The sequence below is a fragment of the Bradyrhizobium sp. USDA 4504 genome (genome assembly GCF_054063995.1).
This window is the reverse complement of record NZ_JBSSGV010000001.1, coordinates 6,770,507-6,828,177: the sequence shown is the minus strand read 5'-3', so window position 1 is coordinate 6,828,177 and position 57,671 is coordinate 6,770,507. Positions and strand designations below refer to the sequence as shown.

The following is a 57,671-nucleotide window of genomic DNA, read 5'->3' as shown; positions in this document are numbered from 1 at the left end:
TGACCTGACCGCGGATCGGTGGCAGCGCCGCGCGGGCCGGCGTGAAGCTCGGCTCGGGAATGGTGTTGAGGATGTCGCCGAGACGATCGATCGACAGGCGGGCCTGGTGGAAGTCCTGCCAGATCTGCGCGAGTCGCAGAACCGGCGCGCTGACACGCGCGGCCAGCATGTTGAACGCGACGAGCTCACCGACAGTCAGGTCCCCGCTGACCACCAGGCGGGCGCCGAAGTAAAGGGTCGCGGCGATGACCAGCTTGTTGATCATCTGGACCGCCTGGCTCGCCGTGTTGTTCAGGCTGAGCACGCGGAAGCTTGCGGACACATAGCCGGCGAGCTGCTCCTCCCAGCGGCGCTGCATCTGCGGCTCGACCGCCATGGCCTTCAGCGTCTCGATACCGGTGACGCTCTCGACCAGGAAGGCCTGGTTCTCGGAGCCGCGATTGAATTTCTCGTCGAGGCGCCGACGGAACAGCGGCGCGGCTCCCGCGGAGATGCCGATGTAGAGCGGGAAGGACGCCAGCACGATCCACGTCAACGTCGTCGAGTAATAGAACATCACTGCAAGGAAGACGACGGTGAACAGCAGATCGATCACCAGCGTGAGCGCCGAGCTGGTCAGGAACTGGCGGATGTTCTCGAGCTCGCGGACGCGCGCCACCGAATCGCCGACGCGGCGGGTCTGGAAATAGGCGATCGGCAGCGCCAGCAGGTGACGGAACAGCCTGGCGCCGAGCTCGACGTCGATACGGTTTGTCGTATGCGCGAACTGATAGACGCGCAGCGTCTCGAGAACGGCCTCGAACACGGTCAGTACGACAAGCCCGACGACCAGCACGTCGAGCGTGCTCATGCTTCGATGCACGAGCACCTTGTCGATCACCACCTGGAAGAACAGCGGTGAGACAACGGCGAAGATCTGAAGGAAGAACGACGCCGCCAGCACCTCGCCGAGCAGGCGACGATACTTTTGCATGGCGCCGACGAACCAGGAGATATCGAAGCGCCGCGCGAGGTCGGTCAGGCTGGCGCGCCGGGCCATCAGGATGATGCCGCCGTCCCAGATCGCCTCGAGTTGGGCCTGGGTGATTGCTTCGGGCCGCGGAGACAGCGGGCGCTGAACGAGAAGCTTGTCGTCGATAACCTTGCCGAGGATCAGGAAGCTGCCGTCGCGCAGCACCGCAATTCCCGGCAGCGGGGTGACGGCAAGCCTGTTCCAGCTCGTCCTCTGCACCTTTGCCTTGAGTCCGAAATCCTTGGCGCAGCGCAGGATTTCAGTAACGCCGAGGCGCGCCGCGCCGATCCGGTGACGAATTTGGCCGGGGTCGGCAGCGATGCCATGGCAACGCAGCAAGATCGCCAGCGCAATGAGCCCGGATTCATCGTCATGTTCGGATTCGACGCCGGCGGCCGGGGATTCGGTGTTTGTGTTCGCCGGATGGATTGCGGCCTCGTCGCGAGGCCCGCGCATCAGGATGCCAGGTCTCATCGCCAAGAAGCTCTTCGTGAGACCGTCACGAGCCCGCATCAGGCCCTCGCCGGCGCGGTGCATCAGGCCGGCGCCCAGGTCAAACGAGCGCGTGCGGATGCCGGCAAATGCATGACGTGCGCGCTGCGCGAGGCTCTGTGATCCAGCACAGATCAAACCGCCATCCCAGATCGCTTCGAATTCCGCGCGCGTCATCCGGCTCGGATGCGGCGAGGTCGGGTGCAGCACAAGCGCCACCTGGTCGTCGATCTTGCCCAGCAGCAGAAATCCACCGTCACGCAGCGAGGCGATTCCGGGCAGCTGGATACCCGCAAGGCGGGTCCAATCCATTGTCCGCGAGCGGACCTTGACTCCGAATTCGCGCGCGCAGCGAAGCATCGCGCGGACGCCGATCTCGTCGCTCCCGCAACGATCGCGGAGCTGGTCCGGCACAGTATTCACGCCATGGAGGCGCAGGAACAGAGCTAGCGCGCGAAGCCCTAGATCTGCGGCGGGGGCATTTCCGTTCTGGATCGCCATTCTTACTCAACCCTTCGCGGCTACCCGGCCGCGTTAGTGTTCCTTCTCATGCATTTCCAAAGACTGGGAATTCCAATGCCGCGCATCGACAGAGCATGCGACATACCGCTTGCTCGCAGCCAAAAAGGTGCAAGCAACATCAAAGCACTAGGGCCTCGAACCGCGAGGGGATTTCAAAGCAGTGGGATTTTAGACCTGCCCCCCCGACTGCTGAACCGGTTCGTTAATGCGCAAAAATGGCGAAAAAAGTTTCAAATCTTGATTTTTGCACCGTTATGTTGCGCGCAAATTTGCCGCATACCCGAAGCTGTTGCGCCAGCACGCATTTTGATCGCTTGGAAACAGATGCGAGCGATGAAGCCAACCGAGACCAGGACCCGCGCGTGGCAGTCCCTTCGCCGTTACCGTCCGCGATCGACCGCCCGTTTCCGACTCCCAACACGTTGATGGTACTGCACCCGGGCGCAGAGCCCCCGGGTGCAGTAGCCGGATCAACCCTGAGGTTTGCTCAGGAACGAGTTGTGCGTCCAGCTGTTCGCATTCGACATGGCCGCCGCGATCTGACCAGCGTCGACCCGACCGGAGCTGCCGGCCAGATACTGGTTCAGCAGCGCAAAGCCCTGGCTTGCCTGGGACGCTCGCGCGCCTTGATCGGCCCAACCGGTCGTCTGCGATGCTGTGTTCGCCAGGGTGCTGGTGTCGCCCATCTGCTGCTGCAACTGCGCAAAGCCGTGGTTTGCCCAGCTCCCTGCGTTTCCGCCAGTCCAGCTGGACGGCCGGGGATCCGTCACGCGGATCGTCTGCGGGTCCGACGACATCACAGCGCCGGTGGTCGGATCCATAGCGCTCGCGGTCAGCGTGAGGTTCGCGACCGGATGAGCATTGCCCTTGTAGTACGATGTCAGCGTCAGTCCGCTGTCGACCTGCGCGGACGTCAGGGTGATGTTGTTGCCCCTGAGCGTCGTGCCGTCGCCGGTCGTGATCGTCTCGTATCGCGGCAATCCCATGATACTGAGGGTGAGGTTATCGTTGGGGTCGGTCGTCGTAATGGTCGTCCCCAGGTCGACCTGACCGCCTCTGCCGGCCACCCAGAGCGACTTGTCCGCGACGTCGAGCACCGGTGCGGTCACGCTTGGAGTCGTGGGGGTTGTCGGCGTCGTGGGGTCGGTCGGCGTCGTCGGCTGCGCCGGTATCGTCGGATCGGTCGGCGTCGTCGGTGTCGTCGGTGTCGTCGGCTGCGTCGGTGTCGCCGGCGAAGAGGCGCCCTGCAGCGGAGGCGGCAGATCGCCCTGCAACTGCGTCGCATTCATCGTTGTGAAATAGAGTTGCTTATAGCTGGTTGTCAGATCGACCCAGTTGCTCATCCCGACGCCGGGATTATTCACGAATACGCCATTCTGGTAGACGTACCCGGCGGTGGCGTCTCTCCACCAGTCGGCACCGATATTGGCAACGTAGTGTTCGTTCGGATTGTCGACCTTCATGCTCGCCGTGACGAAAACGCCGTCGATCGTTCCGGGCGTGTAGGTGCCGCGGGATCCGCCCGGCCAGAAATGGTCGTTGTATCCGCTGGTCGGTGCATCGACGGATACGCTGCCATCCGCGTTTGTGGTTTGATTCCATGCAATGTTCGCGTTCCCGACGAAGTCAGCGGTGAAGTGGGCGCCTCCGAGGGAGCTCGTGTCCTGGTCCTGCACCTTGACCCAGCCGCCGCTCGTGAGATGCACCCAGGTCTCGAAATTTGCTATGTCGACGCTGCCCGGATTAACCGTCTGCCCGACCTCGGGATAGATCTGACCCCATCCGGTGATGGCCGAGAAGCCGGCAGGAGGGGTGCCTCCGCCACCGTTTCTGCCGGAATACCAAGAGTAGGATGAAGGAACGCCCAGCGGGAATCCTTCGCTATTGCCTGTGGTATTTTGAGTGATGACATCGTCTAGAGCGGCCAAGCTAATTCTCCATTGCAGACCAAATTGAGGACGAAGAATTCCACTGCCGCGCATGGGGGACGCGCGACATACTGCATGCTCGTAAGGTCTTGCGACCACGAACAGATTTCAATGCACTGCAGGCCTCGAACCGCGAGGAGATTTCAAAGCAGCGGGTTTAATGAATTTGCCCCCCCGACTGCTGCGCCGTTTGGTTAATGAGCAAAAATGGCGAAAAAACCTTCAAATCGTGATTTATACACACGTATATGGGGCGCAAATCCCTTGTTCTCGACCACGTGTGTCGCGGCGACGGATGCTTGTCGATGCAAGCGCGGATCGAGTTCTGCGCCGGGGTAGCCCGCAAGGATTATTGCGACAACCTCAAGATCAAGAACACACTCGCCGGTGGAGATGGATCGGTTCTCTTTGAATGGCGGCTCGTGGATTGGCGAATCTGAAGCCCGACAATTTGGCGATCCAACAGCGCTGGAAGGACGCGCGGTCGCCTGATCGCGTACGACGAACTCGAACGCACGCCCTCGGCGCGGCTGTGGTCCGCAGGCTGAGGCGAGCGCAATTCAATTGAGGGAGAGAACGATGGCTGTCGTCAGAGAGGCAGAGTTCGGGTCCAACGATCTCTATACCGGGAAAGGTTATGCTGAAGCCCATCCAGGCTGGCATGACGAAGATGCAGGAACCAAGGCCGCGAAGATCGCCAAGATCGTGCGTGACAACAACGTCACCTGCCGGACGATCGTCGACATCGGTTGCGGAGTGGGAGGCGTTCTGAACGCTCTGCTCGAGCACGACATCTTCCGTGACTCGACCGCCGTCGGCTACGATATCGCTCCGTATGCCATCACCGCCGCCAAACTGCGCGAGCGGGACAATTTGCGATTCCACTGCGGAGACTTCTCGCATACCAGCGAAAATTACGATCTTCTATTGTGCATCGATGTCTTCGAGCACATCGATGACTATATGGGCTTTCTGCGAAGGATCAGAGGGCGCGCGAAATACTACGTGTTTCACATCCCGCTCGACATGACCATCCTCGGCGTTCTGCGAGGTCTGCCCCTCCAGCGGCGCAAGGAGGTCGGTCACCTGCATTATTTCGACCAGACGACCGCTCTGGCGACGCTGCGCGATACCGGTTTTGAGATTATCGACAACCAGTACACCCGGATGGAGGATTTCCTCCATGTTCATCCCGAATGGCGAACCGCGAAATCAACCCTCGCCATGGCTGGGCGGCAATTGGTTCGGAGCATTGCCGGAGAGGACCTTTCGGTGCGCGTCCTTGGCGGAGCCTCGTTGATGGTCCTCGCCAGCTAGTCGGAATTCCATCGGGAGCCAGAGTTCAGATCGGCTATCGCAAGGGCGGCGGTGGATCGGTCTGCAGCTGCGATCTGGTCATGGTTGTGAAGAAAAAGTACTGGTAGGTCGTCGTCAATCTGACCCACGCACCCATGCCGATGCCAGGATTGTTCACAAACACTCCATCACGGTAGAGGTACGGAGCCGAGGTGTCTCTCCACCAGTCTCCGCCGAAGTTTGCAATCAGATTTGCGTTCGCGCTATCGGTGCGCAGTTCTGCCAACGAGAACACTCCGTCGACCGTTTCAGGAGCATACGAGCCCCTCGGCTCCATCCAGAAATGATCATTGTAGCCGGGCGACGGCGAGCTCATCCTGATGCTTCGGTCGGGCTCAAGAATAAGATCCATCGTTGTAGAGGAGTTGTCGGAGAAATCCGCCACGTAGTGCCCGCCATCGACCGAATTCGTTGCCTGATCCTGCACGAGCCTCCAGCCGCCACTCGTCAAGTGTACATAGACGCGATAGTCCTTCAGATAGATATTGGCAGCAACGTTCGGAGCACCAGCTTGCGGATAGATCTGCCCCCAACCCGTCAGTGAAGTGAAATCAGAAGGCGGAGCCCCGTTTCCGGTGGCAGCAGCGCCTCCGGCATACCACGAGTAGGAGGTTCTGACACCGTGGGGATAGATGCCGGCGTCCTGCCCGGAATTTTGCGATACGACGCATTCGATAGATAAGGACACGCAAATGGGCTGATGAGCACGCTTGCCCCCGGCACCCGGTGACGGGACGAGAGCTTCGAGGACCATGAGCGCGGTGAGGGAAATGGCAAGGTATGTCTTCACGCAAGAATTCCTAGCAGGGGCCAGTAGAACAGCAGCGAAGTTCGGCTCAGATGGCTCCAGGGCTCCCCAATGCTTCAGTCCGCGAACCGGCGATCATTGGGGTCGGCGATTCACGCGATCCGGGGGCGCGTTCAACAGCAGCTTCAGGTTGGGCCAGCACCAGGAAAATGCCGAGTATCAGGTACGACAACGCCACCGTTTCCCTGTTGAAGCTGTCATCGAACAACGCCACCAGCGTTACGCCAATGAACATGGCAATCCAGAGGTTCAGAGGTTGGATTTGCGCCGACCTCCTTCCATAGCAAGCAACAAGCTTCTGCCGGTCCGACATTGCGGCCAGCGGAAGGCTGAACCAGAACACGGTAAAGGAGATCAGGCCGACCACGCCGGTTTCGAAGAACATTTCTACGAACGCACTATGCGCAAGCAGGACGAATGGGCTGTAGAGCGCCGTTTGACCGGGGCCGTATCCAATCAGCGGTTGTTCGAGTGCAAGCGTGGACAGATAGTACCAATGGTAAATGCGCCAATGGACGGAGCTCGGAGCCGTGCGCCAATCCCAAACCGTGTAGTTTCCGCTCAAGATATAATCCGGAATCGAGCTTAGCTCCGAAAACGATGCTCCAAATGGAGATGTCCATATGACGACAACGAATGCTGCAGCGAACGCCGGCAAGAGGGCAGGCCGCTGAGCAAAGATATATATGGCGAAGGTTACCCCGAGTAGCGCGACCCCAGTCCTTGACGCAGCGAGGGCGAGGGCGACGAGAAAGAACAGATAAACGACAATGTCATTGTATCCCATGGAGAGGCGTAGTTTGCGACGCGACAGCTCGCAAAGGAAGAAGACCAGCACCAATTCGAGACTGAAGGATACCGGGTGCGCCGAGGGCCCCGCCGCTCGTGCATGCTTGTCGTATGGCGATGCGAGCTCGGTATATCCGGCCAGGTATTGGAACAATGCGATCGCCGACATCAGAAACAGCAGAACCATAAAAACACGATGGATGTTCGGGCAAAAGCCGGGAGATTGATAAATGGAAGAGACCAATATCACAAGCATGAACAGGTAGACGTACCTGATGATTTCGTACCACGCGGCGTATTGATCGATGATGCTCCTCGTATTGACGACAAGCGACAGTACGGCAGTGGCCGTGAAGACCGACAAGCATATTAACAGCGTGAAGAGTCTCCGGTGTATCCTGACATCGCGCATGTTCCAGGCTGCCACGAGGCCGACCGCGACGATGATCAACGAAAGAGTCGATGAAATGCCGGTGCCGTACAGACGATCAATTCCGTTGGAGAACGATCTCACAAAAACAAAGAAAAGAAAGAATGTCAGGAGGGCATTCATCTTGAGCGCAACTCCGGCTCAGTCAGGGGTCGAAAGACAGCCCGAATATCGGCGCGGCGTCGCGCCGGCTGGGGACGCTTCCAGCGCAAGGCGGCCAGCACGTGCTTGCCGCCACGCCACCCGAGCAACGCGCTAGGCTGCATGGGGAGGGGCGGTCCGGCGCCGCACGTCCTGGTGTGGCTCGATGGCTCTGCGATAGCATCCGAGCGTTCGTTCGGCGACAGAGTGCCAGTCCTCTCGCTCTGCCAACCAGCGGCGCGTTTTCTCGCGGAGTTCGGGCGGCCACGGACTGCTTGCAAAGAACGCCAGGCGACCCGCGAGCGCTGATACGTCTCCCAAATGGAAATAGTGCGAGTCGTCTAATCCGATCTCCAGAAGAGCGGGAATGTCACTGGCGACGACTGGCAGGCCGAAACTCAAGGCCTCCAGCAGCGCGATCGGCAAGCCCTCGTGCGAAGAAGGGAGGACGAAAATGCCGGCATGGGCGTACAGCTCCTGTAGCGCGATGCCGTACTGAAAGCCTGCCACGACTGTCCCAGAGGTCGCCTCGGCGCGCGCTGTCACCTCCGCGGTATAGGCATTGGGATGTTCGGATGTCCCGACCAGCACGAGCTTCCATTCGTCGAGCCTGGCAGCGGCAAAGGCCTGAATCAAGTCGAGGTGCCGTTTCTCCGGAACCAGCCGGCCCACCGTCAGCACATATCGTCCCGGCGTAAGCCCGAACTTCTCGAGCGCTGAGGTGCTACTTGGTACGTCGGGCAGGGTGATGCCGTTTGGAATAAGGTCTGAGTTCAAGCCGTACTTGTCCCGCACCAGCTTCCGAATGGTCTGCGAGATCACGATGCGGCCGTCGGAGAACCGCATGCCCCAGGCTTCGCCAGCGTGCAGAACCGCCTTGGCCAGTCGGCCCCACTTCTCGCGGTCGTAATCCGGGCCATGATGCGTCACGACAACATGCAGTCCCAGCAATCGCGCGAGCGGCGCCATCAAAGCCGGCCCGATGGCCTGGATGTGCAATACGTCCGGTCGTTGCCATGCGGCGACCAGCACGCCGAGAAACGAATGCACAATCGTCTCGAGGCCGGACGCTTTCGGGCACCATACCCGCTGGTAGCGCACTCCGTGCCACTCGTCGCCACGACTGGGCGGCATATACGAGGAGCGGACGATCACTTTGACATCGCACCCCAACTTCTTGAGATGGGGACACAGATGCTCCGCGTGAGTTTCAACCCCTCCCTGCACATTGGGGAATCCACGCAGGCCAAGCATGATTACCCTCAGTACGAGATGATCCGCACTCACTACAAATTCCTCCTAAAATCTACAAACTATTCATGGACTCCTTGCGCCATTTACCGCTGCCGCCACCACCGAGGTTCGCCCCGGCAGCAGTGATCGGTAGACGGCAATCAGCTCGGCGTTGTGCTTGTCGAGGGAGAAGTGCTTCTCTACACGAACCCGTCCGGCGGCCCCCATCTGTGCGCGGAGCTCGCCGCTGCCCATGAGGCACTCGAGATGGGTTCGAAGCTCGTCGACATTGCCGGGCTCGAACAGAAATCCGGTCTCCCGGTCGTTCACGAGCTCAGGAATGCCGCCAATGCGGGTCGCAATGATGGCCTTGCCCTGCGCCATCGCCTCCAGGACCGACATCGGGCAATTCTCGCACCACTCCGAAGGCACAACCACTACGGATGCTTCGGCTATTGTTGTGCTCAGCGTGTCTCCGGAGAGGTGACCCGCAAACTGCACGTTTCGTGCAAACTGCGACTTCAAGTCATCAGTCAGCGGGCCCGTGCCCGCAATGACAAGTGGCCACGAACATCCCGCCGCCTGATGGGCACGCAACAGCGTCTCAGCACCCTTGCCCGGTGCGAGCCGGCCGCAGTAAAGAACGTATCCGTTGTCCCGGCCGCGCGGCGAAATGTTCCTGACATCCACGCCGTTGTAGAGCAGCACCGTTCGGTCTGGGGAGAAGCGGCGGGATACCGAATCCTGCATGAAGAGACTTGGTGCGATAAAGCGATCCACTTTCTCGTAGCTTCCGAGCCACTGTTGCGTGACCGCTTCGAGGTAAAGCGTGGCACTCTGCGCCAACGAGCCGTCGGAACAACGATGCGTCAGCACGTGATGGAAGCCGCCGGTGAGGCACAGCGAGCACAATTGGTTTCCGAGCGCTCGCGTGTGTACCGGACAGACCGGCTTCGTATCATGCAGCGTCAGGACAACCGGGATTCCGCGCGACTTGGCGACGCCGACGATCGATGGCGTCAACTGATGATAGACGTTGTGACAGTGCATCAAGTCTGGTCGCGTCTCGTCGATCAGCGATGCGAGCTTGCTTACGGCCTCGCGCGAGTGGATCAGCGCGAGGGCGCCCCTTATCCTGGCAAGGTAGCCGCCGTTGCGATAATCCTGGCGAGACACAAAATGAGTCGAGTAGGGTGACTCGATATTCCGCTCGTGCTGCATTGCGAAGTCAATGACTTCCACCCCGCTGCCCGTCAGGAATGCTCGTTCCTGAAACAGAACGGTCTCTGCGCCACCATTGTTGAAGAGGTATTTGTTAGCGAGGAGTACCTTCATTAAGGAGCCGTTCCATCGATGCGCAGATCACAACAGCCACCCGCGCCTGGTGCTTTTTGTGCTCGACAGAAAAAGGCTACCTTGAAAGCTATCCGAGGCAGGTGGCGCATTCAGGGTGGGATGGGCGAATTGAGGGGTACCTATGAGTGAGTACCGGTGTCGCAGTTGCGTAGATGCAGCGGTTCCACGATAAATAGGCAATGCCTGCCAGTGCCTACGAGACGCTCACTGTTCTCACGATGGACAATTTGAAGATGAATATCGGCAGCGCGCCGCGCGTGGAATTAAGCCGGCCTCAGATTCATGTGGTGAATTCTCTGACCAGCGGTGACGAGGGGGCGCCGTGAGGCAGAGTTTCAAGGCAGCCGTATTCCAGGCGGTGCGTTGGTCCGGACTGACGCCAGCTCTGCGCAAGATTTTTGCAGGCAGAGCCGCTATTCTGATGTTCCACGAGGTTCAGCGGGATTTCCGCTCAGAACTGATGACCGGAACGTCAGAGGACTTGTTTGAGTATTCGCTCAAGTGGCTGCGCCACGAAGGGTGGGAGATCGTCAGCCTGGAAACATGTCTTGAGCGGTTGGCAAATGATTCGCAGCCGCGCCGCTATGCTGTGGTTACCTTCGATGACGGTTATCGAGACAACGTTTCGACGGCGCTTCCGATCCTCGAGCGCAACAACGCCCCGTTCACGGTCTACGTTCCTACGGGCGCTCCGACGCGGACGCTGCAGTCATGGTGGCTCGGCTTGCGCGAAGTTCTTCGCTCGCGAGACACCGTTACCATTGACGCGATGGACATCCGGTTTTCCTGTCCCGATCTGAACAGCAAGGCGTCGGCCATGAGCAAGGTAGCGAAGTGGGTTCACGAAGATTATAACCGGGCCGAATTGCTCGCCCCGACGTTCCGCAATGCGGGTGTATCTCTATCGGCCTTGAACGACGTCTATTTCCTTGATGAACGCGAGCTTCAAGGCTTGGCGCAGCATCCTCTCGCTTCAATTGGCGGCCACACGGATTCCCACCCGGCACTGGCCTGTCTGGATGCAGCCTCTGCGCGAGCCGAAATGGCGGGCAACCGCAGCTATCTGGAGAATTTGCTTCAGAATCCCGTCCGGCATTTCGCCTATCCTTACGGCACCCCCGGAGCGTGTGACACTCGGGAGGAACGTCTTGCGGAGGAAGTCGGTTTTTCGACCGCGGTGACTACGCGGCATGGGCAGGTGTCCGATCGCAAGCCAAATCCACTGGCACTGCCTCGTATCGGCGTGGGTGGACAATTCGACACAAAGCTTGCGTTCGAGGCCCGAATGAACGGTATCCAGTCGGCGATGCACGGACTGCTGGGTCTTAGCTAGCAATCTTACACTCTGGTGATGGCGGTGAGCCGCTCGTGCGTGAGGCACGAAATCAGATCGCTCGGGCTCTCAATCTATGAGGCGCTCCGCCAAGATCATCCGTAGCGACGCCCGGCGCGCTTATGCGCGACCGGCAGCCCGTTCCATCCACTGGTGGAAGCCGCTCCCTGGTGGGCAGGTTACGAAATTGTAGCCAATTTTCGGGTTCGTCTTGACCCTGTCCAGAAGGCCGAGTTCCTCGACCTTCGTAATTGCCCCGTCCATAGCGATGGAGAAGACCGGAAATCCTTCGGTATCGAGCATGTACCTCGTGGTCGTGTGGCTCCGGTCGTTGCCGTGATCCTCGTAGATGATCAGCGTATCGCGCTTTAGCACTTCGCGCGCCCCTTTGAAGGCCGAGATTTCCGCACCCTCGACGTCAAGCTTGACGACGAGCCGATCGCGGTCGGTCATCTGCAGCTGCCGTGCCAGCGAATCAAGCGTGATCGATACGACCGGTTCGACGTGCTTTGAGCGCATACCTTGCGACGTAACGATGTGTCGGGCGTCATGAGATCCGTCGTCGGAGAAGGACAACATCTGTCCGTCAGTCTCGAACAAGGCCTTGCGGCAGATCTCGAAGCGCCGATCGTTGGCGCTACGGTTCTGCTCGAGAATCGCGAGCGTTTGCCGCGATGCCTCGACAGCTATTGCGCGCTTGCGACCCAGCATTTCCGACGTGACGAGAACGGACCAGTACCCGATGTTGGCGCCGCAATCGAAGAACGTGTAGTCGACATCCTTCAGCCGCAGCAGAAGCATCGCTATGTCTGATTCGTAGGTACGATGGGGCTGACCGACAAAAAACGCATTCCAGTAGGCGTCGTCCAGCTCAAAGTACAGGCGGCTACCGTCCGCGAAATGGACGCAAGGCGTCTGGGAATGGATGAACGGACGGACCGCTCGCATTGCTAGTCCCATTCCACGCCCCGTACTCCGCGCAACAATCGTGTGCAGAAGCTTCACCAGCCCGATCGAAATCGGGTTTCCCGACACTTCGTAATCGAATGTATCCTGGTCCATGAGGTGCCGTCTCTCGCGCCCAATTCCGATTACAGCAGTCGCGTCCTCGTATGGCAACGAACGCATTCAACTATCTCCCCGAATCACGCACGTCGTGTCCCGACCGCCGCACGCGCGGCCGCAAGTCGAGAATGGTCGCGCCGGTTTCCGGCCGCACCGCGTCCATGAGCGGTTCGGATGGGCCTCGCCGCATTGTGCGCCTTACTAGCGCAATGAGCGTCGTGGTGGCCGTGATATCGATCCCCTCCGCGGCGTACATGTAGGCCGCTGTCCATACCCTGGTTGCCACGCCTGCGCAGGAGCCAGCAACTGCCGCTCCTAGAGCCCCAAAGGCCCAGGTCGCGCTGATCATGGCCAGGAGTCCCACGGCCCAGGTTGCTACCACGATTTGCATCGCGGCCCGCTGGTGTCCGGTCATATTCAGTGCGATAGGGCCGATGCCGAAGTATGTCGAGATTAACAGGCCGATTGCCAAGACCATCAGGACGCTGTAGGCGCGGGTGAAGTCGGCTCCGAACGTCATCAGCGCGAGGTCGCCGGCGGCCGCCAATGTTGCAACGCAGCCGAGGACGGCGACGAACGCAGCCAGTGACGCTCCTGATGTGATGCGTGTGATTTCCGCATGACGATTTTCATCGAACAAGCGTGCCATGAGGGGCGCTGCGGGTACGCAGAAAGTTGCCAGAAAGAAATCAAGCAGGAACGCGATCCGGGTGGCAGCGTAGTAATATCCGCCGGCTTCCGGGCCGACCATCACCGAGACGATGATGACATCTATCGTGCCGCCCATCACGCTGGTGATGCTGGTTACCCAGAACGGTCCCGAAGTGGAAAGGATGTCGCCAATCCGATCATTCGATCGCTTCACCGCCACGGTGAATACGTTATAGCCCTCTGCGAGGCGTCGTAGGTAACCGTTCTGAGCGGGGATCAGCGCGACCAGGATGCCGGTCGCAATCATCAGAACGTCTCCCGCCTGCAGCGGGCGGCCAAACGTCGAGAAGAGAACGCCGCTCAACAGAATGATGAGCAACCGCCACAAAACATCCTTGGTCATAAGCGCGAGGTTGACGGAACCGAGCGCGCGCCCCAACGAGCCCTGCATTTCGATCAAGGCCAATGGCAAGATCAGCAGCACGCTCGTGCAGTATTGCCACCGTCCGAATATACCATCGCGGCCGTGCGCGACGACGAACAAGAGGAGAGAGACCAGAGTAACGGCAATGCTGCCGAGACACGCCAAACGAACCTGCTTTGCAACAATCGAACCGATCTCTGGGAAACATTTCCGGACGGCGATGCTTGGTATTTCCCGCAGCACGCGAAACTGCTGGCCGAAGAGGCCGACCGTGGAGGCGACGACCGCGAATGTCATCAGCGACATGAGCGCCCCGTATTCCTCTATGGTCATCATCCGCGCAAAACTCACGCCGAAGAGGAAGGACACGGCGGCGCCCGAGCAGCGATAGACCATAGCCAGCCATGACTGCCGGAGGATATTGCTGAGCATGGTCACCGATCCGCCGGACGCCTGAAAAAAGCTCGTCATTGCGCATTCCAACGTTGGCTAACGCTACGCGACGCCCAGCGATTGTAATCGAGCTCTTCGCGGGCGGATGGTGGGTTGCGCACTGACTGAAGGTTCAAGAGCCAATTTTCCATCGTGTGGCGGATTGTCGCATGATAGAGGCCGAATGTAACTTCGTGGATGCGGAGGGCATTCGGCCCTTCCGGACTACCTACTCCGGTGGCCGTAACGAGAAACATGCTGCCTTCATCGCGATGAAGGCGGTTCGCCGACGAGCATTGTTCGACGGGTGATGTACGGGGCGTTTCAATCGAGCTTGCGGTATCGCGATCGGAGCCAATTCATGCGACTATAAGTCAGGATTGGCCTCCTTGTAGGTGTGTTGCTTCTCGACCTTGAACGAACCATCGAAATGGGGCTTGACGCCGTTCGCCTTGAGCCCCTGGACGACTGCAGTTCCTCCGGATGCGGTGGCTGCAGACCTGCGCGCGGGCGCGCGTTCCCGGTCCGACCTGTCGCGCAGCAATCCTATTCCGATCCCCAGGAGCATGCCGCCGAGGATCGCTGATCCAAGTATCAAGCGGGCGTTTGGCGAGCTGGCCGTGTAGGGGTGAGACACCCCCGTGAGCAGACGAGCCTCGAACACCGGCGCGGATTGCTGCTGCATGGCGTCCATGTAACGCAGCATCCGGAGGAAATTGTCATACGTTCTGGTGGCGGCGTCCGCCGTGGCTTCCAGTTCGCGGAGTTCGTCTTGCGTCGCTCCGGTCGATTGCGACGAGGGTGGACCTGCCCCAGCGGTGTTCGCGGGAGCCGCGACGCCATTCCTGGCCCTGTTGTAATCCGCTACGGCCTTTTTGGCAGTCGACGCCTGGCTGCTCAGTTCGTTGACACGTTCCTTGACCCATTTCTCGTTTTGCAGACCCCATTTGTATTTCGCGTCCATTTGCGTCGTGATGTAGGTCTCTACGACGGTGTCCAGGACCTGCGCTGCCCGATCGGGATCGGCGGAGCTGAAGGCGAGATCGACTATGTAGGTGAGGCCGGCGCGCTTCACCGAGAGCTTGCGCGCGAATGCTTCCATCGCATCACGCGTGACGACGTCCGTGTCCGGTCTGCTCCATCCGAGCAGCCGGGACGTCGACCGACCGAGTCGGTGCAGGACGCCGCCTGAGAATTCCGGATCCCCCGCCAAACCGAGCTTCGCGATCGCCGCGCGAGCGACGCTCTCGGACCTCAGGATTGCGACCTGACTCTCGACGGCCGTCGTTGCCGACGCCGTGTCGTTGGAAGAAGTCGTCTTGGCGTCGACGATGAGTTGCGCGGTTGCCGTAAACGTCGGAACTGCGACAACGAGATAGAGCAAGCCGGCGCCAAACATCAAGAAGCACGTCAGCAGTATGATCGAGAGGCGGCGGCGCAAGAAGGCGAGACCCTCCGCCACGAATTCGGCCGGCGAACCAAATTCAGGCGGCATCGTGTCCTGAGGTGCCGAATTGTCAGTTCTGTGAGATTGCAGCATTGTCTCGAACCTGCAGTTACTGGTGGCCTACCGAAGCCTCCGCCGATCAAACGGGAACGGGATCGACTGCAATGCCCTTGCGATCTTGCTGTACGGACTGCATGCAGCAATCGTCATCGCGCTAGAAGGCATTCCAATAGACCTTTCTGGAGAAGAGGGTCATGACGATGATCTTGAGATCGAGAAGGAATGACCAATTGTCGATGTAATAGAGGTCATGCTCGATACGACGTTGCATCTTCTCCAGGGTGTCGGTTTCGCCACGATAACCGTTGACCTGTGCCCAGCCGGTAATGCCGGGCTTGACGTTGTGACGGCGGGAGAATGACGAAATCAGCCGGGCGAAGCTCTCGTTCTGCGAGGTCGCGTGCGGACGAGGCCCGACGAGTGACATATCGCCGACCAGCACGTTGAAGAGCTGTGGAAGCTCATCGATATTGGTGTGGCGCATGAAGCGTCCCAACCGGGTCACACGTGGATCGTGTCTGGTCACCTGCTTGAAATTGTCGCCGTCCTCCGTCACGGTCATCGATCTGAATTTCAACACGCGAATAGTCTCGTTGTTGTAGCCGTGCCGCGTCTGACGAAATAGCACCGGCCCGGGCGAATCGAGCTTGATTGCGATTGGAATGATGACGAAGAGGGGACTGATGATGACAAGTCCGGCAATTGCGGCCGCGATGTCGAAGGCTCGTTTGATCGCCCGGTGGAACGGCGTCAGGGGAGACTGGAAGATGCGCATCGTCACCATGTTGCCGAATTGCGTGATGCGCGACACGGCCATGAGGTCGATTGCACCGACCGGGACGACGTGAACGTCGACCGGGAGCTCTGACAGGGCGCCGGCGAGCGCGAGGGCCGCCCGAACATCCGATTCCGAAGTCAGAATGACAATGTCATCCGCTCGCAGGGGCCGGCACTCTGCGATCAGTTCGCGGACATGGGATAGCACTTCGACCGCCCCGAAGTGCTCCGATGCCGAAGAGCCCTTGCGAAAGGTCGGCAACTCGAACGAGCGAATGGTCCGGATTCCGGTGGCGCTTACTCGTGCGGAAAAATCCAGGCAGTGGCTCGGTTCACCTATGAGGATGACGCGCCTGGCGTCGATCAGTCCGGATGCGATGGCAGGCTGCAGCAACGAGAAGCATATTGCCCGCGCGAAGAGCACCATGACGATAACGCTTGCCGCCTGGGCCATCACGGTCGCGCGCGAGTAGCCGTCCGAGATCTTGAGAAGAAATATCGTTGAGATGAAGAAGGAGAATACGAAGAAGACGGCGCTGACGCCGCTCCATAGGAAGATGTGGCGGGGCTGCGTCTGGATCCGCGAATACTGCCGGAGCCCAACGGATACGAGCAGTTGCAACGTGGCAATCAGAAGAGATTCCAGGATGTATTTGGGAGTGTCCGGATAGTCGAGCGCAAGGACCAGCCGATAATAGAGGACGGCAGCGGCAAAAGCCCCGACGGCTACGAGGAGGAACTCGGCGCCTGCCGCCAGTACCAGCAAGGCGGCCAATCTGTTCTTGCCAAGGTCAGCCGCAATCGCCTTGCGGCCAGTGACCGAATGCGCCGAACGCTCGGTAGGGGCCGGCGAATTGGTGAAAAACGCATAACTCACCGGTTACTCCCAAGCAGTCCGTCACGCAGTCCGTCCCCCTGACAAAAACATAGCATTCGGGTCAGGAGGCGGATTGGCAATAAATGGGTAGCCGGGAGTAACTACGATGGTCAGTTGAGCCGAGGCGCTGCGGGATTAGATTGTCGATCAATCCGTGAGACCGAGCCATCGAGCACGCCATGCCGCACGCCAAGCTGCGTAATTTCCTCCGCCTTGACAACCGTCGCGGTCAACCAGGCCATTGTGTCAGGTGGGGCCTGGTGGCTGTTGGCCTGACGATTTCCGCGCAGGCGAAAGCCGAATATCGAGTGAGCGTCGGAGATGTTCTGGAGGTCGCGGTAGCCGGCGTGCCGGAACTGCGGCAGCGCGCGCCCGTCCAAGTCGATGGCAATATCTCTTTGCCGCTGGTCGGGATGGTCCCGGTCGCCGGCCTGCCGTTGCAAGAGATTCGGGCCAAGGTCGGGGCCGCAATGACGAGCAAGGTCTTTCGACAGAGGACCGTGGACGGCCGCGAGGTCGTGGTCGTGATAGATGCAGATCAGGTCACGGCGATCGTTGCGGAGTACAGGCCTGTTTACGTCAACGGGGACGTGTCGAAGCCAGGGGAGTATCCTTATCGTCCCGCGAGCACCGCGCGCCAGCTCATCGCCATGGCGGGTGGCTACGACATCATGCATATCAGGATGAACAACCCGTATCTCGAGTCGGCCGACCTGAGAAGCGAGTATGGTTCGCTTTGGACAGAACTCGCCAAGGAACAGGCGCGTATGTGGCGCATCAAGAGCGAGCTCGGGGAAGGGACGCAGATCAATCCAAGCGCTTCTCTTGCCGACCTGCCGATAGCCCGGTCGGCGGTTTCGGAAATCGTCAATGCGGAAGCCGAATATCTGAAGACGAAGCAGAGTGACTATCAGCAGGAAAAGGCGTACTTGCAGCGCAGCGTTCGGCAGGGAGACGACGAGGTCCGCGTGCTGTCGGAGCAGCAAAAGAAAGATGAAGAAGGACTTCAGTCCGACGTCGAGGACCTTCAGAAAGCGACCGACCTGTTCGGCAAGGGATCGTTGATCAGCCCTCGCGTGACGGATGCGCGTCGCGCGGTTCTGCTGTCGGCGACCCGGAGGCTGCAAACCTCTGCGCAATTGCTCCAGGTCAAGAAGTTGCAAGACGAGTACGCCAGACGGTTGGCAAAGCTCGACGATCAGCGGAAGCTTGATCTGTTCCGTGAGCTGCAAGAGACCAGCTTAAAGCTCAATCAGATTCGCGAGAAACTGCAGAGCGTCGGTGAGAAGCTTCAATACACTTCGATGGTTCGATCGCAGCTCGCACGGGGAGCCGGCAGTAAGCCGGATATTGCTATTATCAGAAAGAGCGAGAAAGGGCCGGAACGGATTGTCGTGAACGAGGATGCCGAGTTGCAGCCGGGTGATACCATCGAGGTCTCGCTGCGATACCAGGATGGTCCCGACGCGGCACCCCGAAAGCTGAGCAGTTCAAACGTTCCGGTCGTGATAGGCCGGACCGACGTGACCGCGGCAGACTCGCGGCGTGACAGCAGGTGACAAAGCCGGAAGCGGCAGAGTGATCGGGATTGGCACGTCGAGAAGACACGAGCAGCCACGGAGTTTGATGCCGCTTGTCCGTATATTTTTAGCCTATGCGACGGTGTCGCCGCTTAGGCATAGGCATAGGGTAATTCCGCTTGATCTGAACCTTGAATATTTTGTGACTTTTGCCGTTCTCGATCCGCTGTTCCGCTTCGCTGCGATCTGAACTTACAGAAGGGGCAACCTCCTTGTGCGGCTTCGTTGGCATCTTTGGATTTAAAGAATCGCTCGAGACGGCGCGCGGCCGGGCGCTCGAGATGGCCAAAACGGTCAGGCACCGCGGGCCAGACTGGAGCGGCATTTATTCCAGCGACGGCGCAGTGCTCGCGCACGAGCGCCTTTCCATCGTCGACGTGGAGCACGGCGCTCAACCCCTTCTCGACGTGACCGCGGGTCGCGCTTTGGCCGTGAACGGAGAGATCTACAATCATGTCGGTTTGCGCGCGGCGCTGAAGCTGCCGCACGCATGGAAAACGAAGTCCGACTGCGAAATCATCCTGTATCTCTACGACGAGTACGGCCCTGCCGTGTGCAATATGCTGAGTGGAATCTTTGCATTTGCCCTCTTCGATGAGCGCAGTGGCGATTTCTTCGTCGCCCGAGACCACATCGGCATTGTTCCGCTTTACATCGGATGGGGCAGCGACGGCACGACTTACGTCGCGAGCGAAATGAAAGCCCTCGATGGCGTATGCGAGACGATCCGGGAGTTTCCTCCGGGACATCATTACAGCGCCAAGGCCGGAAAGTTCGTCAAGTGGTATGATCCACAGTGGGCACATACTCTTCCAAGCAGGAAGGTGTCGCTGCAGGAGCTCCGATCTTCGCTCGAAGCTGCGGTCAAGCAGCAGATGATGTGCGATGTGCCTTACGGGGTGCTTATTTCCGGCGGGCTCGACTCGTCGCTTATCGCGGCGCTCGCGGCGCGCCACCGCTTCAAGCGGATCGAGTCGGGAGAAACCGAAGAGGCATGGTGGCCGAGGCTGCACTCGTTCTCGGTCGGCCTCGAAAACTCACCTGACATGAAGCATGCGCGAGACGTCGCAGCTCACATCGGCACGGTCCATCACGAGATTGTTTTTACCGTGCAGGAAGGATTGGACGCATTGCCGGACGTGATCCGGCACCTGGAGACCTTTGACGTCACCACCATTCGTGCCGGCACGCCGATGTATCTCATGGCGCGCAAAATCAAATCAATGGGCATCAAAATGGTGTTGTCCGGAGAAGGCGCTGACGAGGTATTCGGCGGCTATCTCTACTTCCACATGGCGCCGTCAGCAGAAGAATTCCACGACGAGACTGTCCGAAAGATCTTTGCGCTCAGCAAGTATGATTGCTGTCGCGCGAACAAGGCAATGGCGGCGTGGGGGGTCGAAGCCCGTGTGCCCTTCCTGGACAAGGAATTCCTGGACTACGCAATGTCGATAAACCCCGCCGAGAAGATGTGCCCTGGCGAGAAAATCGAGAAGGGCATATTGCGGGAAGCATTTACCGATCTGTTGCCGCAAGCGATCTTGTGGCGTCAAAAGGAGCAGTTTTCCGACGGGGTAGGGTACAGCTGGATTGAAAGCTTGAAGCATCAAGCCGAGAATAAAGTCTCGGATCAGATGCTCGCAGAGGCTAGCAAGCGCTTTCCGCGGCAAACGCCGACGTCCAAAGAGGGATATTTCTACAGGACCATCTTTGATGGCATTTTCAACAACCCGACAGCCTGCCTGACTGTGCCCGTCGGTCCTTCGATCGCATGCTCCACGCCGACCGCGTTTCTTTGGTCTCAGCAATTTGCGAGCATGAATGACCCATCCGGAAGGGCCGTGAAGGGGATCCACGTTCAGGCCATTGATCATGTTCGGTCAGTTGAAAACCTCAACAGTTCGAAGGCCCCATCGGGCGAACGGGTTGCAGCGGCGGAGTGAAATCGTCCTTCAAGTGAATTTCAGATTCCACACAGCGTCGCCCGGTGTTCGGCGGAATGACGCCTGCCGGATTTCGTGGGTGAATCCGGCGCGCCATATGCTGCGTCGGTCGCCGCGACCCGGCGCGGATGCCGAGACCATTCAAAGCCCGGCCCGCCGCGCGAAGCGCCGGCACTTGGCCTTTCTGCAAGCAACGCCAGAGCGACGCCTCAACGCCGCGTCAGGATCATGACATCGATGCGACCACCTCAAGCATCACTTCGGTCGCGCCGCCGGCGATGGAGAGGACGCGGGCGTCACGCGCGACGCGCTCGATCGCGCTCTCGCGCATGACGCCCATGGCGCCGTGGAACTGCACGCAATCATACGCGACCTCGTTGACGAGCTCGCCGCAGATGGCCTTCAACATCGAGATCTCGCGCAGGCAATCGTCATCGGCCGCCATGCGCCAAGCGGTGGCATAGAGAAACCCGCGGCTTGCCTCCACTTTCGCAGAAAGCATCGCGAGCCGTTGACGGATCGCCTGCATGTCCCAAAGGACGCCCCCGAATGCCCGGCGGGTTTTCACGTAGGTGAGGGTCATGTCGATCGCTGCCTCGGCCATCCCTATCGCCATGGCGGCGAGGACAAGGCGTTCGTTCTGCAAGTTGCGCATGATTGAGTAGAAGCCTTGTCCCTCCGCGCCGAGCACGTTGTCGGCGGGGATGCGGCAGCCGTCGAAGACAAGTTCCGCCGTGTCGGAGGAGCGCCAGCCGAGCTTGTCCAGCTCGCGCGCGACGCTGAAGCCTGGCGTTCCCTTCTCGACGAGGAACATCGTGATCCCGTTGCTCCCGGCCGAGGGATCAGTCTTGGCCGCGACGCAGTAGAGATCCGCGTGGACGCCGTTTGTGATATAGAGCTTGGTGCCGTCGAGCACGAAAGAGTCGCCGTCCCGCACCGCGCGCGTGCGGATGGCTTTCACGTCCGAGCCTGCATCCGGCTCCGTGATCGCGATCGCGGTGATCACCTCGCCGCTGATAATGCCCGGCATCCAGCGCGCCCGCTGGGCTTTGGTCCCGTCGTGAAAGACGTACGAGGAAGCCATGTCGGCATGGACGAGCATCGCGTCGGCGGCGCCGCCATAGGTCGAGCGCCCGAGCTCCTCGGCGAAGACCGTTGACGCGACAGAGTCCATTTCGGCGCCACCATACTCAGCCGGGTAGCGGATGCCGAAGAAGCCGAGTTCGCCCATGCGGCGCAGGATCGAACGGGGAATGAACCCGTTCTCTTCCCATTGATCCGCGCAGGGCTTGATTTCCTCCTTGACGAACCGGCGGACCTGGTCCCGCAAGAGCTCATACTCCGCCGCCATCCAGGGCAGCTCCGGCTCTCGTGCCGCGTTCCAAGCTTTGTCCATCATCTTCATCCGATCTGCTGCGAGCCTGACTCAAAGGCTCCTGTCCCGCCCAAGACCAGGCGGAGACCTTTCGGCTAGAGTTCGACCTCCTCTCTCGGTCCCTCCGAGAGGGAAGGGGCATTGGAATCGGCCACCCAGCGCATTCCGTCGATGACTTCCGCCAGTTCGGCCAGTGTCGGCCGCTCAAAGAGGTTGCGAAGCTGCACGTCGACGCCGAAGATCTTTCGCATGCGCGACACCGCCCGCACCACCAGGAGCGACTCCCCGCCCAGTTCGAAGAAGTTGTCGTGGCGTCCGATCGACTCGAGCTTCAGGAGTTGACACCATAGAGCGGCCAGCGCCTTCTCGGTCTCTGTCGAGGGGGCGGCGAAGACCTGCGCCGGCTGGATGTTTTCCGCCGTCGGCTCGGGAAGCGATGAGCGGTCGATCTTGCCGTTGGGCGTGAGCGGCATCCGCTCGAGGCGAACGTAGTGCGTCGGAATCATGGACTCCAGCAGTTCTTCGGCGAGGTGCGCGCGCAGGTCCGCCACGGTCAGGGGTTTCGACGCAACATAGTAGGCCACAAGTCGTGCGATGCCGTCTTCGGGCGTCGACGGTTCGCCATGGCCGATTTGGGCCGTTTTTTGTGTCGCTCCTTTCGTCATCGAGGTGACGACGGCGCATTCGTGAACGTCCGGGTACTTGAGAAGCCGTGCTTCGATCTCGCCGAGTTCGATACGGGTGCCGCCGACCTTCACCTGATGATCGGCGCGGCCGAGAAATTCCAGGCGTCCTTCCGAGTTCCAGCGGGCGAGATCGCCCGTTTTATAGAGCCGCAGCTTCGAGCGCCCATCTCGGGGATCGGTGACCGTACGGAAACGCTCGTCGGTCAGATCGGGGCGATTGAAATAACCTCTCGCGAGACCGTCGCCGGCAATGAACATCTCACCGATAATCCCGGGGCCGGTGGGCTGATATTCTATGCTGAGGACGTAGATGCCCGCATTCGCGGCCGGAACGCCGATCGGCACCGATGCGGATTGATCCCGATCGGTGTCGAAACGGTGAATCATGCAGCCCACCGTGGCTTCGGTGGGTCCATACTCGTTGTAGATCTCGATAGGATGGGGAATAGCGCTGGTGATATCGCGAGCCAGCGCGGCCTTGAAGTCCTCACCGCCCACGATGAACTTGCGCAGTCTTGTGGTCTCAAGATTGCGGTCGCGGATCATCGCGAGATGAGCCGGCGTCAGCTTGATGATATCCACTGCATTGTCGTCGATCACCTTCAGCACGACCATGCTCTGCACTCCGGGATCGCCAAGATAGACCGTGATGCGGCCGCCGGTGATGAGTGGCGTAAAGAGCGTTGTGACGGTCAGGTCAAATGCGAGAGATGAGAAAAGGGGCCATGCGAGACTTTCGCCGGAACTGTACACCCGGGCGGCCCACCAGATGTAGTTCACCAGGCTTCGGTGCTCGATCTCGACGCCCTTGGGAGTGCCGGTCGAGCCGGAGGTGAAGATGATATAGGCGGCGCCGTCCGGCGTGGCAGCGGACGGTCGAGCCGAGGCCGGCTGATTCGAGATCGACGCGAGATCGGCGTCGAGTACGAGAATGTCGGCAAGGTTCGGGGGAATGCCGGAACGCAGGCGCGACTGGGTGATCGCCACGGGCGCCCGCCCGTCGGTCCCGTTGGAAATGTCCTGCAGGATTGTTGCGATACGCCCCTTCGGCGTTGCCGCATCCACCGGCACATAGGCCGCGCCGGACTTCAGCACCCCCAGGATCGCAACGACGACTTCAATGGAGTGCTCCATGAAGACAACGGCAATCCGGCCCGGGCCCACGCCGGTCGAGCTCAAATACGCGGCCATCTGGTTGGAGCGTTCGTCGAGCTGCCGGTAGGTCAGCGTTGCATCGCCAAAGCGGATCGCTTCAGCGTCAGGACTACGCGTCGTCTGGTCGCGGAAGAGATCGATGATCGTCTTGTCCGACGGATAGCGTGCCGCCGTGGCGTTGTAATCGACAACCAGCGCCTGATGATCGGAATCCTTCAGCAGGGGAAGCGCTACGCCCTCCGGCGCGATAGGTAGGACTTCGTTCATGAAATACGCTCCCGTCGGGAAAACTAAAAACGAAAATCACGTGTTCTGCTTCTGGGTTGCCTGGCGATAGAGGTCTGCGATGGCAGGTGCGTCAGGTTCCATCAGCATCGAGGCTTCGTTGCAGTCATCGGGCCCGAAGTAAAATTCGGCATGCGGCACTACTTGTAGCCATCGGTGTGGCGCGGCGCCCGATCGCAGCCAGGCTTTGTTGGGAAGGATGATGCAAACCCGACCGGAATACGGAGTGGGAGTGTAGCGCTGAAAAGCCGCGATCGCCGTGGATTTGAGCAGAGCCCTGCTCGCCAATACCGGGTCTGTCGCGACAGGCTCATTGCTCTTGCCAACGAGGGGTACGAGGGCGCGGACGTGCTCGCGCAGGCGACTGCCGAAATATCGGAGACGGGCGCCGAATGTCGGCAGCTTCGCTGTCTCATGCAGGAACGATTCCGCCTTGCCCCTGGCAATGAAATACAGCCGGCGCGGCCATTCCCCATAGGTGGTGGGGTGAAGCGGGCCAAACAGCGCAACGCATGAGACCTCGGACTCGCGCTGTCCCAGGATTCTCGCCAGTTCAAAAGCTGTTGGAGCGCCCGAGCAATAGCCGACGATGATGTACGGACCGGTCGGCTGATATTCGACGATCTGGCGGGCGAAGTACTCGGCGATATCTTCGACGCGATCCATCGGCTCGCTCTGCCCATCGAAGCCAGGCGGTTGGAGGGCGTAGAACGGTTGATCGACGCCCAGGTGCTTCGAGAGGTCCAGGAATGAGGACGGTGCCCCGACATGACCGGGGACTGCGTAAATGGGTATGCGTGTGCCGCGAGACTGCAACGGAACGATTGCAGACGGTTGCTTGGCCGCGGCCGTGGCCATGTTCAGAAACGCGATGATCTCGCCCTTCCGCCCCTGCAACTGATCGCGAAGCTCCGCCGTCAGCGCGCCGGCCGGGGCGTTGCAGCGCAGCCGGTCGCCATCCACCCAGACCTTGATGTCCTTGACCGCGAGGTCTGCGAGCAGCTCCGAAAACTGCATCACGTGCGCTGACATCGGGCTTTTCATCGATGAAGCTGACATTTCCTGTTCCGTGCGCCATCGCGGTGACTTCGACTCCGGATGACAGTTTATTTCCGGACGACCACGCTCCCAACATATCCAGGTTGCGGTACGAAGCTTCGGACAGCCCAATCCCTTTCATCCCAGGAAATCGGCTGTCCCAAGCCACACCCCAGCGCCTTGGAGACAGCCTCCAGCCGGGTCCAACGCTGGAGGAAGCCTTCCAGCCGGTCTTCCGGATCGAGGGCGGCGTAGGACTCGTATTCGGAGGTGGAAAGGCAGAGCGCTGCGATCTCGTCCGCTTCGGGCACAGGGAGGATTGCCTCGATGTCCACGCCGACCTCTTGCCTGATCGAGAGGGCGATGACCGCTACTTCTCCAGATCGCGAGGCGCTGAAGCGCACGTCGCGGGCGGGCATGCGGCGGGAGAGGTGGGGTTTGCCCAGCCGTCCATATTCCAGCTCGATCTCTGAAGGCGAAATTCTCAGTCTGGAAGCGAGGACCTGGCGCAGCTGCCCGCGGCTAACAATGAAGCGGCGGCGATCGCGCTCCAATCTCAATCCCGCGGCGCGCCGATGTTCTTCCTCGTTGAGGCAAGCGCTTAGCTCCCGGATGACGTCCTGCTCCACATGGAGCATGAATGCCAGGACCTCCAGACCATCATGCTCGAGAACCGGCGTGATGACCCCGGGTCTCAGCTCAACTGCTTTGTCCAAAAAGCTCAAAGGGGCGGTGCCGGCTCCGCGAGCCCCACATTCAAGTTTGCGATAGCCTCGCCCGTCAAAGGAACGACTATTTTCCCACTCGCTCTGTTCACAGGCACCCGTGCGAAAAGCCATCACAACTTGCTTTCTATTAGCCTCGATCCGGATTGCCGCCGGTAGGTTGCGAACGGTATTGCGATGGGCATTCGAGCGGACTGCTGATTGAAATTTTAATCGCGCACCGCCATGGCTCAATGGACCATCGTAATTACCCATTTTTTGCCAGTTCCCGTCCGGTGCCACGGATCGGACTGCTTGAGTTGAGTGACCTGGTGGCAAAGTGCCGCGTCCTTCCGCCAAAAGCGCAAGCGGGGGAATATTCCTGGGGGAATCGGACCGCTAGACGGTCAATGGATGCAGTCCAGGCGTCAGCGCCTGCCCCGGCCGGCAGTCAGAGGGGGAGAAGCACCGACATGGCCACATCGCTGACCTGGACATTGGTTCTCGCCAAGGAGCCCAAACCGATCGACTAGGAGCCAGCCCCGAATACGGAATACAGAGCCGCGGTCTTTTTTGGAAGATTCGTGGCAATGGTCCGTAGCATCCGCTTGGCACTGCGGAGCTTGGCCTCGATGTGGCGCTCTGGACTGTCTCTGCCGACAGCGATCCACGCCATGGCCTGCTCCCTGTTGGCCAGATGGGACTTGTGCCCGCCGCCACCGGCCAGGAAGTCGTAGCCGCTTTCCCCGCGTGCAATGCTGTCCTCAATAGCCAGCACATGGCTGACGAGCCCGGGCTTGAGCCGGCTATCGCTCTCATAGAGAAAGCCGCTCTGGTAGTTCAGGACACGGCCGTCATGCACGAAATTGTACACGACCCCAATTGTCTCGTTCCCAACCAGCGTCCGTGAGATACGAACGGCCCCCGTCGGGACTCCGCGCGCAATCAGCTCCTCGTGAAACGGACGGAAGCCGGGATTGGCGAAGGCTCCCCTGCGTCCCCATCGCGACCGATGAAAGTCGCCCAGCAATTCGAATGCGGCGAGGGCCTCCGTCGTCGTTTCCATGATCCGGAGTTCAACGGGGCCGCGTTCGGCATACAGCCGCATGGCGCGGTTTACGGCCTGGCGCGTACTGCGGCCCAATGTGGCGCGATAATCCCCCCCGCGCTGGCGGACCGGGGCAAAATCGACCCACAATGCCGCATCAGCTTTTTTCACCTCGGTCACGAGCCCGGCCCGGCCTGCGGCGCGACTGGCAGTCGCCTCAAGGTCCGGATCAATTCCGGAGAGCACCAGCTGATCCGAGCGGTGCAAGCGGGACGTCAACGCATTGAGGCCTGCGGATATGATGGCATCGGATTGCTCTGCAAGAATACCGTTGTACTCGATGAACAATCGGTCGAAGCGAGTATCTCCCGTTTCATTGAGCAGCCAGCGCGTCCGCGCATGCGGCCCGAGACTCCACGCCCTCCGCCGGCAAATAATCGCCAGGCCAACGATCTTGCCTGATGACCGGGCCACGAGGACGTGTGGTCGCGCGCCATCCGGGATATGCCGCACCCAAGTGCCGATCCAGAGCCAGGACAGGAAGAACGAGTGAGTCACTCGCGCTTCGAGCTCCTTCCATGAGGATTCAAGCCACGCAATGCTCTCCAGGGCATCCAGGCTGACATCGGTAACCGTCTCAGGCATGCTTTCCCGTTCCAACGCCAGAGGGCTGAACGCGCGATGTGACGGGAATACCGAAGGATCGAGCTGCAATGTTCGCGCAAGATCCGATGATGGATGGCTCGTCACGCGCGGATATCCCTCTGGCAGACACGTCCTGGCGTCTCTGACCGTTGTCTCGGCGAAGGCCGATCACGGCAACTATATCCGGAATTCGATCGAGGTGCGGACCCTTTCTGGTTACCCACGGTAGCTGCTTGTGCCAGCGCAGCAACTGTGCCGAGGTGAAGCTGTGATCGACCGGGTTCGAGGCGGGTGCAGCGCGGTCCGGCCTTCGGCGTCCGACGGCCTCGATGCTCCGCCCGCTCATCGGGGCGTGTCATGGCTGACGTCCGATTTCTCACGTGGCGCTCGATCCCGAGGCGAGTTTTTCAAATCTCCGCCGCAGGTGATCCACGAGCAGTTCCGCACCGATCAACAGGCAGCCCGGATGTCCGCCAGGCACCTGTATCAATTCCAGTTGAGAGCTGAGATGCCGCCACGCTCGGCCATCGTGGTCGGCCGCGTAAAAGGCTACCGGGATCTCGAGCGGCGCCGGACAATACCGCGCCATAGCGATTGAATGAGCGTCCCACAACGCCGTTGGAATTTCGACCTTCGCGGTCGCAGGCTGTTCGTTCGCCGGAAGCTTCAGGTATCGCTCCAGTCTCACCATTTGCTCGAAGGTCCAACGCAGGAGATAAGGCGAAACCAGCGGCTTCAGCAGCCCCAGGATCGCCCGCGGCATTGGACGGGCACTGACGGTCGGCGGGTCTACCATCGTAACCAAATCAACCGTGTGGCCGGCAGCCATCAGCTGGCGGGCCACTTCGAACGCCACCATGGCGCCATTGCACTTGCCGCCCAGAAGAAAGGGACCGCTCGCTTGCCTTGCCAGGATGAACGGCAGGCGGTCGGCGGCCATCGCCTCGATCGAGCCCGGAATCGGCTCGCCATGAAGCCCGTGGGGATTGATCGAGATGATCGGATAATCCGGCCCCAGAAGCTCTACCACCCGCCGCACGCTCGCGTGGCCGCTGACAAGATCGCCGTTGAAGAAGTACAGCGGAGACCGCGTGCCAGGCGCATGGGGCTGGAAGAACGGCGTCGTCCACGTGTCCGTTGGTGCGGAAACCCTTGCGGCAAATTGCCGGACGGTTTCTGCCCCGAACATGATGGTTTCCGGCACGGGATAGCCGACGAGCCGCTCGACCTCGATCAGCATCTCCATCGCGAGAAGGGAGTCTCCGCCGCTGGCAAAAAAATCATCGTCAACGGTCACGGCCTCGTTCTTGAGCAGCCTGCGCCAGAGGGTCAGCAACTCGGCTTCCAAATCCAACGGCCCGTTCGCGACGGGCGCCGGCGTCGTCGCCTCGTGCCCCCGTGGCCGGTCGACCAGCTCGCGCAGACGTCGCCGCTGAACCTTTCCCGTCACCCCCTTCGGCAGATGGTCGAGCGTCAGAATGCGTCTCGGAATCTTGAACGAGGCCAGCTCGCGTTGAAGGAACAGGCGAAGCTCCGCAGCGCTCGCCTGCGCGCCGCGATGAGGGACGATGGCGACTGCGACGTCCTCGCCCAGGCGCGGATGCGAGATCGCGAAGGCCGCAGCTTCGGCGATGGCCGAATGTCGCAATAGCGCGGCCTCGATCTCGGCGGGAGAAATCTTCTCACCACCGCGATTGATCAGCTCGCTCAGGCGGCCGTGCAGCGAAAGGAAGCCGTCTTCGTCGAGGCTGCCGATATCGCCGGTGCGAAACCAACCCTTCGTGAAAGCGGCTTGATTGAGTTCCGGCGCATCGAGATAGCCCGACGTCACGGTCGGTCCACGAATCCAGATCTCTCCGCGCTCGCCGGCTGCCAGGGGATGTCCATCCTCGCCAACGATGGCCACGGTATCGGGCCAGGGTCTTCCGCAGGTGCCCGGCCTGTTCGGACCGGGCGGCAGCTGGTTGGCGGCGATCTGGGCCGCCTCGCTGGAACCGTAATGCTCCAGCACCGGCACGCCGAGAGCGTGTTGCAGGTCGTCCTGCACGGCCCTCGCGAGCGGCGCGCCGCCCGACATGGCGAACCGCAAAGTGTGCGCCGGCTGTGCATTCTCGAGGCTTCGTGCCTTGTCCAGCACCGTGGTGTGAAGCGTCGGGCCTGCCGAGTACCAGGTCGGCCGCAAGACATCGAACCACTCATCGAGTGCGACGACGGCACTGTTCGCCGGGATGGCAATGCTGCCTCCCGTCAGCAACGGCGTGAAGACCGTCACTTTGAGCCCATGGGAATAGTAGGGGGGCGACACGCTCAGGCATCGGTCCCGGGACGTGAGGCCGAACCAGGCCTGAAGGCGTTCGGCCGCCGCCAGCATATTGTCATGGCTGAACGGAATGAGCTTCGGCTGCGCGGTCGTGCCCGACGTCTGCAAAATGAAGGCGGGGGAGCGCGGATCCGGCTCGGCGTCGATGGCAGGGGAGCCGGCAACTTGCACGGCGATCTCGAGCCCAAGCTGGCCCTGTCCGACCGGAGCGGCTTCTATGACGGCAAGCGTTCTGCGGGCTGCGGCCTGGCGAGCTTCAGGGGCACTGCCCTGCAGCACAACGAGGGCGCTCAAGTTCAGCATGTCGAGACGCTGCTCGATTTCAGGCTGGGAAAGGCGTGGGTCGAGAGGAACCGCGACGCTACAGCAGGCGACTGCCACGATGGCGAGAACCGCCTCCGGGCCGTTCGGCATCAAGACCCCGATCCGGGTATTACAATCGAAGCCGGCCAAGCGCAGCCGCCGGCGGATTGCGTTCAACTGGCGTTCAAGACCGTTGTATGTCAGGGGCTCGAAAGCGCTCGAGACGATCGCCGGCTGGTTCGGAAACCGACTGGCAGTTCGACCTATGACCTGGCTTATTGTGAGCCGGGCTTCCGACTCCCCATGGTCGCGAGCGTGGAAGCTCTCGGAACACATGGTGGCGGCAGGCGTCTCGTTGTCCAGAAGCATTCCGTCCTACCTTGAACAACGTAAGTCGGCTCGCACAACCATAGCCCGCCGCTCCCGAAGATGCCTTGCCGTACAGCAAGTGAAGCTAGCAATTAAGGATTAGCCAATATTCGGTGCGTCATCCTGCCATCCTGCCGATTGCGACCATTGCTGAGTGGTGGCGTAACCAGGCAGCGGCGCGACTTGAGCTTGCCGATGAGAGCAGTCGTCTGGCTCGCGCGGGATTGAGCAGGCCTCGAACAAGACAGAAATTCTCGAAGACGCAAATGGCTCTCGCCGACTACGTGCCGCGATAGCCATTCGGGTTCTTCATCTGGAAATGCCAATGGTCGGCACACATCTGTGTCAGCGATCGCGCTGATGTCCAGCCCAACAGGTTCTTCGCGAGAGTTGGATCGGCATAGCAGATTGCGACGTCACCGACCCTGCGTTGGTCGATCACATACGGCACGGGCCGGCCACTCACTTCCTTGAATGTCCGGATCACGTCCATGACGCTACTGCCGCTTCCTGTTCCGAGATTGACCGTCAGAAGGCCGGGCTGTCTCAGTTGGCTAAGGGCGCTCAGATGTCCGGATGCAAGATCGACAACGTGAATGAAGTCGCGGATCCCGGTGCCGTCCGGAGTATCATAGTCGTTTCCCCAAACATGCACCGTCGGACGTCGTCCGATCGCCACTTGTGCCACAATAGGCAACAGATTGTTCGGCACATCCAGGGGATCTTCTCCGATCAGTCCGCTTTCGTGGGCGCCAACCGGATTGAAGTAGCGCAAGATGGCAATCCGCCAATCCTTGTCGGACTCATGAAGGTCCTTCAGTATTTCTTCGATGAAGTATTTTGTGCGGCCGTACGGATTGATCGGTGCGACGGGATGCTTCTCGTCCAGCGGCAGGTACGCGGGTGTCCCGTAAACGGTTGCGGATGAACTGAAGACCAGCGTCTTGACGGATGCTCGCGTCATGGCCGACACGAGCCGCATCGTTCCCACGACGTTGTTGTCGTAATAGGTGATGGGTTGAGCGCTGGACTCGCCCACCGCCTTGAGGCCGGCGAGATGAATGACCGCAGTCACGTCGTGGGCGCGCAGGATCTGGTAGATCGCCTCTTCATTGCGAATATCGGCATGCCGGAAAATGACCGATCGCCCGCAGATGGCTCGTATCCGTTCGAGAGAGGCGCTGTTGCTGTTGGAAAGATTGTCGACCGCGACGACATCGAGCCCGGCGTCGAGTAGGGCGACAGCGATGTGGGATCCGATATAGCCGGCACCGCCGGTCAACAAGATCATTTCCGCTTCCGTTTCGCGTCTGCGTGGTCAATGCTCGCCGCGCGCGGGAAATCATCCCGCGCGGTGATGCCGATGCGCCAGACCGGACGAGTCTCAGCTATTTCCGCAGTCGGATCGCCCCGTCGGCTTTTGAGCTCATGTCCTTGCGGGTATGGCCGTTGGCGAGGGAGACTTCGAAGTAGTTCTCCGCATGGTCGATCGCGCCAAGTGGCGCCGGCCGGCCCGCTCTCGCAATCTTGGGAATTTCCCGGCCAGGTGGGAGGAGCCGCTCGGTTACGTCAACGATCTGATGCGCCGAACTGCTGTTTCTCGACCAAGCCGCAGATCGATGGTTCAATCCCCAGATTGCTGCCTGCGTTCTGTTTTGAACCCGAATCTTGCGAAGGATCGCCTTGATGTGAACCTTCACCGTGGCTTCGGCAATCTTGATCTTGCGCGCAATGCACTTGTTGGAATCGCCTTCAATCAGGCACTGCACAATTGAAACTTCCCGCGGCGAAAGTTGCTGAGCCAGCGTGTCATCTGCCGTTGCGACGGCATGATCGTCATCGTTGGGTACAGGAGCATCGTCCACCTCGCGTTTCTCGGTCTCGAGAGCGGACTCCAAGAATGCCGGCGGGAATACCGTCCCACCCATCATGACGAGTTCGATGGACTTGATGAACGCGTCGCAGTTCATCACGTCGATGAAATATCCGGTGGCGCCGGCTCGGAATGCGGCAACCAGATCATTCAGATGAAAGTGATCCGCGACAACTGCGACACGTGCATCCGCGTGACGGCGCTTGAACGAGTCGATTTGCTCGACTGTCGGGCGAAAATCATCGCCACTATGAACGATGAGGAACAATGACGGACTCGCGGGGGCTTTCTGAAGCGCCTCATCGCTGGGCCAATCATCCGCGTCGTATATCGAGGTTAGGACGAAATTCTCCGAATTTAGAATTCTTGCAAGGCCTTCTTTGCGAAGACTATTTTCACCAACCAGTGCAATGGCAAAAGGATATCGTCGTCTCATGGAAACTCTCCCGGACGCTACAATGATACAAGCGGTTGAAGGGTTGAACCCGATTCATTTTTGGTGGCCCGCCCAGCTGAAAAGAACGACGTAAAAACAAGCTTCCTCAGATTCGGTCGATAGAACAAACCTGGGACGAAAAGCGCTTAACCCACTCCGAAAATATTTAAGAATGTTAGATGCTAATCCCCAATATCCCTATATACCGTTGGTTATAGGCATTTGGGGCCGCCAAACTGACGAGGGTGGTCTCTCGATCCTCGTCGACAGGCACTCGCTGAGGGTGCCTCGGATCGTCGCTGCGATTACGCGTTGTGGAATCTGGTTATCGGCGCGCTCCAGGCGGTAGATTCACGGGACCAAACGACAACAAAACCTTACTGAAATGCCTCATATTGGAGTAGCTTATTAATGTCATGGGCGCCGATCTGAACTGAGGGGGATTGAGGGTTGATCGGAAATGCATTTCAGTCGTGTAGTCATTGCCAGTAGATATCCAGTCGTTTTATTGGGTCTGAACTGCCTGCTCGAAGCAGAGCGTGATTTCAAAGTTGTTGCTCGCTGCAATGATATTGCGAGCTGCTTCAAGGCAATACAGAGCCTCGCGCCCGACATCGCCATTTTGGACATGTCGATGCCTGACATTTCTGGGCAGGCCATGCTCGAGGTCGCAAACTCCGGGGCGCTTGGTGTGCGGCTCGTGTTTCTTGCCGCCTCGGTTGAGGATCGCGATCTCGCCATGCTCGCAGCAGCGGGAGCTTGCGGTGTTCTTCTGAGCGAGGAGGAGCCCGAAACGCTCTTGCAGACGTTGCGGCAAGTCGCCGACGGCCAGAAGACATTGCCTCCGCCCTCGTACGAAGAAGCCATCCCTTATGCGCAAACGACGATCCCGGAGAAATATCTTGCGGTGCTGACGGACCGCGAGCGTCAGATCATGCGTTTGGTGTCGGAGGGCTTGTCGAACAAGGAGATTGGCCGCCGTCTGAAGGTGGCCGACGGTACCATCAAGGTTCATCTGCACCACATCTTCCGCAAGCTCGAGATCAGCAACAGGACCGTCCTTGCTACGCTTGCCGTCTCATATTCCGGGCCGACCGGGTCTCCATCCGTCGAATAGCGGCGACGGACCGGCGTTTTTCATCGAGCTTCATGCGCGATGATCATCCCCGCTAGGCCAACGGGCTGTCTGTCCGCCTGGAGATTGCGGAAAACGAGCGTCTCAAGGCAGTTGCGATGAAAACGCCTGCACAACAGCCGGCGCCTTTGACGAACATGTCCTTTACGTATCCATGTCTGTCGGGGAGCAGTCTTTGGATGAGTTCGAAGCCGACGACGATAGCGAGAAGGACGAGCAGGATTGGCAGCACGTGCTTCGGATAGGCGAGCGAAAAGGCGACCCCGATAATGAACAGAGCTGCAAAACGATCGATGTTCGCCGATATCAACGTGTGCGGACGGAATGCCAGCGGTGTATCGGTGACGATGAAGAGGCCTAGGATCAAACCCCAAGCCAAGCATCGGAATACGGTTTGCGTCATCCCTTGTGGTTCAGCAAGAGCGCAGTAACCTGGTTTCATCATTCGCATTCGCAACTACTCTTCAGGCGCGGCCGTTTTAAAGAGATGGATCGTCGTTGCACGATGGGGGCAAGCTCAACTGCGGATCACCATGGCGGGCTAGGTTTTGCCAAGCCACTGGCCAATGTCTCTGGATCCGATGACCCGTTTGGGCCGGTACGGGTTGATCGTTCCAGCTGAAAGTCTCTCGATGCGCTGGTCCTCCGCCAGTTTCCTTGTGAACTGCTTCGCATCCTGTTCGGATACGAATGTCGCAGTCCTTCGTGCGTGCCTGTCGGGCGGAGCATCGCGTTGATCAATGAAGGAGACGTACCAGATGTGCCTTGCTGTCATGCGGGACCTCCGAGGTCAGGTCTAGGCGCGAATACAAATTCGAGACACCAGGCGGTGATATCTGAAAGCTGATCGGCAGAAAGCTTCTTCTCCATTGTGTAGTCGTGATTGGTTTCTGCGAGCCAAAGCAAGCCGGCGATTGGTCCGTCCGCAATGGACGGGAATTGCAGCTTTCGCTCAGCGTGTCGCCGGGGCTTTCAGAGTACTCCTCCTGGACATCAAGCTTGCACGCTTCGTTCCATCGCGAAGTTTGAAGATGGCCACGAGGCGCCGCAGGCGAGCGCTGCGTTCGCTGCTATTCATGCCGCAATGGAAAACTGAAGGACGAACAGTGACTGGCCGCCCGGCTCGGGGCTGTCGCTGATTTCGACATGCCAGCGAAGATGACGCAAGAATGGCTCCGTCACGTCGTGCTTGAGTATCTCGCCGCTCAGTTCAATCGCCGTCGTCCGTGCGGCGAAAATGTCGGGAAGATCCAGGCCGACATCATCGAGCACTGAATGGCCGCCGTGGATATGAAAAAAATACCGCGGCATTGGTGTCTCCGGATGAGGCGAACATTCCGACGACTGCGACGAGCTCGACGCATCAAAGTGGTGTCATCGCACCACGGTGAGGCGGACGGCAAGCCGCTATTCTAGGAGGGCGGATCATCATTGTTGGGTACCCCGACGTGGACCTGCACCATCATCGGTTCGGAAGGTCGAGCGACGCATCGGGTCGAGAGGAGACCAGCCGAATTCGTGCGGGCTTGTCGGCAATGAGCCAGCGATTCGGTCACCGTGATTTCGAGACTATGGCAAGCGGCCGGCGGCAAGCAGAGAACGCCGCTCGTCAACGCGAATACAATCACGCCGTTACGGAAACTGAGGCAGGCGGCCGACCAGCAGGAAACGGCTGCGGACCACGGACGCGCCGAGATCTCTCGGATGGTCAGGGAAGCGTGCGGCAATACCTGACACCCGAAGCCGGCAAGCAGTATTTCGCGACGGCCCCCGGTACTCGCCAGGCGCGTCGGCGATCAATTATTTGTGCGGTGCGGCAATATTGATATTGCATTGCAATAATAGCTGACTAACTCTGCTTCTCACGTGCCACTGAGGAGCCTTCCGTGATCAAGATTTCCCTCTCCACCCTTGCCGCCGCTCTCGCGATCGCAACCGCCGCGTCCGCTGCGGAGCTTCCGACCTATGAGGCTGCGGGCCTGCCGATCTCGGCGGTGCAGGCCGGCGTGATTGGCGCCGCCAACGCCCGCGAGCAGGCGCCTGTTGCGACCACATCGGCGACGCCGCATCAGCTCAGCGTTCTGACGCCCCGCAACAAGATGACGACCGCGCGGGCCGCTGCCCGCACCGACCGCTCGGTCCACTGATCGGCATAGCCGTTCCCGGAAGGCCCGCGACGACGTCGCGGGTCTTCGGCGGGCGTAGAGCAAATGCATCGCGCGCTCAGCTGCGTCCGACGCAAGCTCGCGCCGCTCGCCGCCGCCAAGTGGCGCCTCACGCCGTTGGCGCGAACTCCCGCAGGTGGAGTTTGATTGCGGCGTCGACCTCGTCCGGGTGATCGACCTGAGGCAGTCGCCGAGGTCGAGAAATGGTGGCCGATCGTCAAGTCGGCGAATATCAAGGCGGAATAGCTGCAACGATGATTTTCGGCGTGATCGGCAGATGCGCGTTAAGGCATCCGCTGTCATGGCAGGGCTGGCAGCTTGCAGGCTCGGCACTGGAAATCGTCGCCGCGCTCGTCGGCGCGAACTTCGAATTCCTCCGAAACCCGAACAATTCGGTTGCGAAGCGGGGCGACCTCGGAAAGCTCAGCGTGGCCCGTGCGTCGGCATTTCGGGCACCGCAGGATCTCAATCCAGTAGGTTTGGGTCATGACGTCGTCTGCAAACGCTCGCGCAATGATAACCCCGTCTGGCGCGAAGAAAATTGATCCAGCTCAAAAACGCGGCCGCATCTCCTCCAATTCCGCACCTGTTCAAACGCCAAAGCGCGTTTCGAGCCCCCGGGGCGAGCGCTGCTCAAATCGGTGAAAACTCTGACCGCGTTAACCTTTGATTAACCATGCGGTCCGATTGTTAACCATTCGACAAGACAACCGAGTCAGGGGCGATGGACGCAACTCAACAGGTCGCACGTCAGCAGGTCCGCATGCGCGGCCGTTCCTACGTTGCGTTCGTTTTCTCGCCGGTCGTGCCTGTCGTGTCCTGGCTGGCCGAGATCGACGCGACGCTGGCGAAGTCGCCGGGCTTCTTCACCGGCAAGCCCATCGTGCTCGACCTCTCGGCGGTCGATCTCAGCCAGACCGCGATCGCGCATCTGATCGGCAGCCTCGGTGAGCGCAACATCCGCATCCTCGGCATCGAGGGCGTCGACGAATCGAAGCTCGGCGCCAACATGCCGCCGCTTCTGACCGGCGGCCGGGCCTGCGCGATCACCCATGTCGAGCCGCAGAAGCCGCAGGTGCAGGAAAAAAACAAGGACAAGGACAAGACCAAGCTGCCGTCGCTGCTGCTGGAGAGCCCGGTCCGTTCCGGCCAGTCGATCGTGTTTGCCGAGGGCGACGTCACCGTGCTCGGCTCGGTCGGCTCCGGCGCCGAGATCGTCGCCGGCGGCTCGATCCATGTCTACGGCACGCTGCGCGGCCGGGCGATGGCCGGCATCAACGGCAATTCGGCGGCCCGCATCTTCTGCCAGAGGATCGAGGCCGAGCTGCTCGCGATCGATGGCTACTACCAGACTGCGGAAGAAATCGCCGACAGCTTGCGCAACCGGCCCGCCCAGGCGTGGCTCGAGGGCGAAATGCTGCGCATTACACCATTGAACTGACCGACCACAAGGAGAGAGAGAATGGCCAAGGTATTGGTCGTGACGTCTGGGAAGGGCGGGGTCGGCAAAACGACCTCAACCGCCGCGCTCGGCGCGGCGCTCGCGCAAATGGGTCAGAACGTCGTCGTCATCGATTTCGACGTCGGCCTGCGTAACCTCGATCTGGTGATGGGCGCGGAGCGTCGGGTGGTGTTCGACCTCATCAACGTGGTGCAGGGCGTCGCTAAGCTGCCGCAGGCGCTGATCCGCGACAAGCGGCTGGAGAATCTCTGGCTGCTGCCGGCGTCGCAGACCCGCGACAAGGACGCGCTGAGCGAAGAGGGCGTTAAGCACGTGATCGCCGACCTCAAGACCAAGTTCGACTGGATCCTGTGCGACAGCCCGGCCGGCATCGAGCGCGGCGCGACGCTCGCGATGCGCTACGCCGACGAGGCCGTTATCGTCACCAATCCGGAAGTGTCGTCGGTTCGCGACTCCGACCGCATCATCGGCATGCTCGATTCCAAGACGGTCCGCGCCGAGCGCGGCGAGCGCGTCGAGAAGCATCTTCTGGTCACCCGCTATGATGCCGGCCGCGCGGCGCGCGGCGAGATGCTGTCGATCGACGATATCCTGGAAATCCTTGCGACCCCCTTGCTCGGCATCGTCCCGGAAAGCCAGGACGTGCTGCGCGCCTCCAATGTCGGCTGTCCGGTCACGCTGAACGCAGCAAGCAGCGCGCCGGCGCGGGCCTATACCGACGCGGTACGCCGCCTGATGGGCGAGGCGGTGGAGATGACCGTGCCGGTTCAACGCAAGGGGTTGATGGATCGGCTACTGCGACGGAGGGCGGCATGATGAACGTAATGCGGCTGTTCGGCGGCCGCGCCGCATCGGCGCCCGTCGCGCGGGAGCGGTTGCAGATCCTGCTTTCGCATGAGCGTGGCCGGACCGGCGCGCCAGATCTCCTGGAGACACTTCGCTCGGAAATCCTGAGCGTGGTTTCCAAGCATATCGACGTCGACCCCGACAAGGTCGTGGTCCGGATGGACCGTGGCAAGTTCGTCTCGATGCTCGAGGTCGACATCGAGGTTCCCAATGGCGTGCAACGATCGAAGATGGTGGCGGCCACATGACGGCAGACAGCGATAGTCACATTGCCTGGCAGCGCGCGCAGCTCAAGAAGCTGCGGGCGGCGTTGAGGGCGATCGAGGCCGATCAGCTCGGCAAGGCCAATTGCGGCCGTGCGACGCAGATGACGATCGACGAATTGCAGCGCAAGATCGGCGAGTCGGGCCGCTGCATCGCGGAGTACGAGCGCCGGACCCGTCGCCCACTGGCGACGGACCTCGGCAGCCTCGCCAGCGTCAGCTGGACGCACTGGAACGCCAACATGCCGATGGCCAAGGCGCCGCGCCACCGCGCGTAGTGCGATGATTCTCCCATCGTCATTGCGAGCCACCCGGTCGGCGCAAGGCGCCGCCGGATGACAGGCTCCGCGAAGCAATCCATTTTTCCGCATAGGCGGCTCGATGGATTGCTTCGTCGCTATCGCTCCTCGCAATGACGGGAAGAGACAGGCGACCTACAGCAAGAACGCCAGCGCGCTCTCGCAACTATCCTCGACTTTGAGGGTGAGCAGTTCGTCGGCGCGGGTGCGGCCGAGATTGACGGCGGCAATCGGCAGGCCGTGCTGCTCTGCCATCCGGACGAAGCGAAAGCCGGAATAGACCATCAGCGAGGAGCCGACCACCAGCACGGCGTCGGCCTGCTCGAGATGCGCCTGCGCCGACGCGACCGTATCGCGCGGCACGTTCTCGCCGAAGAACACCACATCGGGTTTCAGCACGCCGCCGCAGGCTTCGCAGGCCGGCACCACGAACGACGAAAAATCTTGCTCGAGATCGGCGTCGCCGTCGGGAGCGTCGGCGGCATCGAGCGTGAGCCAGGCGGGGTTTCGTTGCGCGAGCTCGTGCTGGAATTGTTCGCGCGGCATCGTCGCGCCGCAGCCGAGGCAGCGCACCACGTCTAATCGGCCGTGCAGGTCGATCACCCGCCGGCTGCCGGCGGCCTGGTGCAGGCGGTCGACATTCTGGGTCAGCAGCAGCTCGCAGCGCCCCTGCTGTTCGAGCTTGGCCAGCGCGCGATGCGCGCCGTTCGGCGCGGCGCGGCCGAACCGTCGCCAGCCCACCATGCTGCGCGCCCAGTAGCGCTGCCGCGTCGCCGCCTCGCCCAAGAACGCCTGGATGGTGACCGGGCGGGTCCGCTTCCAGTTGCCGTCGCTGTCGCGATAGTCAGGAATGCCGGAATTGGTGCTGCAGCCGGCCCCGGTCAGGACAAACAGGCGCTGGTGGCCGGCGACGAAATCCTCGAGGGCGGGGTGTGGCATGGCAGCACATCTAGTGCGGCGTGCGTATCTGCGCCAGATGTGGGGCCTGCCGCGAGCGGACCTTTCACGCCGCCTCTGCGTTGACGGCATGGCACCCGAGGCGTGGTGCTGCGCGCGCCTGTTTGCCTGGCGCAATTGCCGACGGAGTGATCGATGCGGCCGGGATTCATCGTCGTCGTTTGCGGGCTGATGTCGTTGGCGTCATCGCCGTCCCATGGTCAGGATGCGGGCGTGTCCGGCGAGCAGGCGTTCAACAATTCCTGCCGCACCTGCCACACGGTCAAGGACGGCGACAACCGCGTTGGCCCGAACCTGCACAATGTGGTCGGCCGCAAGGCCGGATCGGTTGCGAACTTTCCTTATTCGGAGGCGATGAAATCATCCGACATCGTCTGGGATGAGAGCACGCTGCTGCGCTTCATCGAAGATCCCGAGGCCGTGGTGTCGGGCAACGGCATGAAGCCGTATACCGGCGTGCGCTCGGCGGAGGATCGCGCCAGGATCGTGGCGTTCCTGAAATCCCCCGGCAAGTGACCGTTGGCGGTAGGCCGGTCTCACTTTGCCGGCACGACGAAGACCTGGCCGGGATAGATCAAATTGGGATTGCGGATCTGCTGCGAATTGGCCCGATAGATCACGGCGTAGCGCTGTCCGGCGCCGAATGCGCGCTGGCTGATCCGCCACAGGCTGTCGCCGCGGGCGACGGTGGTCGTGGTGATCTTCGGCACGATCACAGCGGAGGCGGACTTCACATCGGATGCGGTGGCGGTTGCCGCCGCGGCGAGCTGTGGTTTGGCGATATCCGCACGGCCGGACGAGGTTGGCGATGCCGGGATCGATGCGGTCGTCATCGTGTCCGGAACGTTGAATGGCACCTCGGCACGCGCGCGGACCTTGCCGGAAGTGGGGTCGACGTCGTCAAGCCGCACCTGATAGTTGCCGGCCGTCACGCCCTTGTTGATCGTGACCGAGAGGTGCCCCGCCTCGTCGGCCGTCGCGGACGTGATCAAGCTGCCGTTGAGATAGAGCCTGACGGTCGCGCCGGGAGCTGCCTGACCGCTCACATGGAGCTTGCCGTCCGGTTCGGTCTCGACGGCCTCGATGGCCACTTTCCCAGCCGCCGGCGCCGTGGCCGCAGGTTGCGACAGCACGCGGACCGGTTTGTCCGGTGTCATCAGCGCCACCATCGGCCGCTCCCGCGTCGCAGCCTCGAGCGCCACCGCCACGCTTTGCTTGGAGGTCACCTGCTTGCCGTCGCGCGTCATGCGCAGGGTGAGGTCATAGTTTCCCGGCGGAAGCGGGCGCGGGACCATGACGAACTGGCCGGACTTGTCCGCCACGACGCGATCGTGCACCTCGCCATTGCGCAGCAGTTCCACCGTCGTGCCCGGTAGCGCCCGGCCGGCAACAACGGTCTCGCCGGTCGGCTCGATGTTGACGACGTCGAACTCCGGCACCGCGTCGCCGCCTGGTGCCGGCGCCGGTCCCGCCAGCACGTCGGCCAAGGCCGCGGTCTCGGTTTGCGCCTTTGCCAGCGCGGTCTTGTTTTGGTCTCGCGCCGGAGCCGCTGGCGCGGATGGTGCTGTCGCCGTCAAAGGCGTGCTCCCGCCCAGGATTTGCTGGGTTTGGCGGATGCCGAAGACGAGCGCCGCCGTGCCGCCGGCGGCAAGTGCCAGCAACGGAATGACCAGTCGGATCGCCGTGGCGTTCATGATTGTCATCCGCGGATGATGTCCCCCGCGCATCCGCGCGCGACCCCCGCCCCCCGCGGGGATTTAGTGAGAGACTGCGCCGGTTTGCGCCGGCCATCAAGTCGGATGAAGGGATTACTTCTCTCGGGCAGGCCGGCCGATCTGGCGGCTCGCGGCGCCCGGCCCGTGCCGGGATGACGTCAGGTTCAAAACTCCAGCGCCGCATTGTCCACCACCTCCTTCATGACGAAGAAGGTGCGGGTCTGCCGCACGCCGGGCAGCGCGATCAGCTGGTCGCCATGGATGCGCTTGAAGTCGTCGACGTCGCCGGCGCGGATCTTGAGGAAGTAATCGAAATCGCCGGCGACGAGGTGGCAGTCGAGCACGCATTTGAGCTTCGCCACCGCCTGCTCGAAGCTCGCAAAGCTTTCCGGTGTCGAGCGGTCGAGCACGACGCCGACCATCACCAGCGTGCCCTTGCCGAGCTTGCGCGGCGCCACCATGGCGCGGACGCCGCTGAGATAACCCTCGTCGAACAGCGCTTGCGTCCGGCGATGGCAGGTGGCGGGGCTGACGCCGACCTGATCGGCCAGCTCGGCATTGCTGAGCCGGCCGTTCTTTTGCAGCAATCTCAACATCTTGAGGTCGATGCGGTCGAGTCGGGCGGACATGGAAGAATCTCTCACTATTGGTCGATTTCATGAGAGAAAATATACCATCAGGGCCAGATCCGGCAATCTTCGGCAATTGTGCGGGCTGAGTTAGAGAGCACCTTTCGCGCCAGGGGTGATAGCTGTGGCCGCCGTTTCAGACCACCAAAGAGGATGCCAGCATGCTGGAGAAGTTCGCGCGCTATCCACTCACATTCGGGCCGACTGCCATCGAGAAGCTCGATCGGCTGTCAAAGCATCTCGGCGGCAAGGTCGAGCTCTATGCCAAGCGCGAGGATTGCAATTCCGGGCTCGCCTATGGCGGCAACAAGCTGCGCAAGCTCGAATACATCATCCCCGATGCGATCGCCTCCAATGCCGACACGCTGGTCTCGATCGGCGGCGTGCAGTCGAATCACACCCGCATGGTCGCGGCGGTCGCGGCCAAGATCGGCATGAAGTGCCGGCTGGTGCAGGAAAGCTGGGTGCCGCATGAGGACGCGGTCTATGATCGCGTCGGCAACATCCTGCTTTCGCGCGTCATGGGCGCCGATGTGCGGCTGGTCGACGAAGGCTTCGACATCGGTATCCGCAAGAGCTGGGAGCAGGCGATCGAGGAAGTGAAGGCGGCGGGCGGCAAGCCCTACGCGATTCCGGCCGGCGCCTCCGTGCACAAATTTGGCGGGCTCGGCTATGTCGGGTTCGCCGAGGAGGTGCGCGCGCAGGAGCGCCAGCTCGGCGTCAAGTTCGACTACATCATCGTCTGCACGGTGACCGGCTCGACCCATGCCGGCATGCTGGTCGGCTTCGCCGCCGATGGGCGCGCGCGCAACGTGATCGGCATCGACGGTTCGTTCACGCCCGCGCAGACCAAGGCGCAGGTGCTGTCGATCGCGCAGAACACCGCAAAGCTCGTCGAGCTCGGCCGCGACATCGTCGAGGATGATGTCGTGCTGATCGAGGACTACGCCTATCCCGCCTACGGCGTGCCGTCGGAGGAGACCAAGGAGGCGATCCGGCTCAGCGCGCGGCTGGAAGGCATGATCACCGACCCCGTCTACGAGGGCAAGTCGATGCAGGGCATGATCGATCTGGTGCAGAAGGGCTATTTCCCGGCCGGATCGAAGGTGCTCTACGCCCATCTCGGCGGCGCACCGGCGCTCAACGGCTACGCCTACGCGTTCAGGAACGGCTGAGGCGAGCGGGCTTCTAATTTCGTGGCTTCGTAGCCCGAATGAAGCGAAGCGCAATCCGGTAAGGTCTCTCGGCGGCACGATCCCCGGATTTCGCGGAGCCTGTCATCGGGCGCGCGTTCGCGCGACCCGTTGGCTCCATCCGGGCTATGCATTCTTACCTCCCCTTGAAAAGGGGAAGTCGCTTTGCTCGCAGAGCAAAGCGGGTGGGGATCTGCTCTCTCCGCTTGCAGCGTCGCCTGTAGCTGACCCCCATCCCGACCTTCCCCCTTTCAGGGGGAAGGGGAAGAGAAGTCCGTAGATGGGGTAACGGGCCGGCCGCCCGCTCGCTACGGCGCAATTTGGAAGCGCGCTCGCGAGCGGCCTGTTGGTTGGAAGGCGGTCGTCCCTCAAACTGATGGTGTTCAACGGAGTCGGGCAAGCCCGCTCCAAGCATCATTAAGGGACGACCATGTACCACTATGCAGGAATTGACGTGTCTTTGGAATGCTCGAGCGTTTGCCTTGTCGATGGGACAGGCAAGATTTTGCGCGAGACGAAGGTTGCGAGCGAGCCGGCGGCGCTGATCGCCTGGTTCCGGTCGCTGGGTCTGGTACTGGAACGGATCGGGCTGGAGGCAGGCCCCTTGTCGCAATGGCTGTATGCGGGTCTGCGAGACGCAGGGCTTGCGGTCGAGCTGCTGGAAACGCGGCACGTTCGCGAAGCCTTCAAGTCGATGCCGGTGAAGACGGACCGCAACGATGCCCGCCGGATCGCGCAGTTGATGCGGCTCGGCTGGTTCCGGCCGGTGCACTGCAAGTCGGTCGCGGCGCAGGAGACCCGCGCCATCCTGACGGCGCGCAAGCTGCTGCAATCCAAGCTTCGCGATGTCGAGAACAGCCTGCGCGGCATACTTCGCGGTTTTGGCCTGAAGGTCGGTGCGACCACCGAGCGCACGTTCGCCGGACGCATCCGCGAGCTCGTGACCGGCCATCCCGGACTGGAGTTGGTCGCGGCGGCGCTGCTCCAAGCCCATGCGGTGCTGCTGCGGGAGTTCAAGAGCCTGGACAAGCACACCCAGAAGCTCGCCAGGACGCATCCATCCGCCAAGCTCCTGATGACAACGCCGTCCGTTGGTCCGATCGTGGCGCTCACCTATGCCGCGGCGATCGACGACCCGAAGCGCTTCCGCTCCTCGAAGGCCACGGGAGCCCACTTTGGGCTCACCCCGAAGAAGTACCAGTCCGGTGAGACCGACTACACCGGCCGCATCAGCAAGATCGGGGATGCCTCCGTGCGCGAGGCACTCTACCAGGCAGCTCACGTCATGCTGACCAAGCCGGTCAAGAATTGCTCGGCATTGAAGAGCTGGGCGATGCGGATCGCCCGGCGCGCAGGCATGCGCAAGGCCAAGGTAGCGCTGGCTCGCAAGCTCGCCGTGATCCTGCATCGCATGCTCGCCGACACCAAACCGTTCAACCCGATGACCAAGGCCATCTAGCCAGGAGCAGCAATCGGTTCCGGGCGGGCCACGACACCAGGCTCTCCCCGAGCGAAGTCCCTCCGCTGGGACGATGGATCCGGTCAGGCCGCCATCCGGGAAGTGGCTCACGACCACGCAATCCGTAGATTGGCCGGCCGGCTCCTCAATGCACCCCATCAGGCGACGGCCTTCGCGCCGATCCCGTACAGAAGCAAGTGCCCGGCGAGTGGATGACGCGAAAAGGGATTGACTAACCAAGGCCCGTTACAGAAGCCCGGATGAAGCAAAGCGTAGTCCGGCAGGCTTCAGCAGCGCGGATAGAAAGTCCCGGATTTCGCGGAGCCTGTCGTCGGGCACGCGTTCGCGCGACCCGTTGGCTCCATCCGGGCTACGTTCGATGTCCCACGTCAGGTCCGCGTCAGCTTCGCCCGGTATTTTTGCCTGGCCGGGCGAGTTGGGAGACCATCGCGTGAGGATGATGAATGCGGCCGGCCGAGCCATCGCCGCGCTCGGCGTTGGCATCGTCGCCGTGGGGCACTGGGTCTGGACCTACCAGGGCCAGGGTGCCGCGCCGCATCCCCGCCTGCTGGCGATGAATCATGCGGTCGAGCTCTACGCCGGCATCTTCCTGATCGGCGTCGGCGTCCATGCCCTCGCATCCTGGTACTGGTTCAGCGATCCAAATCCGCCGGCGCGCTCCTCGGTCGGGGAGCCGCAGTAGCGTCCGCCTTGGCGGCAATGCTCCGGTTGAGGTGCTGTCCTGGTTAGGGCACTCGTACAGGGGAATTAGGACATCTGATGCCCGGTGGAATCTGGAAATTGGACACAGCCGCTGACTGACATACGCTAAAGCGCCCGCCGATCCGACGTGTAATGCTTTGAACATTATGTTCAGGACCGATTTAGATGGCGTCGAGTTCAGCCTCATAGGCTTGGCGGGGATATCGCTCGTCGCGTTCATCATCAGCTTAGGCTGGCTTCTGATCGGCTGAACTGCCGTAGCTCATTGGAAACGTCAACTTGGCCTTAGCGCTCTCCCGGCGCTGGGGCCGTTTTCTAATCAGGACACTTCCAAAGTCAACTTGGGACACGGGGGCCTAAATGCGGACAGCACCCCGGTTGAGATGCTGTCCCAGTTAGGACATTCGCTTGGGGAAATCAGGACACTCATTCACATATGCAAATGCCCTTCCGTACCATCGAGGTTCTAGCTCACGCGGGGGTGTCCATAATCTTTCCCTACCCCACGGGCGCTCCTCGGCCTCAGCCTCCTTGCCCGAGTGCTGGGGCCGTTTGCTTGAGTGCCGCATCGCATCTGCGATGAAACGCATGCTGACTTTCCTATGCAAATGCGGGAACAGACCTATTGGGCGCAGGGTCGAGTTCTCATGGGAATGACAATCCCTCTGGCCCCGGCGCTAGCTACGTGCCGGGGCCGCCTTATTCTCAGCGGCGCGGCAAGGCGGCTTCAGCGTTCGTTCCAACGCGCTGGGGCCGTTTCCTTGAGGGCGTCACGGGGAACAGTCTCGCTGGAAGGCCTGATTGATCGCCACTCTCTACGTAGCATCTCGGATTGGTGTGCCAGCATACGCGATTGGGCTGCGACGTTCCGGACGATGGCGCGCTCGGGAGCGAGTAGCTTCACGGCCACATCATCGCACTGTGCTGCCATCGCTCGCATCTCTTCCGACGTCATGGTGTCGTATTAGAGGGCGCTTCGACCGGGCCTGCATTTGCCTATGTTTCAGCCCCAAGCCGGGGATTGTGCCGGAGATTCAGCCGCGAGCTTGCGGAGGATGGATCGCAACCACAGGAAGGGAGGCGCCGCTCTCATTTGGCGTGACGGCTAACTCGGAAGCAGAAGTGCGCGAGCGATTTGAATCGAGCTTGCGCCGATGGATCGAGATCATAAACGGAGAGGCCGCCAACTGAGGCGGCGTTACTCAACGACGCCTTTGATATCGGACCTTCGCCGGAACAGTTTTATTTGTCCGATCAGCGGTCGGATCAGATATTTTAGAACAAGGCCGAGACCTATGATCGACACCAGGATTGGCCAGTAGGCCAAGATCGCAAGAACGGCCAACCATTCCGGGCTGCGCTGCTCCCGCCAATACACCGACGCCGCGATGACGTGGGCCACCAATAGCGCGGCCCAAATAGCAAGCGCGACGATGACGGGCTCATCGAATGTCAACGCTTCCCACGCGGCTTCACCCGGCCCTGAAGGCGCACTTTCGCTTTCCATGGCTTGGTCGACCTCCCTCAGCTTCCAACCCCTGCGATGGCGGGCTTATTCCATCGGAATGCTAAGGGGGACGGTAGCGGAGGCTGGAACTCCGTTCACCCACGGAGAACCCCGGTAACACTTCTGCCCTGTGGAGCGAGAACACTTGGCGGATTGCAAAAGCCAGAACATCTGGCGTGCGACTCAGTAGTCTTGCCGAGAACATCGGCCAAGTTACGGTTTTCGTTCGCTTAATCGGAATTAAGACACTCCAAGATTCAACTTGGGACACGGGGCTTAAATGCGGCCAGTACCTCGGTTGACATAGGAACATAATAGGAACATAGGTTCTGTAACCTGAGGGCGTGGCGATCGCCTCATCCGCGGCGGACTTGCGTGGCCGCAGGACCAAAGACCAAGCCGCGCACCACTTGCGGATGAATTTCGACGCCTCCTATGATGGGTTGTGGCTGGGGGGAGTGCGCGTCATGAGAGTTGCGATCTGGGCGGCCGTTGCGGCCGCGTGGCTGTTTGCGTCTGCAACTCCGTCGAGCGCCCGCGGTCCCTACGGCTCGATCACGGTCGGCAACTGGAAGGGCGGCGCTTTCACCAACGACAAGAATGGCGCCTTCACCCATTGCTCGGCGGGCACCACCTATCAAAGCGGCATCTTCTTCATGGTGTCGATCGCCGAGAATGGCAGCTGGCGGCTCGGCTTTGCCCATGACAGCTGGCGTCTGACGCCGGGCGAGGCCTTTCCGCTGGCGCTGACCTTTGACGGCCAGCCGGCGTTCAACGTCTACGGCATGCCGCTCGGCACCCAGCTCGTGAATGTCGAGATGCCGGTGAATTCCAGTCTAATCAACCAGTTCCGCAAGGCGCGCCAGATGACGGCATTCGCGCAGGGACAATTGTTTCAGTTCAACCTCAATCAGACCGCGCAGCTGTTGCCGGCTCTGCTCAACTGCGTCGTCTCGGTGAAGAAGAACGGCGTCTCCAATGCCGGCGAGTTCGCGGTCGCGACAAAGCCTGCGGCGGCGCCGCCGCAGCAGGCTGCAGCACCCAGCGCGCCGCGCCGGCGAAGCAGGCGAGATCGGGGACCGGCACCGGCTTTGTGGTCAGCAGCAGCGGCCACGTCGTCACCAATCACCATGTCGTCGGCGGCTGCAGCGAGATCACGGGCAACCTGAGCGGCGAGGCGCCGGTCAAGCTGCGCCTGGTGTCCGATGACGAGACCAATGATCTCGCGTTGCTGCAGGCGCCGACCCCTTTCAAGGATGTCGTCAGCCTCAGGCAAAACCCCATCCTGGTCGGCAACGGCGTAGTGGCGATCGGTTATCCCTATCACAGATTGCTGACATCCGATTTCACGGTCACCACGGGCATTGTCTCTTCGCTGAGTGGCATCCTCAACGATACCCGTCATCTGCAGATCAGCGCCGCCGTGCAGCCGGGCAACAGCGGCGGTCCGCTGTTCGACCTTACCGGCGCGGTGGTCGGCGTGGTGGCTGCCAAGCTCGACGCGGTCAGGATGGCGCGGGCGACGGGGACCATCCCGGAGAACATCAATTTCGCGATCAAGACCGGCGCGCTGCGCGACTTTCTCGACAACAGCGCGGTGGCGTACCGGACCGCCGAGTGGCGCGAGGAGATGAAGAAGGAAACCGCCGAGATTGCCAAGAATGCGCGCGGCTACACGCTGCTGATCACCTGCACGGTGAACGAGCAGAGCGCGAGTGCGAAGAAGGGCAATTGAGACCTCCGCTACGCCCTCTTCCCGTCCTTGCGGCAGGGCGACTGCATCTGGCTACCGGCCACACGTCTTTCCTTGCGACGTCCGGGCAGCCGCCGACTCCTTTGCATGGGGTTGTTTTCGATATTTTGGCAATGGGCGCCTGCGACGTACGAGCGGAGTATGCTCAACCGAGCCGCCGCAGCGTATGCACCGTGATCTCGGCCGGGCAGTTCAGCCGCACCGGCGCGAGGCTGGTGCCGGCGCCGGCCGATGTGTAGCCGGCAAGTTCACCGAACCGCCATACGCCTCGGCCCATCCGGCGCGGCAGCCGCGCCTCGAGCTTGATCGCGATGCCGCCGGGCAGGCAGAGCTGGCCGCCATGGGTATGGCCGCTCAGCATCAGGTCGAAGCCGGCTGCCGCCGCCGCGCGGTAGGATTCCGGCGTATGTGCCAGCAGGATCGAGAATGCATCGCGCGGGATCGCCGTGGCAGCCCTTGCAATGTCGTCGGTGCGGTAGAAGTGCGCGTCGTCGATCCCGGCGAGGTGGATCGTCGCGCCATCGCGCGTGATCGACTCCTGCTCATTGAACAGCATCCTGATGCCCATCGCCTCCAGCGCCGGCGTCATGCGGATGCTGTCATGATTGCCGAGGATGCCGTAGAGCGGCAGCTTGATCCGCGCGCACAGATCCCGCATCAACGCGAGGCTCGTTTCAAACGGCCCATACGTCTTGCCGCGGTAGTCGCCCGTGAGAACGCAGATATCGCAGGCGATATCGCTCACGATGTCCATCAGATGCCGCATCGCGCGTTGGCTGATGTCGGCGTGGAGATCGCTGAGCTGAAGCATGGCGAAGCCGTCGAAGGCCGCCGGCAGGCGCGCCGACGTCACCAGATTGTGCCGCACTTCGACCCTATCGGCATTACGCCGCGCGCGGCCGTGCAGGCCGGTCACCTTGAGCGCGGTCTCGATGATCCGCGGCGCCAGTTTCCAGTTCTCGACGTTGAACAGCAGCGTGCCCTGGCCGAACACCTGCTTCTCATGCGCGGCCTCGATCCCAAGCCGGCGCACGACGTGATCCGCGCCGATCCGCTCGACCAGTCCCTGCAATGCCGTGTCGGCCATCGTCCCCCGTGCGCTCCGCGATGCCAAGCGCGGACCGGCGCGACACTATCATGCGCAATCCCGGCGGGGATACCGCCGGCACTCAGACCACGGGAACCCGCTTCGCGGCGACCGCGGCCGGCGAGATCACCTCGATGTCGAGCGGTACCTGCCAGCGCTCGGTGAAGCGCACCTGCGGCGGTGCATTGCCGTTGCGCCCACCCTGCAGCACGAAGCCGTCGTAACCCGAGTTCATCACCTCATTGCACTTCTGCACATAGATCGGGAAGCCGCCGATATAGGGCATGAACACGCGGGGACGGCCCGGGATGTTGGCGCCGACATACCAGGAACTGCAGGTCGAGCGCAGCGAAACCGTTGATACGTCGTTGACATGGGTGACCCAGGCGTCCTCGTCGTCGCGGACCGCCTCGATCGTGCCGGCGCCGATGTCGCGCATATGACTGATGCAATCCGCCAGCCAATCGACATGCTGCTCGATCGCCTGGATCATGCTGGCGAGCACCGACGGGCTGCCGGGCCCGGTGATCATGAACAGGTTCGGAAAGCCCTCGGAGGCAAGGCCGAGATAGGCACGCGGGCCCGCCCGCCATTTCTCGGCCAGCGTCTGCCCGCCGCGGCCGGTGATCGCGATCTTGTCGAACGAGCCGGTCATGGCGGCAAAGCCGGTGGCGGAGACGATCGCGTCGAACTTGTATTCGGTGCCGTCGACGACAATGCCTTCCGTCGTGAAGCGATCGATCGGCGTCGTCGACACGTCGACCAGCTTCACATGCGGCAGATTGTAGGTCTCGAAATAATTGGTATCGACGCAGAGCCGCTTGCAGCCGAACACGTTTCGCGGGCACAGCAATTCGGCGGTGGCGGGATCCTTGACGATGCCGCGGATCTTCTCGCGCGCGAAATCGGCGATGGTGTCGTTGGCGGCCTTCTCGAACAGGAGATCGCCGAACGCGCCGAGGAAGGGCAGGCCGCCGCGCTGCCACGCTTCTTCGTATTGCTGCTCGCGCTCCCGCTCGCTCGCCTGCAAGGCGGGCTGGGCGTTGAACTGGAAATAGAAGCCGGTCGGGCGCGCACGGGCCTTGGCGCGCAGCTCCGGATAATGCGCCTTCGCTTCCCTCAGATATTCCGCCGACAGCCGCTCGTTCCACGCCGGCACCGACCAGGTCGCGGTGCGCTGAAACACCGTGAGCTCGGAGGCCTGCTGCGCGATGATCGGGATCGACTGGATCGCCGACGAGCCGGTGCCGATCACGCCGACGCGCAGGCCGCTGAAGTCGACACCCTCATGCGGCCATTCGCCGGTGTGATAGATCGGCCCGCGGAAATCCGCCATGCCCGGGAAAGCCGGCCGGTTCGGCGCCGACAGGCAGCCGACCGCCATGATGCAGAACTTTGCGGTAACCCTGTCGCCGCGGTCGGTCTCGATCAGCCAGGTGCCTGCCTGCTCGTCGAAGGTCGCCGCGGTGACGCGGGTGTCGAACACGATCTGGCTGCGCAGATCGAAGCGATCGGCGACGTGATTGGCGTAAGCGAGAATTTCGGGCTGCGGAGAATATTTCTCCGACCAGCTCCAGTCCTGATCGAGTTCCTCGGAGAACGAGAACGAATATTGCAGGCTCTCGACGTCGCAACGCGCGCCGGGATAGCGATTCCAGTACCAGGTGCCGCCGACGCCGCCGCCGGCCTCATAGACCCGCGCGGTGAAGCCGAGTCCGCGCAGCCGATGCAGCATGTACATGCCGGCGAACCCAGCGCCGATCACCACGGCATCGAACGTTCCGGTCTCGGCAGGGCGCACAGTTTTGCGCGCGGTGCTCTCCTGAGCCATGGGCCGTCTCTTCCCTATATCGTTATGTCTTGTCCGCGCCTCGTTGGACGCGGTAGGCAAAGATTAGGGCGAGGGCGGCGCGGCCCGCAAGCAAGCGTATTGCCGTCCAGCGAATAGCTCCTATGCTGTCTCTGGGAGAGGATGAGGGTAAGCGGTGATCGGGTAGTTGTTCTGTCGTGACCGTTCATCTGCCGGCAAAGATCGAGGTCCCATGAAGAAGGAAGAAGTAGAAGCTATCTTCGAGCGGGGCGATTTGGGGCCGATCGAAGACTATCTTGAGGCCGTCGCGACCGAGAAACAATTGCCTGCGGCCGCAGTCGGAATGTGCCTGATCAGAATGGAAGAAGCGGCCCCCGCGCTGCGCGCCATCGTCGCCCGGGCAGGGAACGGCGAGGAACTGTCCGACGATGAGGCCAGGCTGCTGTTCCGAGGTGTCTACATCCTCGGTGGAGCTCGTGACACGGATGTTTGCCGCGACCTGCTGCGACTGCTGCGCAGACCCGAAAGCGAACTTGATGACCTGTTGGGTGACTGCCTGACCGAAAGCATGGCGCGCATTGTCGCGGGTGTCTTTGACGGGGATGTCGACACCTTGTTGAGTCTGGTCGTGGATCAGTCCGTCGATCAATTTGCGCGCGAGCAGGTTCTCGCCGCGGCCACCTTCCTCACATGGAATGGGATGATCGGGCGGGAGCGCATGCAGCGCCTGCTCAAAGCATTCCACGAGCAAAACCTGGCGGATGACGAGAACCATGCCTGGTACGCGTGGCAGCAGGCAATTGCCCTCCTGGGGTTGCGCGAGCTGGCGCCCTTGGCGTATCGCGCTTTCGATGACGGGCGTATACCCGATTGGATGACAGAACGCCGCGAGTTCGACGAAATGCTCGTCGATGCCGAGCAGCGACCCGAGGAAATCGCACGATTCGAGGAAGTTGGCCTCGGCTATATCAAGGATGCGGTCCAGGAAATGGAAGGGACCGACTACGGCTACAACGAGACCTTCGACGATCTGGATGCCCCCTTTGGCGACGATCTCGATACATTGTGGAGCCACACCGAACCCGTGAGGAATCCCTTGCGCCATGTCGGGCGCAACGACCCATGCCCGTGCGGCAGCGGCAAGAAATACAAGAAATGCTGTCTCGCTGACCAGCGTTGAGCTGCGGCTCCCTCGGTCTCAGCGCCGGCCAAAGCGACTGTCGTCGCTTCGGCGTAGAGAGGACCGGTCACGCTCCTGTCGTCTTCACGATCCGGATCAGCTCGTCGCCGTAGTGCTCGAGCTTCTTGTCGCCGATCCCTGCGATGTTGCGCAGCTCGCTGAGCGTGTCCGGCCGCATCGCGGCGATGCCGTCGATGGTGGAATCGTGCAGCACGACATAGGCCGGCACGCCGCGCTGGCGCGCGACATCCGAGCGCCAGGCGCGCAACGCCGCATGCAACGCGGGATTTGCGGCGCCACCCGGGCTGTCGGCCGCGGGCACAAGCTCGCCGCGGCGCGACTTGCCGCGGACCGCGCGGTTGCGCGCGCCCTCCGGCTGCTCACGCAGCATCACCGCGGTCTCGCCCTTCAGCACGCCGCGGGCGCTGTCGGTCAGAACAAGCGCGCCGAAGGCATCGCTGTCGGCGCGCAGATGGCCCATCGCCACCAGCTGGCGCAGCACCGCGCGCCATTGCTTCTCGTTGAGCTCGCGGCCGATGCCGAACACCGACAGCTGGTCGTGGTTGAACTGCTTGACCCGTTCGGTCAGCCGCCCGACCAGCACGTCGATCAGGTGCATGGCGCCGAAACGTTGGCCGGTGCGGTAGACGCAGGACAGCAGCTTTTGTGCAAGCACCTTGCCGTCGCGGACGCGCGGCGGCGTCAGGCAGTTGTCGCAATTGCCGCAGCTATCCTCCGCGCGGGTCTCGCCGAAATAGCCGAGCAAGCGCTGCCGGCGGCAATGCACCGTTTCAGCCAGCGCAACCAGCGCGTCGAGCTTGCCGACCGAGACGCGCTTGAAGGCGTCGGAGCCGGTCGATTCATCGATCATGCGGCGCTGCTGCACGATGTCGGACAGGCCGTAGGCCATCCATGCCGCCGACGGCTTGCCGTCGCGGCCGGCACGCCCGGTCTCCTGGTAGTAGGCTTCGATGCTCTTCGGCAGATCGAGATGCGCGACGAAGCGCACATCGGGCTTGTCGATCCCCATGCCGAAGGCGATCGTGGCGACGATCACGAGCCCGTCCTCGTTGAGGAAGCGGTCCTGGTGCCGGGCGCGCACGCCGGCATCGAGCCCGGCATGATAGGGCAGTGCCGGAATGCCGGCCTCGCTGAGCGCCGCCGCGACGTCCTCGACCTTGGCGCGGGACAGGCAATAGACCACGCCGGCGTCGCCGGCATGCCGCTCCTTGATGAAATTCTTCAGCTGCGTGGTCGCATTCTGCTTGTCGACGATCTCGTAGCGGATATTGGGCCGGTCGAAGCTCGCGACGAATTGCGGCGCGTCGGTAAGCTGCAGCCGCTCGGCGATCTCCCTTCGGGTCAGCGCGTCCGCGGTCGCGGTCAGCGCGATGCGCGGCACCTTGGGGAAGCGCTCGGCGAGTGCGGACAGGCCGATATATTCCGGGCGGAAGTCATGGCCCCATTGCGAGACGCAATGCGCCTCGTCGATCGCAAACAGCGCGATCTGCGCCTGGCCGAGCAGATTGAGGCAGCGCGGCGTCAGCAGCCGCTCCGGCGCCACATAGAGCAGGTCGAGATCGCCGGCGAGCAGCCGCCGCTCGACCTCGGAGGCTTCCTCATAGGACAGCGTCGAGTTCAGCACCGCGGCGTTGACGCCGGCTTCAGTGAGGCCCGCGACCTGGTCGCGCATCAGCGCAATCAAAGGTGATACCACGATGCCGCAGCCGTCGCGCAGCAGCGACGGCAATTGGTAGCACAGCGACTTGCCGCCGCCGGTCGGCATCAGCACCAGGCAATTGCCGCCATCGGTGACGTGACGGATGATGTTTTCCTGCGCGCCGCGGAAGCCCGACAGGCCGAACACGGAACTGAGCACGGACAGCGCATCGCGAGACGGGGCGGAGGCGCGATCGAGGGCGGGCTGGGCGGTCATGATCCCTTGCGCGATCCCTTTGGGATTTTCCAGGATTCCTTGAGGTCAACAGGCGGTGATCGAGGTCTTCTGGCCGAACGATACCGGAATGAAAGGTGTTAATACACGTCCCAACAACAAACTCAATTCAGCATGACTGGTCAGCTGCGGATCATCACAGGCATTGCCGCGATCGTGCTGGTCGCGGGCGCGGCGGCAGCCTTTGCCGTCGCCTGGCGGCCGCAGATTGCCGCGATTGCGCCGCCGCGGGCCGATACCTTCGACCCTGATGTGGTCAAACGCGGCCGCGAACTCGCCGCGATCGGCAATTGCAACACCTGCCACACCGTGCAGGGCGGCGCGACTTATGCCGGCGGGCTCCCGGTTCCAACGCCGTTCGGCATCGTCTTCTCATCCAACATCACGCCGGATGCCGAAACCGGCATCGGGCGCTGGCCGGAGGAGGCGTTCGTCCGCGCGATGCGCTCGGGCGTGGCGCGCGATGGCCAGCATCTCTACCCGACCTTTCCTTATGACCATTTCACCAACGTCTCGGATGCGGACGACCGGGCACTGTATGCGTTCCTGATGACGCGGCAGCCGGTCCACGCGTCGCCGCCGGCGAATCAGCTTTCGTTCCCGCTCAACTATCGACCGCTGATTGCAGGGTGGAAGCTGCTGTATCTGCGCAGCGGCGATGCCCCTCAGGACTCGGCGAAGGGCGCGGAATGGAACCGCGGCGCCTATCTGGTGGAGGGGCTCGCGCATTGCGGCGCCTGCCACACGCCGCGCAACGCGCTCGGCGCCGAGCGGCTGAATGCGCAGTTCGCCGGCGGCGAGGTCGACAATTGGCACGCCTACGCGCTGAACGACACCTCGCACGCCCCGGTGCGGTGGACCGCCGACGCGCTCTACGCCTATTTGCGCCACGGCTGGCAGGCCGATCATGGCACCGCGCGCGGGCCGATGGCTGAAGTGGTCGGCAATCTGGCGACGGTGCCCGACAGCGACGTGCGGGCCATCGCCGTGTACATGGCCGATATCTCGGGCACGCCGGCGCCGGATCGCAAGCGGCCGGCCGACGTCGTCGCACAATCGTCTTCCGATGATGCGGCACAGACCCATGCGGCCGGCGCGGCGATCTATGCCGCGGCGTGCGGCTCCTGCCATGAGGGTAGCCGGACGCTGCCCTATGGCGGCGTCAATCTCGCGCTCAGCACGGCGATCGCAAGCCCCGACCCGCGCAATCTCCTCAATATCGTGCTGTCGGGCGTCGGCGCCGTCGAAGGCGAGCGCAGCCCGATCATGCCGGGCTTCGCCAGCAGCATCGATGATACGCAGATGGTCGCGCTCACGGCCTATCTGCGCGAACGGTTCGGCAAGCGGCCGGCGTGGGCCAATCTCGACAAGGCGGTGCGCGATGCGCGGGCGGTGCAGGCCACGTCGCTTGCGGCGCGCGACACGCCAGCGGAATCCAGACAGCGAGGCAAGCCATGATGACATTGAAGGTCAATGGCAGGGATCATCAGGTCGATGCGGAGCCGGATACGCCGTTGCTCTATGTGCTGCGCAATGATCTGGCGCTCAATGCCGCCAAGTTCGGCTGCGGGCTCGGGCAATGTGGCTCCTGCACGGTGATCGTCGACGGCAAGGCGGTGCTGTCCTGCGTCACGCCGCTGGTCCTGGTCGAGGGCAAGCAGGTGACGACGCTCGAAGGGCTCGGCACCGTGGCCGCGCCGGCGCCGATCCAGCGCGCCTTCATGGAGGAGCAGGCGGCGCAGTGTGGCTACTGCATCGCCGGGATGATGATGCGCGCGCAGGCGCTGCTGATGCGCAACCCGAAGCCATCGGATGCGCAGATCCGCGCCGAGCTGGAGCCCAATCTCTGCCGCTGCGGCACCCATATGCGCATCCTGCGCGCGGTGCACCGCGCCGCCAGGTTGATGGATACGGCCGACGCCGCAAGCGACAGGAGCGTCCGATGACCGCGCCGGTAATTCTCGATCGCCGCAGCGTGCTGGCCGGCGGCGGTGCGCTGATTGTCAGCTTCTCGCTGCGCCATGCGGTGGCGCAGGAGCAGAAGGCTGCGCAGGGCCCGGCGTTGCCGGGCAGCCTGGCCAAAACGCCCAATCTGGATTCCTGGATCCGTATCGATGCCAATGGCCAGGTCACGGCCTTCACGGGCAAGGCCGAACTCGGCCAGGGATTCCGCACCGCGTTCCAGCAGATTGCGGCCGAGCAGCTCGATATTCCCTTCGATGCGCTGAAGGTGATCACCGCCGACACCAAACTCACGGCGAACGAGGGCTACACGTCCGGCAGTCATTCGATGCAGGACAGCGGCACGGCGATCCTGCATGCCGCGGCGCAGGCGCGCATGTTGCTGGTGGCCGAGGCGGCAAAGCGTTTCGGCTTGCCGCCCGACGGCTTGCGAACCGAGAATGCGGCCGTCATCGCTCCCGATGGCCGGCGTCTGGGCTATGGCGAGCTTGTCGCCGCGGACATGTTGCACGTCCAGGCGCAACCGACATCGAGCCTGAAGGATCCGGCGAGCTTCAAGGTGATGGGCCAGCCGGTGCCACGCGTCGATATTCCGGCCAAGGTCACGGGCGGCGCCGCCTATGTGCAGGACATGCGGCTTCCCGGCATGGTGCATGCGCGCGTGGTGCGCCCGCCGAGC

The 57,671-nt window shown here is 61.7% G+C and carries 50 protein-coding genes (2 of these 50 running past the window's edge); 23 read left to right on the top strand and 27 right to left on the bottom strand.

Annotated features, from left to right (window positions below; translation table 11 throughout):
* Together ACVMB1_RS32020 and ACVMB1_RS32015 are read right to left on the bottom strand one after the other, a co-directional pair.
* Positions 1–1,918: the 5' portion of a type I secretion system permease/ATPase gene (locus tag ACVMB1_RS32020; RefSeq protein ID WP_244559016.1), read on the bottom strand. The gene continues 731 nt to the left of window position 1, outside the view; only the first 1,918 of its 2,649 coding nucleotides appear in the window; it begins with the start codon at positions 1,916–1,918; its stop codon lies off the left edge, out of view.
* Between the two features lie 578 nt (positions 1,919–2,496).
* Complete coding sequence (locus tag ACVMB1_RS32015; protein WP_244559017.1) at positions 2,497–3,954, bottom strand: hypothetical protein; 1,458 nt, start codon at positions 3,952–3,954, stop codon at positions 2,497–2,499.
* Between the two features lie 305 nt (positions 3,955–4,259).
* On the opposite strand from ACVMB1_RS32015, the gene ACVMB1_RS32010 reads away from it, so the two are divergent.
* Both ACVMB1_RS32010 and ACVMB1_RS32005 read left to right on the top strand, forming a co-directional pair.
* Positions 4,260–4,394, top strand: a complete 135-nt coding sequence (locus tag ACVMB1_RS32010; RefSeq protein WP_256521260.1) for a hypothetical protein — start codon at positions 4,260–4,262, stop codon at positions 4,392–4,394.
* A gap of 139 nt (positions 4,395–4,533) precedes the next feature.
* On the top strand, positions 4,534–5,271 hold the full coding sequence (locus tag ACVMB1_RS32005) for a class I SAM-dependent methyltransferase (RefSeq protein WP_076834824.1): 738 nt from the start codon (positions 4,534–4,536) through the stop codon (positions 5,269–5,271).
* A gap of 34 nt (positions 5,272–5,305) precedes the next feature.
* On the opposite strand, the gene ACVMB1_RS32000 is transcribed toward ACVMB1_RS32005, so the two are convergent.
* The 4 genes from ACVMB1_RS32000 to ACVMB1_RS31985 form a co-directional block, all read right to left on the bottom strand.
* Positions 5,306–6,100, bottom strand: coding sequence for a hypothetical protein (locus ACVMB1_RS32000; RefSeq protein ID WP_057021162.1), 795 nt, complete (start codon positions 6,098–6,100; stop codon positions 5,306–5,308).
* 46 nt (positions 6,101–6,146) lie between these two features.
* On the bottom strand, positions 6,147–7,460 hold the full coding sequence (locus ACVMB1_RS31995; protein WP_076834826.1) for an O-antigen ligase family protein: 1,314 nt from the start codon (positions 7,458–7,460) through the stop codon (positions 6,147–6,149).
* Positions 7,461–7,592: 132 nt separating this feature from the next.
* Entirely contained in the window at positions 7,593–8,732 is a 1,140-nt protein-coding gene (locus ACVMB1_RS31990) for a glycosyltransferase family 4 protein (protein ID WP_076834944.1), read from the bottom strand.
* 63 nt (positions 8,733–8,795) lie between these two features.
* On the bottom strand, positions 8,796–10,046 hold the full coding sequence (locus tag ACVMB1_RS31985) for a glycosyltransferase family 4 protein (protein WP_057021164.1): 1,251 nt from the start codon (positions 10,044–10,046) through the stop codon (positions 8,796–8,798).
* Between the two features lie 200 nt (positions 10,047–10,246).
* On the opposite strand from ACVMB1_RS31985, the gene ACVMB1_RS31980 reads away from it, so the two are divergent.
* Both ACVMB1_RS31980 and ACVMB1_RS31975 read left to right on the top strand, forming a co-directional pair.
* On the top strand, positions 10,247–10,393 hold the full coding sequence (locus ACVMB1_RS31980) for a hypothetical protein (RefSeq protein ID WP_158074249.1): 147 nt from the start codon (positions 10,247–10,249) through the stop codon (positions 10,391–10,393).
* On the top strand, positions 10,390–11,400 hold the full coding sequence (locus tag ACVMB1_RS31975; protein WP_244559018.1) for a polysaccharide deacetylase family protein: 1,011 nt from the start codon (positions 10,390–10,392) through the stop codon (positions 11,398–11,400). Before ACVMB1_RS31980 ends, ACVMB1_RS31975 begins: the two co-directional genes overlap by 4 nt.
* Positions 11,401–11,520: 120 nt before the next feature.
* Here ACVMB1_RS31975 and ACVMB1_RS31970 read toward each other — a convergent pair whose 3' ends face one another.
* The 4 genes from ACVMB1_RS31970 to ACVMB1_RS31955 all read right to left on the bottom strand — a co-directional run bounded on the left by ACVMB1_RS31970 (position 11,521) and on the right by ACVMB1_RS31955 (position 17,133).
* A complete protein-coding gene (locus tag ACVMB1_RS31970; protein ID WP_244559019.1) occupies positions 11,521–12,462 on the bottom strand; it encodes an FkbM family methyltransferase in 942 nt (313 codons plus the stop codon).
* Positions 12,463–12,532: 70 nt separating this feature from the next.
* A complete protein-coding gene (locus tag ACVMB1_RS31965) occupies positions 12,533–14,011 on the bottom strand; it encodes an oligosaccharide flippase family protein (protein WP_244559020.1) in 1,479 nt (492 codons plus the stop codon).
* A gap of 328 nt (positions 14,012–14,339) precedes the next feature.
* Positions 14,340–15,467 (bottom strand): GumC family protein, encoded by a 1,128-nt coding sequence (locus ACVMB1_RS31960; protein ID WP_076834827.1) that lies wholly within the window; start codon positions 15,465–15,467, stop codon positions 14,340–14,342.
* 166 nt (positions 15,468–15,633) lie between these two features.
* Entirely contained in the window at positions 15,634–17,133 is a 1,500-nt protein-coding gene (locus ACVMB1_RS31955) for an undecaprenyl-phosphate glucose phosphotransferase (protein ID WP_057021166.1), read from the bottom strand.
* 179 nt (positions 17,134–17,312) lie between these two features.
* Between ACVMB1_RS31955 and ACVMB1_RS31950 the strand changes: the two genes are divergently transcribed.
* Positions 17,313–18,692 carry a polysaccharide biosynthesis/export family protein gene (locus ACVMB1_RS31950; RefSeq protein WP_057021167.1) on the top strand — a complete coding sequence of 460 codons (1,380 nt, stop codon included), beginning with the start codon at positions 17,313–17,315 and terminating at the stop codon, positions 18,690–18,692.
* A gap of 170 nt (positions 18,693–18,862) precedes the next feature.
* Positions 18,863–20,656, top strand: a complete 1,794-nt coding sequence (gene asnB / locus ACVMB1_RS31945) for an asparagine synthase B (RefSeq protein ID WP_456843667.1) — start codon at positions 18,863–18,865, stop codon at positions 20,654–20,656.
* 226 nt (positions 20,657–20,882) lie between these two features.
* Here the strand turns inward: asnB and ACVMB1_RS31940 are convergent, their stop codons facing one another.
* The 8 genes from ACVMB1_RS31940 to ACVMB1_RS31905 form a co-directional block, all read right to left on the bottom strand.
* On the bottom strand, positions 20,883–22,061 hold the full coding sequence (locus ACVMB1_RS31940) for an acyl-CoA dehydrogenase family protein (RefSeq protein ID WP_141341229.1): 1,179 nt from the start codon (positions 22,059–22,061) through the stop codon (positions 20,883–20,885).
* A 65-nt stretch (positions 22,062–22,126) separates the two neighbouring features.
* Positions 22,127–24,139 carry a non-ribosomal peptide synthetase gene (locus ACVMB1_RS31935; protein WP_076834831.1) on the bottom strand — a complete coding sequence of 671 codons (2,013 nt, stop codon included), beginning with the start codon at positions 24,137–24,139 and terminating at the stop codon, positions 22,127–22,129.
* A gap of 36 nt (positions 24,140–24,175) precedes the next feature.
* Entirely contained in the window at positions 24,176–25,216 is a 1,041-nt protein-coding gene (locus ACVMB1_RS31930) for a thioesterase domain-containing protein (protein ID WP_244559021.1), read from the bottom strand.
* Between the two features lie 47 nt (positions 25,217–25,263).
* Entirely contained in the window at positions 25,264–26,175 is a 912-nt protein-coding gene (locus tag ACVMB1_RS31925; protein ID WP_244559022.1) for a 4'-phosphopantetheinyl transferase family protein, read from the bottom strand.
* Positions 26,176–26,428: 253 nt separating this feature from the next.
* Positions 26,429–27,697 (bottom strand): GNAT family N-acetyltransferase, encoded by a 1,269-nt coding sequence (locus tag ACVMB1_RS31920; protein WP_244559023.1) that lies wholly within the window; start codon positions 27,695–27,697, stop codon positions 26,429–26,431.
* Between the two features lie 271 nt (positions 27,698–27,968).
* Positions 27,969–30,584: an AMP-binding protein gene (locus ACVMB1_RS31915; RefSeq protein ID WP_076834836.1), complete on the bottom strand. Its 2,616-nt coding sequence runs from the start codon at positions 30,582–30,584 to the stop codon at positions 27,969–27,971.
* Positions 30,585–30,864: 280 nt separating this feature from the next.
* Positions 30,865–31,875 (bottom strand): UDP-glucose 4-epimerase GalE, encoded by a 1,011-nt coding sequence (galE, locus tag ACVMB1_RS31910; protein ID WP_076834838.1) that lies wholly within the window; start codon positions 31,873–31,875, stop codon positions 30,865–30,867.
* 97 nt (positions 31,876–31,972) lie between these two features.
* Positions 31,973–32,893 (bottom strand): LuxR C-terminal-related transcriptional regulator, encoded by a 921-nt coding sequence (locus tag ACVMB1_RS31905; protein WP_076834840.1) that lies wholly within the window; start codon positions 32,891–32,893, stop codon positions 31,973–31,975.
* A 460-nt stretch (positions 32,894–33,353) separates the two neighbouring features.
* On the opposite strand from ACVMB1_RS31905, the gene ACVMB1_RS31900 reads away from it, so the two are divergent.
* A complete protein-coding gene (locus ACVMB1_RS31900) occupies positions 33,354–34,010 on the top strand; it encodes a LuxR C-terminal-related transcriptional regulator (RefSeq protein ID WP_225162391.1) in 657 nt (218 codons plus the stop codon).
* A gap of 52 nt (positions 34,011–34,062) precedes the next feature.
* Here the strand turns inward: ACVMB1_RS31900 and ACVMB1_RS31895 are convergent, their stop codons facing one another.
* Both ACVMB1_RS31895 and ACVMB1_RS31890 read right to left on the bottom strand, forming a co-directional pair.
* Positions 34,063–34,479 (bottom strand): VanZ family protein, encoded by a 417-nt coding sequence (locus tag ACVMB1_RS31895; RefSeq protein WP_083715236.1) that lies wholly within the window; start codon positions 34,477–34,479, stop codon positions 34,063–34,065.
* A gap of 623 nt (positions 34,480–35,102) precedes the next feature.
* Entirely contained in the window at positions 35,103–35,339 is a 237-nt protein-coding gene (locus ACVMB1_RS31890; RefSeq protein ID WP_028335246.1) for a DUF6894 family protein, read from the bottom strand.
* A gap of 575 nt (positions 35,340–35,914) precedes the next feature.
* On the opposite strand from ACVMB1_RS31890, the gene ACVMB1_RS31885 reads away from it, so the two are divergent.
* The 6 genes from ACVMB1_RS31885 to ACVMB1_RS31860 all read left to right on the top strand — a co-directional run bounded on the left by ACVMB1_RS31885 (position 35,915) and on the right by ACVMB1_RS31860 (position 39,042).
* Positions 35,915–36,175, top strand: a complete 261-nt coding sequence (locus ACVMB1_RS31885; protein WP_076834843.1) for a hypothetical protein — start codon at positions 35,915–35,917, stop codon at positions 36,173–36,175.
* Positions 36,176–36,396: 221 nt separating this feature from the next.
* Complete coding sequence (locus tag ACVMB1_RS31880) at positions 36,397–36,738, top strand: hypothetical protein (RefSeq protein ID WP_057021177.1); 342 nt, start codon at positions 36,397–36,399, stop codon at positions 36,736–36,738.
* A gap of 179 nt (positions 36,739–36,917) precedes the next feature.
* On the top strand, positions 36,918–37,634 hold the full coding sequence (minC, locus tag ACVMB1_RS31875) for a septum site-determining protein MinC (protein ID WP_028335249.1): 717 nt from the start codon (positions 36,918–36,920) through the stop codon (positions 37,632–37,634).
* A gap of 21 nt (positions 37,635–37,655) precedes the next feature.
* Positions 37,656–38,471, top strand: coding sequence for a septum site-determining protein MinD (gene minD / locus ACVMB1_RS31870; RefSeq protein WP_057021178.1), 816 nt, complete (start codon positions 37,656–37,658; stop codon positions 38,469–38,471).
* Complete coding sequence (gene minE / locus ACVMB1_RS31865; protein WP_026192121.1) at positions 38,471–38,749, top strand: cell division topological specificity factor MinE; 279 nt, start codon at positions 38,471–38,473, stop codon at positions 38,747–38,749. The genes minD and minE overlap by 1 nt, the downstream gene beginning before the upstream one ends.
* Entirely contained in the window at positions 38,746–39,042 is a 297-nt protein-coding gene (locus ACVMB1_RS31860) for a hypothetical protein (protein WP_057021179.1), read from the top strand. The genes minE and ACVMB1_RS31860 overlap by 4 nt, the downstream gene beginning before the upstream one ends.
* A 156-nt stretch (positions 39,043–39,198) precedes the next feature.
* Here ACVMB1_RS31860 and ACVMB1_RS31855 read toward each other — a convergent pair whose 3' ends face one another.
* Positions 39,199–40,002 carry an NAD-dependent protein deacetylase gene (locus ACVMB1_RS31855; protein ID WP_076834846.1) on the bottom strand — a complete coding sequence of 268 codons (804 nt, stop codon included), beginning with the start codon at positions 40,000–40,002 and terminating at the stop codon, positions 39,199–39,201.
* A gap of 153 nt (positions 40,003–40,155) precedes the next feature.
* On the opposite strand from ACVMB1_RS31855, the gene ACVMB1_RS31850 reads away from it, so the two are divergent.
* Positions 40,156–40,536 carry a c-type cytochrome gene (locus ACVMB1_RS31850; protein ID WP_246786683.1) on the top strand — a complete coding sequence of 127 codons (381 nt, stop codon included), beginning with the start codon at positions 40,156–40,158 and terminating at the stop codon, positions 40,534–40,536.
* A 20-nt stretch (positions 40,537–40,556) separates the two neighbouring features.
* On the opposite strand, the gene ACVMB1_RS31845 is transcribed toward ACVMB1_RS31850, so the two are convergent.
* Positions 40,557–41,714 carry an Ig-like domain-containing protein gene (locus tag ACVMB1_RS31845; protein ID WP_244559025.1) on the bottom strand — a complete coding sequence of 386 codons (1,158 nt, stop codon included), beginning with the start codon at positions 41,712–41,714 and terminating at the stop codon, positions 40,557–40,559.
* A gap of 185 nt (positions 41,715–41,899) precedes the next feature.
* Positions 41,900–42,364, bottom strand: coding sequence for an Lrp/AsnC family transcriptional regulator (locus ACVMB1_RS31840; RefSeq protein ID WP_057021181.1), 465 nt, complete (start codon positions 42,362–42,364; stop codon positions 41,900–41,902).
* Between the two features lie 161 nt (positions 42,365–42,525).
* On the opposite strand from ACVMB1_RS31840, the gene ACVMB1_RS31835 reads away from it, so the two are divergent.
* The 3 genes from ACVMB1_RS31835 to ACVMB1_RS31825 all read left to right on the top strand — a co-directional run bounded on the left by ACVMB1_RS31835 (position 42,526) and on the right by ACVMB1_RS31825 (position 45,719).
* On the top strand, positions 42,526–43,539 hold the full coding sequence (locus ACVMB1_RS31835; RefSeq protein WP_057021182.1) for a 1-aminocyclopropane-1-carboxylate deaminase: 1,014 nt from the start codon (positions 42,526–42,528) through the stop codon (positions 43,537–43,539).
* Between the two features lie 448 nt (positions 43,540–43,987).
* Positions 43,988–45,016: an IS110 family RNA-guided transposase gene (locus ACVMB1_RS31830; protein ID WP_057016162.1), complete on the top strand. Its 1,029-nt coding sequence runs from the start codon at positions 43,988–43,990 to the stop codon at positions 45,014–45,016.
* A gap of 457 nt (positions 45,017–45,473) precedes the next feature.
* Positions 45,474–45,719, top strand: a complete 246-nt coding sequence (locus ACVMB1_RS31825; RefSeq protein ID WP_233475642.1) for a hypothetical protein — start codon at positions 45,474–45,476, stop codon at positions 45,717–45,719.
* A gap of 1,218 nt (positions 45,720–46,937) precedes the next feature.
* On the opposite strand, the gene ACVMB1_RS31820 is transcribed toward ACVMB1_RS31825, so the two are convergent.
* On the bottom strand, positions 46,938–47,246 hold the full coding sequence (locus ACVMB1_RS31820) for a hypothetical protein (RefSeq protein ID WP_229193518.1): 309 nt from the start codon (positions 47,244–47,246) through the stop codon (positions 46,938–46,940).
* 467 nt (positions 47,247–47,713) lie between these two features.
* On the opposite strand from ACVMB1_RS31820, the gene ACVMB1_RS31815 reads away from it, so the two are divergent.
* Both ACVMB1_RS31815 and ACVMB1_RS31810 read left to right on the top strand, forming a co-directional pair.
* On the top strand, positions 47,714–48,415 hold the full coding sequence (locus ACVMB1_RS31815; protein ID WP_307720390.1) for a hypothetical protein: 702 nt from the start codon (positions 47,714–47,716) through the stop codon (positions 48,413–48,415).
* The gene (locus tag ACVMB1_RS31810) at positions 48,340–48,981 is read left to right on the top strand and encodes a S1C family serine protease (protein WP_307720389.1); all 642 of its coding nucleotides are present in this window, start codon (positions 48,340–48,342) and stop codon (positions 48,979–48,981) included. The genes ACVMB1_RS31815 and ACVMB1_RS31810 overlap by 76 nt, the downstream gene beginning before the upstream one ends.
* Before the next feature lie 163 nt (positions 48,982–49,144).
* On the opposite strand, the gene ACVMB1_RS31805 is transcribed toward ACVMB1_RS31810, so the two are convergent.
* Both ACVMB1_RS31805 and ACVMB1_RS31800 read right to left on the bottom strand, forming a co-directional pair.
* Positions 49,145–50,086: a metallophosphoesterase gene (locus tag ACVMB1_RS31805; RefSeq protein WP_076827103.1), complete on the bottom strand. Its 942-nt coding sequence runs from the start codon at positions 50,084–50,086 to the stop codon at positions 49,145–49,147.
* A gap of 82 nt (positions 50,087–50,168) precedes the next feature.
* Positions 50,169–51,917 carry a flavin-containing monooxygenase gene (locus tag ACVMB1_RS31800; protein WP_076834849.1) on the bottom strand — a complete coding sequence of 583 codons (1,749 nt, stop codon included), beginning with the start codon at positions 51,915–51,917 and terminating at the stop codon, positions 50,169–50,171.
* A 211-nt stretch (positions 51,918–52,128) separates the two neighbouring features.
* Between ACVMB1_RS31800 and ACVMB1_RS31795 the strand changes: the two genes are divergently transcribed.
* Positions 52,129–53,076 (top strand): DUF1186 domain-containing protein, encoded by a 948-nt coding sequence (locus ACVMB1_RS31795; protein WP_076834851.1) that lies wholly within the window; start codon positions 52,129–52,131, stop codon positions 53,074–53,076.
* A 67-nt stretch (positions 53,077–53,143) separates the two neighbouring features.
* On the opposite strand, the gene recQ is transcribed toward ACVMB1_RS31795, so the two are convergent.
* Positions 53,144–55,012, bottom strand: a complete 1,869-nt coding sequence (recQ, locus tag ACVMB1_RS31790) for a DNA helicase RecQ (protein WP_076834852.1) — start codon at positions 55,010–55,012, stop codon at positions 53,144–53,146.
* Positions 55,013–55,144: 132 nt separating this feature from the next.
* Between recQ and ACVMB1_RS31785 the strand changes: the two genes are divergently transcribed.
* The 3 genes in view from ACVMB1_RS31785 to ACVMB1_RS31775 are tightly spaced (each overlapping or abutting the next) and all read left to right on the top strand, a layout consistent with a single transcriptional unit that may run on beyond the window.
* Entirely contained in the window at positions 55,145–56,488 is a 1,344-nt protein-coding gene (locus tag ACVMB1_RS31785) for a cytochrome c (protein WP_076834853.1), read from the top strand.
* On the top strand, positions 56,485–56,976 hold the full coding sequence (locus tag ACVMB1_RS31780; RefSeq protein ID WP_076834854.1) for a (2Fe-2S)-binding protein: 492 nt from the start codon (positions 56,485–56,487) through the stop codon (positions 56,974–56,976). Before ACVMB1_RS31785 ends, ACVMB1_RS31780 begins: the two co-directional genes overlap by 4 nt.
* Positions 56,973–57,671: the 5' end (the start) of a xanthine dehydrogenase family protein molybdopterin-binding subunit gene (locus ACVMB1_RS31775; protein WP_076834855.1), read on the top strand. The gene runs 1,527 nt beyond the window's last position; the window shows 699 of its 2,226 coding nt (coding positions 1–699); it begins with the start codon at positions 56,973–56,975; its stop codon lies beyond the right edge, outside the window. Before ACVMB1_RS31780 ends, ACVMB1_RS31775 begins: the two co-directional genes overlap by 4 nt.

Coding starts and splice junctions, on each gene's coding strand:
- ACVMB1_RS31780 (WP_076834854.1), top strand. CDS start 56,485: ATGATGACATTGAAGGTCAATGGCAGGGATCATCAGGTCGATGCGGAG.
- ACVMB1_RS31785 (WP_076834853.1), top strand. CDS start 55,145: ATGACTGGTCAGCTGCGGATCATCACAGGCATTGCCGCGATCGTGCTG.
- ACVMB1_RS31855 (WP_076834846.1), bottom strand. CDS start 40,002: ATGCCACACCCCGCCCTCGAGGATTTCGTCGCCGGCCACCAGCGCCTG.
- ACVMB1_RS31815 (WP_307720390.1), top strand. CDS start 47,714: ATGAGAGTTGCGATCTGGGCGGCCGTTGCGGCCGCGTGGCTGTTTGCG.
- ACVMB1_RS31880 (WP_057021177.1), top strand. CDS start 36,397: ATGGTGGCCGATCGTCAAGTCGGCGAATATCAAGGCGGAATAGCTGCA.
- ACVMB1_RS31935 (WP_076834831.1), bottom strand. CDS start 24,139: ATGAACGAAGTCCTACCTATCGCGCCGGAGGGCGTAGCGCTTCCCCTG.
- ACVMB1_RS31930 (WP_244559021.1), bottom strand. CDS start 25,216: ATGTCAGCTTCATCGATGAAAAGCCCGATGTCAGCGCACGTGATGCAG.
- ACVMB1_RS31820 (WP_229193518.1), bottom strand. CDS start 47,246: ATGGAAAGCGAAAGTGCGCCTTCAGGGCCGGGTGAAGCCGCGTGGGAA.
- minE (WP_026192121.1), top strand. CDS start 38,471: ATGAACGTAATGCGGCTGTTCGGCGGCCGCGCCGCATCGGCGCCCGTC.
- ACVMB1_RS32010 (WP_256521260.1), top strand. CDS start 4,260: ATGCAAGCGCGGATCGAGTTCTGCGCCGGGGTAGCCCGCAAGGATTAT.
- ACVMB1_RS31925 (WP_244559022.1), bottom strand. CDS start 26,175: ATGGGTAATTACGATGGTCCATTGAGCCATGGCGGTGCGCGATTAAAA.
- ACVMB1_RS31840 (WP_057021181.1), bottom strand. CDS start 42,364: ATGTCCGCCCGACTCGACCGCATCGACCTCAAGATGTTGAGATTGCTG.
- ACVMB1_RS31990 (WP_076834944.1), bottom strand. CDS start 8,732: ATGCTTGGCCTGCGTGGATTCCCCAATGTGCAGGGAGGGGTTGAAACT.
- ACVMB1_RS32005 (WP_076834824.1), top strand. CDS start 4,534: ATGGCTGTCGTCAGAGAGGCAGAGTTCGGGTCCAACGATCTCTATACC.
- ACVMB1_RS31960 (WP_076834827.1), bottom strand. CDS start 15,467: ATGCCGCCTGAATTTGGTTCGCCGGCCGAATTCGTGGCGGAGGGTCTC.
- ACVMB1_RS31845 (WP_244559025.1), bottom strand. CDS start 41,714: ATGAACGCCACGGCGATCCGACTGGTCATTCCGTTGCTGGCACTTGCC.
- ACVMB1_RS31860 (WP_057021179.1), top strand. CDS start 38,746: ATGACGGCAGACAGCGATAGTCACATTGCCTGGCAGCGCGCGCAGCTC.
- ACVMB1_RS31800 (WP_076834849.1), bottom strand. CDS start 51,917: ATGGCTCAGGAGAGCACCGCGCGCAAAACTGTGCGCCCTGCCGAGACC.
- ACVMB1_RS31805 (WP_076827103.1), bottom strand. CDS start 50,086: ATGGCCGACACGGCATTGCAGGGACTGGTCGAGCGGATCGGCGCGGAT.
- ACVMB1_RS31900 (WP_225162391.1), top strand. CDS start 33,354: ATGCATTTCAGTCGTGTAGTCATTGCCAGTAGATATCCAGTCGTTTTA.
- ACVMB1_RS31905 (WP_076834840.1), bottom strand. CDS start 32,893: ATGAGACGACGATATCCTTTTGCCATTGCACTGGTTGGTGAAAATAGT.
- ACVMB1_RS31970 (WP_244559019.1), bottom strand. CDS start 12,462: ATGGACCAGGATACATTCGATTACGAAGTGTCGGGAAACCCGATTTCG.
- minD (WP_057021178.1), top strand. CDS start 37,656: ATGGCCAAGGTATTGGTCGTGACGTCTGGGAAGGGCGGGGTCGGCAAA.
- galE (WP_076834838.1), bottom strand. CDS start 31,875: ATGATCTTGTTGACCGGCGGTGCCGGCTATATCGGATCCCACATCGCT.
- minC (WP_028335249.1), top strand. CDS start 36,918: ATGGACGCAACTCAACAGGTCGCACGTCAGCAGGTCCGCATGCGCGGC.
- ACVMB1_RS31950 (WP_057021167.1), top strand. CDS start 17,313: ATGCCGCACGCCAAGCTGCGTAATTTCCTCCGCCTTGACAACCGTCGC.
- ACVMB1_RS31825 (WP_233475642.1), top strand. CDS start 45,474: ATGATGAATGCGGCCGGCCGAGCCATCGCCGCGCTCGGCGTTGGCATC.
- ACVMB1_RS31980 (WP_158074249.1), top strand. CDS start 10,247: ATGCCTGCCAGTGCCTACGAGACGCTCACTGTTCTCACGATGGACAAT.
- ACVMB1_RS31965 (WP_244559020.1), bottom strand. CDS start 14,011: ATGACGAGCTTTTTTCAGGCGTCCGGCGGATCGGTGACCATGCTCAGC.
- ACVMB1_RS31985 (WP_057021164.1), bottom strand. CDS start 10,046: ATGAAGGTACTCCTCGCTAACAAATACCTCTTCAACAATGGTGGCGCA.
- ACVMB1_RS31995 (WP_076834826.1), bottom strand. CDS start 7,460: ATGAATGCCCTCCTGACATTCTTTCTTTTCTTTGTTTTTGTGAGATCG.
- ACVMB1_RS31830 (WP_057016162.1), top strand. CDS start 43,988: ATGTACCACTATGCAGGAATTGACGTGTCTTTGGAATGCTCGAGCGTT.
- ACVMB1_RS31940 (WP_141341229.1), bottom strand. CDS start 22,061: ATGAAGATGATGGACAAAGCTTGGAACGCGGCACGAGAGCCGGAGCTG.
- ACVMB1_RS31795 (WP_076834851.1), top strand. CDS start 52,129: ATGAAGAAGGAAGAAGTAGAAGCTATCTTCGAGCGGGGCGATTTGGGG.
- recQ (WP_076834852.1), bottom strand. CDS start 55,012: ATGACCGCCCAGCCCGCCCTCGATCGCGCCTCCGCCCCGTCTCGCGAT.
- ACVMB1_RS31850 (WP_246786683.1), top strand. CDS start 40,156: ATGCGGCCGGGATTCATCGTCGTCGTTTGCGGGCTGATGTCGTTGGCG.
- ACVMB1_RS31890 (WP_028335246.1), bottom strand. CDS start 35,339: ATGCCGCGGTATTTTTTTCATATCCACGGCGGCCATTCAGTGCTCGAT.
- ACVMB1_RS31915 (WP_076834836.1), bottom strand. CDS start 30,584: ATGCTTCTGGACAACGAGACGCCTGCCGCCACCATGTGTTCCGAGAGC.
- ACVMB1_RS31835 (WP_057021182.1), top strand. CDS start 42,526: ATGCTGGAGAAGTTCGCGCGCTATCCACTCACATTCGGGCCGACTGCC.
- ACVMB1_RS31895 (WP_083715236.1), bottom strand. CDS start 34,479: ATGCGAATGATGAAACCAGGTTACTGCGCTCTTGCTGAACCACAAGGG.